We start from the raw sequence: 57,671 nt of genomic DNA on the forward strand, positions 1-57,671 counted from the left end.
AGGGCGATAAAGGTGATAAGGGTGACGCAGGTAAAGATGGTAAAGATGGCAATACACATCAAGGCGGTAAGTCTAATCCAGATGGTAATACACATCAAACTGACCAGAATAGCCAAAACGGAAATAATAATCAGGTCGGAAACAAGAAATCAAATACATTTGCCTCTGTTCAAAATTCAGTGGCTCCAACTAATTTGGGTTACAGATCAAAAGTTCCGTTTTCAAATGTTCAATCAGTGGGATCTAAGTTTACCTCTGTTGGAACTGCGAATACTAAATTACCAAAAACAGGCACTAAAGAATTTCCATTCTTGCCTTTAATAGGCTTAGTCGGTCTAGCGTCTTCAGCTACTTTAATTGGTAAGTCATGGAAGAGAAAGGAAGAATAAAATGTAAATGTATTGTTAAGTTATCTCCTTTAGAAATGGGATGGGAATACTCCCATCTCATTTTCTTTTATAAATAGACAGGGTAAGGGTGTTCTATTGTATAAGATTTTAGAATTATAAAAGTATAAATTCTATTTTCAAATGGTCACTCGGAAATTTTAAAATTTACCTCTGTTAGTTTAACTATCTTAACTACCATGATTGGCAACTATGGAAAAGAATGACTCTATGTATTGATAGTTTTTTAGTGAGTGGGATAAAAACATTTTTGTTCAGCTCACTCATTTTTATAAAAATAGGAAGTAGTGATTTAACTATCTCTTACTAAAAGATGAAAAGTAGGTACCTTTTAAGAGTAGTTTTTTCATTGTTATGGAGAGGTTTTGGAAGTGGAAAATGTTGATATCATGTTAAAAAAGATTGAACTAATTATCGAATTACTGCGTGCTAAGAAAATCTCAGCTTACAGAATGTGTAAAGAAACGAATTACTTAGTTTCTCAAACTAGCTTATTTTATCTTAGAGATGGTAAAGTAAAGGTACAGAGTATTAAATTTACAACAGCGCAGGCCTTATTAGAATGGTTTGATGCAAATTATGATAGATATAAATAATATAATAATAGTTCAAACTAGTATTTAAATCGTGGTTCAAAAATTGATAAACAGTAATTATAGAAAAACAATTACTTACAGGTTGGTTAAGCTTGAAAGCCAAGTTTTAAAGTCTGATGTTAATTGTTGAGGCGATAAAAAGTGAGGGACAATTATCGCTCTCCATCCCCTATTAAGATTTGTCTTAGTAGGGGTTTTTGTTTTCTTGAGAATTCCCTTTATTCATGATAAAATAAAAAAGATAATGCTAGTACTTGGAGAGAAAATGAACTATTATAATGTTGGAAAGATTGTGAATACGCAAGGTTTGCAAGGTGAAATGCGTGTACTATCGGTGACGGATTTTGCAGAGGAACGTTTTAAAAAGGGAAGTATGTTGGCCCTTTTTGATAAGAAAGATAATTTTGTCATGAATGTGGAAATTGCTAGTCATCGTAAGATGAAAAATTTTGATATTATCAAATTCAAAGGAATGTACCATATCAATGACATTGAGAAATATCGTGATTTTACTTTGAAAGTGGCTGAAGAAGATTTATTGGATTTAGATGAGGGCGAATTTTACTATCATGAAATTATTGGCTTGAATGTTTATGAACAGGATATTTTGATTGGAACAATTAAAGAAATTTTGCAGCCCGGTGCTAATGATGTCTGGGTGGTAAAGCGCAAAGGCAAGCGTGATTTACTGTTGCCTTATATTCCGCCTGTTGTATTGAATATTGATCTTGAAAATAGTCGAGTAGATGTGGAAATTCCGGAAGGACTGGACGATGAAGATTGATATTTTGACCCTATTTCCGGAGATGTTTGCCCCTTTAGAGCATTCAATAGTTGGCAAGGCGCGCGAAAAAGGATTACTAGAGATTCACTATCATAATTTTCGAGAAAATGCAGAGAAATCGAGACACGTTGATGACGAGCCTTATGGGGGCGGTCAGGGAATGCTGCTCAGAGCGCAACCAATTTTTGATGCTTATGATGCGATTGAAAAAAAGCAGCCACGAGTCGTTTTGTTGGATCCTGCTGGTCGAACATTTAATCAAGCCTATGCGGAAGAACTTTCTCAAGAAGAAGAATTAATCTTTATCTGCGGGCATTATGAAGGTTATGATGAGCGGATTAAAAGTTTGGTGACAGACGAGGTCTCTCTTGGAGATTATGTTTTGACCGGTGGAGAGTTGGCTGCTATGACGATGATCGATGCAACGGTACGACTGATTCCTGAAGTTCTTGGTAAGGAAGTTAGTCATACTGATGACAGTTTTTCATCAGGTCTTTTAGAATATCCTCAATATACGCGCCCTTATGAGTTTCGTGGAATGGTTGTGCCAGATATTTTGATGAGCGGTCATCATGAGAATATTCGAAAATGGCGTCTGTATGAGAGTTTGAAAAAGACTTATGAACGTCGTCCAGATTTATTAGAAAAATATGAATTAACAGCCGAAGAAGAAGGAATGCTAGAAGAGATTCATAGAGAAAAGAGCAATGATATAAAAGATTAAAAGTTTTCTAATTTAGAGGGCTTTTTCTTATTGTTAAAAAAATAGATAAAAAATTCTTGACAGTTAATTTCTATCGTGGTATCATATTAACCGGTTAATAAACTGGTTAAGGAGTAGTTTATGAAATTAAAGAAATATTTATTTTCTATTTTTGTGGTAGGATTGACTTTGTTGTTGACAGCGTGTGGAACAAGTCCAAAAAAACAGAGTAAAGGTCTGAAAATTGTAACAAGTTTTTATCCGATTTATGCTATGGTCAAAGAAGTATCAGGCGATTTAAATGATGTTCGGATGATTCAATCAAGTAGCGGTATTCATTCCTTTGAACCATCAGCCAACGATGTAGCAGCTATCTATGATGCAGATGTCTTTGTTTATCATTCTCATACGTTAGAATCTTGGGCTGGAAGTTTAGATCCGAGTTTGAAAAAATCTAAAGTGAAGGTACTTGAAGCTTCAGAAGGGATGAAGCTGGAGCGTGTGCCGGGATTAGAAGATGTAGCTGCTGGTGAAGGAGTGGATGAAAAGACTCTTTACGATCCACACACGTGGTTAGACCCAGAAAAAGTGGCAGAAGAAGCACAGATTATCGCTGATAAACTTTCGAAGATTGATAGTAAAAATAAAGAAACCTATCAAAAAAACGCGAAAGAGCTGGCAGGTAAGGCAAAAGAATTGACTAAAAAATATCAACCGATTTTCAAAGCTGCAAGGCAAAAAACATTTGTGACTCAGCATACTGCCTTTTCTTATTTGGCGAAGCGATTTGGATTGAGGCAGTTGGGGATTGCCGGGATTTCTCCAGAGCAGGAACCAAGTCCGCGCCAATTGACGGAAATTGAAGAATTTGTCAAAACTTATAAAGTTAAAACCATTTTTGTGGAAAGTAATGCTTCATCAAAAGTTGCGAAAACTTTGGTCAAATCTACAGGCGTTAAACTAAAACAATTAAACCCTTTGGAAGCTGATCCGCAAAATAATCATACTTATCTTGAAAATCTAGAAGCCAATCTAGCGACATTGGCAAAAGAATTGAAAAAATGAGGAGAATCATGAAGAAAAAATATCTTATCGGTTCTGTTGCAGTTGTTGTCCTAAGTTTGTGTAGCTATGAGCTGGGGCGTCATCAGACAGTATCTAGCAAGGAAAATAACCGTGTTGCTTATGTAAATGGAAAATCTAAAGCAAACAAGGGCAAGCAAGCAGAGAATTTGTCGCCTGATGAAGTGAGCGCAAAAGAAGGAATCAATGCGGAACAGATTGTTGTCAAAATTACAGACCAAGGTTACGTAACTTCTCACGGTGATCATTATCATTATTATAATGGGAAAGTCCCTTATGATGCGATTATCAGTGAAGAGCTGATTATGCGAGATCCAAACTATACCTTGCAGCAGTCTGATATTATCAACGAAGTGAAAGATGGCTACATTATCAAGGTAAATGGAAAATATTATCTTTACTTGAAAGATCCAAATCATACCAGTAATGTTCGTACAAAAGAAGAAATTGCTCGCCAAAGGGCAGAGTATAGCGGCAAAGGCCATAAGGGAGCGAAAGGTGGTGCTGTAACAACAGCTGTCAAAGAAGCTCGTGCGCAAGGTCGTTATACGACGGATGACGGCTATGTTTTCAATCCGACAGATGTGATAGAAGATACTGGAGATGGCTTCATCGTACCGCATGGTAATCATTTCCATTATATTCCAAAGAAAGATTTGTCTCCTAGTGAATTAGCTGCTGCTCAGAGCTATTGGGACAACAAACACAAACCTGGCGGTACGACATCAACTCCGAGTCCAAGTCCAACGCCATCAAGACCATCAAATGGCGGAACTACACTACCTTCTATCCATTACCAACCATCAACGCCGGGAACACAGACTCATCAGGGCAATAATCATCATGCGCAGCCATCACAACCAAGTCATCAGAATACTCCATCTGCTCATCAAGAAATCATCAATCTGTTAAAACAACTGTACTTGATGCCGTTAAACCAACGTCATGTGGAATCTGATGGTTTGATATTTGACCCGGCACAGATTACTAAAAAATCTTCTAGTGGGGTGGCAGTGCCACATGGTAATCATTATCATTTCATTTACTATAGTCAAATGTCGCCACTAGAAGAAAAAATTTCGCGGATGATTGTTCCTGGTACGGACTATTCAGAAGCGAAAAAGCTAGCTGGTCAAAGTAATCAACAGACAAACCCAAGTAAACCGAACCAAGATACGGGCAAGGACCAAACACAGCCAAACAAACCTAATGATGGCAAGCAAACTGAGCCAAGCAAAGAGCCTGAAAAGCCAAAAGAAGAACCATCTGAGACAGAAGTGACGGATGAACAGATTCAAACCTTTATCAATAAGGCTGAAAGTTTGATGAGTAAGGTGACAAATGCTAGTCAAAAGGCAAACTTTGAAGAGCAACTCGCTGGTATCAAATCTGGCTTCACTCTTGGAACAGAAGAAAAAGCAACAGTGCTTCAAAAAGTGAAAGATTTGTTGTCTGAAATCGTCAAGGCGGTTGATCCGGAAACACAAGCGGGACTGACAAAGAAAAATGCTGAAATCGTTGCTGCTTTCAAGAAAGTCTTAACACCAATTCGTCAAACGCTTGAAATCAAAGGGGATAAAGCACAACTGGCAATGGTTGAAAACCTCATGCAACAGGCTGCCAATCCGAATGTGGATAAGCTTGCCTTATTGGATAAGGTTTTGAAATTGTCAAGTGAGGTACAGCACCCTGAACGCGCAGGCAAAGCAAATTCGCAAATTGCTTATACGGCTGATGAAGTAGCATTAGCTAAAGCTGCAGGTCGTTATGCAACATCAGACGGCTATATCTTTGATCCACATGATGTGATTAAAGATGAAGGAGATGGCTATACTGCTCCACACATGACACACAGCCACTATATTCCTAAGAATGATTTGTCAGAATCTGAGCGTAAAGCGACGGAAGAGTATCTGAAAACGAAAACTCCGAAAAAGAAAGAGGAGAAGCCAAGTACGGATCCAAAACAACCTCAAAAAGAGACTGCACAAGCAATCTATGAGCGTGTGACACCGGCTAAAAAGGTACCTGTTGAGGTAATGCCATATAATACAGCTTATGTCGTTGATTATAAAAATGGTCAATTGATTATTCCGCATTATGACCATTATCATAATGTCTCTCTTTCTTGGTTTGATCAAGGACTTTACAAAGCACCTGACGGCTACAGCATGGAAGATTTCCTTGCGACCGTGAAATATTACGTCACTCATCCAGAAGACCGTCCGCATTCTGACAATGGTTTTGGTAATTCTAGTCAGCATGGTAAGAAAAATCAATCATCCGATAGTGACAAGAACTATGCACCAAATGAAGAGTCAAAAGAGAACGAAGGCAAGTCTGCAAATAAAGAATCGGATGCTCAAAAGGAAAAATCTGAGGAAACAGAAGAGCAGCCAACTGTTGATCCTGAAGAAGCGGCAGAAGAAGCAAGAGCAAAAAGCTACGGTTTATCAGTACAAGAATTTAAAAAGAAACTGATTAAAATTGCTTTCAAATATAATGTTAGCTTAGAAAATCTCAGCTATCAACCAGCCAATAAAACAGTTAGCTTTACAGATGCTTCAGGTACAACAAAAGTTGTCAATATCCTCACAGCTGAAGTGGTTTCTTAATATGCACCCCTCAAGAGTTGAAAACTTGTTTTTCAGCTCTTTTGCTTATTCCATGTTTATAGAGGGAGATTTTGTCGTGTCCGCTGGGCAGCTAGGATAAATTAAAAGCGATTCATTCCGTCCGAGGGTCAGCTTGTTTCAACTAAAAGTAGTTCGCTCCGTCCGAGGGTCGGATTGCCTCAAGTAAAAGTAGTTCGCTCCATCCGAGGGTCGGATTACTTTAACTAAAAGTGGTTCGCTCTATCCGAGGGTCGGATTGCTTCAACTAAAAGTGGTTCGCTCTATCCGAGGGTCGGACGATCTTCTATAAATTGACAAATCTATCATTTTTGAGGAATTACTTTACTGGTGGTATAATAGGTCATAGAGAAAGAAAAAAGGGATACACGCAATGAAAGATAGACCAGATTTTACAACGATGAAAACCTATCAAGAGTTTTCACAATATTATTGGTATCGTACAGAATTAGCAGATATTTGTAAACAATTGGGATTGGAGTATTCAGGTATCAAAACAGAGCTAGAAGAGGAAATCAAACAGTATTTTGCAGGGAATGTTGTTCAGAAGAAAGTTCCTTTAAAAACCAAGAAAAAGCAAGGCATAGAGCTTACTTTAGACACTCCCTTGTTATCCTGTGGTTTTGCCTTTAATACCCGCTTTCGGGAGTTTTTCGCCCAGCAGACAGGTGTTAGTTCATTCAAGTTTACAGCGGACATGGCGGCAGCTTGGCGGAAGGTAAAAGCAGAAAAGGATGTCGAGTTTACACTGCGAGATATGTTAGCAATTTATCAAGGTCAATCAACTTACGCTAAGTATGACAATACCAGCTGTCAATGGAATCAATTTGTCAAAGATTTCTGTGCTGATAAAAATAATGCTACTTTCCAACAAAAACTTAAAGTTGCAGCTATTCTTTGGCAGAAAGTGAAACATTCAACTGCTTCTAAAGTCTATCACCAGCAGCTAGTAAAGAACTATTGGGATGATATTTTTATGTATCTGAAAGGGAAATAGGAGGTAGTACTTGTCCATTTGCGAAAAAACAGTCACGAGACTGTTTTTTTGGTATAATAGAGAGTATGAATCAATCAGAAAAAATTTCAAATTATCAATTACTTTTAGCACAGCTTGAAGCATTACTTGAGGGTGAAAGCAATGCTTTAGCTAATCTGTCAAACAGCTCTGCTTTGCTAAATCAAACCTTGCCACATTCCGTTTTTACCGGCTTTTATCTTTATGACGGAAATGAGTTGGTTTTAGGACCTTTTCAAGGTGGTGTATCCTGTGTGCACATTGCGCTAGGAAAAGGAGTCTGCGGAGAAGCTGCCGCCAAACGGCAGACGGTGATCGTTGAAGATGTTACTCAGTATGGTAACTACATTTCTTGTGATAGCAGGGCACGTAGTGAGATTGTGGTGCCTATGGTAAAGGATGGTCGCTTAGTAGGAGTTTTAGATTTGGATTCTCATCTGCTGGGGGACTATGATGAGATTGATCGGGAATATTTAGAAAATTTTGTAGCCGTCTTGCTAGAGAAAACAAATTGGAATTTTGAGATGTTTGGAGACAAAGCCTAATGTATCAAGCTTTATATCGGAAATACAGAAGTCAAACTTTCGGTCAGTTAGTTGGGCAGAAAGTTGTAGCAACAACTTTACGGCAGGCAGTTGAACAGGATAAAATCAGCCATGCTTATCTCTTTTCAGGTCCTAGAGGAACAGGAAAGACCAGCGTAGCCAAGATTTTTGCCAAAGCTATGAATTGCCCTCATCGAAAGAATGGTGAACCTTGTAATGAGTGCTATATTTGTCAAGCTATAACAGAAGGAAGCCTAGAGGATGTTATTGAGATTGATGCGGCTTCCAATAATGGTGTGGATGAAATCCGAGATATTCGAGACAAATCTACTTATGCTCCTAGTCTAGCAAAACATAAAGTTTATATCATTGACGAGGTTCATATGCTCTCAACTGGAGCTTTTAACGCTCTTCTCAAGACTTTGGAAGAACCGACAGAAAACGTGGTCTTTATCTTAGCAACGACAGAATTGCACAAGATACCAGCTACTATTCTGTCACGGGTGCAACGCTTTGAGTTCAAGTCAATTAAGACCAAGGATATTGTTGCTCATATTGAATGGATTTTGCAGCAGGAAAATATTGGATTTGAAAATGATGCGGTGCAGATTATCGCTAGGCGAGCAGAAGGTGGGATGCGGGATGCCTTATCTATCTTGGATCAAGCTCTCAGTCTCACTCAAGACAATCAGTTGACAACAGCTATTTCAGAAGAAATTACTGGCTCTATTAGTCTAGGTGCATTGGATGCTTATGTGACAGCTGTGTTGATGCATGATACATCAGCAGCATTAGAAAACCTTGATGTGATTTTTGATAGTGGCAAAAATATGGCTCGTTTTGTCACTGACCTGTTACAATATCTTAGAGATTTGCTTATTGTTAAAACGGGTGGTGAAAATACCCATATAAGTGAAATCTTTTTAGGTAATCTCAATACACCACAAGAAAGATTGTTTGAGCTGATTGAGATTGCAACGAAAAGCCTTTCGGAAATTAAGAATAGCTTGCAACCCAAGATCTACACAGAAATGATGACCATTCGACTGGCAGAAGGGCAAGAAAAAGCAGAATTACCATCCAATCTAGTAAGCGAGATAGAAACACTAAAAGATGAAATTAGCCAGCTTAAGGGTCAATTGGCAAGTTTACAGCCAAGTTCCACTTTTAGTCAGTCAACACAAACAACCCGTTCAGTCAAATCAAGCAAGGGTTATCGCGTGGATCGACAGAAAGTAAATGCCATTCTGCAAGAGGCAGTTGAAAATCCTAGTCTGGCTCGGAGTAATTTAACTAAGTTGCAAAATGCTTGGGGAGAAATTATCGAAAGTTTAGCTGGTGCAGATAAGGCACTTTTAGTTGGTTCGCAACCTGTTGCGGCTAATGAGAATCACGCAATTCTCGCATTTGAGTCGAGCTTTAATGCAGAACAAACCATGAAACGGGAAAATCTCAATACAATGTTTGGGAATTTACTCAGCAATGTGGCTGGATTTTCTCCGGATATCTTAGCTATTTCGATGACCGACTGGACAGAGATTCGGGCTGAATTTTCCGCTAAGGCGCGTGGAGAAAATGTCAATCCAACAGAAGAGACAAAGGAAATCATCATTCCAGAAGGTTTTGCTTTCTTAACAGAAAAAATTAGCATTCAAGAGGACTGAATTTAGATTTTTCTATTTTTTCATGCTATAATAGAATTATGACAAGACAACAATTTCTTACAACAGCTTTTTTCACAGCAATTGAAACCTATTTTTTTAACGAAGCAATGATGTCAGGACACTATTTATTTGCTGTTTTTTGGGCATTTCTAGTCATTCGCAATTTACAAGTGAGCTACGTCATGGGAAAAATAGTAGACGAAATCGATAAACATATCAAACGAAAAAAATAAAAAGAAAGGTTGAGGCAAAATTCCTTGACCTTTTTTCTTCTGTTTGATTTAAAAAAATCTGCACATGGTAGAATAAAAGGAATTGATTTTGTGCTGAAAAAAAGAAGGGAATAAGTTGATTTTTACTCAACTTATTCCCTTCTTTTCTTTACCAACTTGTTAAAGAAATTTCACCACTATTTAGCCACATTTCTTGGCCTGTATCTAATTGAACTAATAGTTGGCCATTATCTGATATTTCTTTGGCAACTCCTTTGTATTCTTTGTCATTCTGGCAAAAAGTGATTGTCCGACCTAAGATAAGAGAATGCTGTTTGTAAAGGTAAATCAGCTCGTCTGGATCACAATCATAAAAATCTTTCCAAATTTCAGCAATGAGTTCATTGCGCGTGATAGGTTGCTTTTCGTGGAAGAGAGAGTTAGCTTTATTTTTTAACTCTTTAGGAAAATTAGAGATTGCGAAATTGATACCCACTCCAATAATCACATCAGTGACTAAGCCGGTTTCGACAGAAGTAATAGCTTCAGTTAAAATGCCGGCTATTTTCTTGCCTTTGTAATAAATGTCATTCACCCATTTAATTTCCATCTCCATTAAAGTGAGCTCTTTGATGGCCTTGTAAATGGCTCCAGCAGTCAAGACAGTGTAGGCGGGAATTTGTGGAAAAGGCAGATTGGGCTTCAAGTGAAGCGTCATATAAATTCCTCCTTGTTCTGGAGCAAAATAACTTCTGCCAAAGCGTCCACGACCAGCTGTCTGAGAAGAAGCAAGATAGAGCGTATTGGCAGGCTTACCAGTTTCAATACCAGCTTTGGCATCCAACTGAGTGGATTTGCAGTTTGGATTGAAGGAAACTTGGATGGGAGCAGCTTCTTCTATTTTTTTAGTAATCAGTAAGTCACCAGAGATAAGTTTATAACCTTTATTTTTTATGGATTCAATACGAATCCCTTCTTTTTCCAAACGCTGAATAGCTTTCCAGATAGAAGTACGTGAAATCCCTAACTTTTGTGCTAATTTTTCACCACTGACATAGTCAGACTCTTGACTAAGAATGTCAAATAAAATTTCGTATGTTTTCATGTCTATAAGCTGCTCTTTCTTAGGGTTAGTTTGGTGGCGAGTGTTACCATACGTGGAATGGTTGAGCTAGGATGTTGAAATTTCTCATGCAGCAGTTGTAGTCCTTGTCTGCCCATTTCCTCTGTAAAGACAGTAACCGTGCTGAGTGGTGGATAGACGTACTTGGCAATAGATGTATCATTAAAAGCAATTACATTAACACGATCTGGCACAGGAATATCTGCTTCTTGCAGTGCTCGAAGTGCACCCACAGCTAAAGCATCACTTGCTATGAAAAATGCAGTCGGAAGTTGTTTGCCTAAATTTTCAATCAATTCTTTCATCATAGAATAACCTGATTCAGATGAAAAGTTTCCTATTTTGACATATTTTTCTTGATAGAGTTGTTTTTTAGTTAGGTAATTTTTAAATGCTAGCAAGCGTGGATCGGATAGAGTAGTGGTTTTATCAGAAGTTTGTTCTTGACCAATCAGCAGTCCAATTTGTTGGTGTTGCTTTTCTAAAAAGTGATTAAGAACAGCTATAACAGAATTTTCAAAGTCAGCCATCACACAGCTATGTCCATAGGCAAGCGTATTGATATCAATAAAGACAAGTTTATCTGTGTAGAGTTCTAGTTCTTTAATTTTTTGAGTGCTAAATTTTCCAATCGCGATGATGCCGTCAACTTGATCGAGATGATTTAATTCTTCATTATTGAAAAAGCGCATAACATCATAGGCCAATTCTTGAGCTTTTTTCTCTACTCCAATACGGATGGCATAATAGTAGAGGTCATCTAGTTCTTCCTCTTCGGTGTACCATTCTACAATCGCAATTCTACGACTGTGGGAATTGCGATTGCTTCCTCGTTTTATTTTTTTATAATGTAGTTCTTCTGCAATGTCAAATATTTTTTGGCGTGTCTCATCACTGACAGACATGGATTGGTCGTGATTTAAAACGCGTGACACAGTTGCTGGAGAGACACCAGCTATGTTTGCTATATCTTTAATGGTTGCCATTATTTTTCCTATTCTCTCTAACGAATAAGTATATTATACCTTAAAAATTAGTAAAATACAAAAAATATTTAGTAAAAACCTAGAAGCTTTTGTTATCGAATTTTATCTTTAAAGACCTTTAAATATCAGTAATTAAATTTGGTAAAATTTTACTAAAATACTTGAAGTTTTACTAATGATGTTTTATAATAAAGATACTAAAACGGTTACAAAACTATACAAAAAGGAGATCTCTTATGTCAACTACTATGTCTATTCAACAATTGCGTTCAGATTTTGCAACAGTTTTTGGAGCAGAAGCAGAGCACACATTTTTTTCACCAGGCCGCATTAACCTAATTGGTGAACATACAGACTACAATGGTGGTCACGTCTTTCCTGCGGCTATTTCACTAGGAACTTACGGAGCGGCGCGCAAACGTGACGATAAGACACTTCGTTTTTATTCTGCGAACTTTGAAGACCAAGGGATTATTGAGGTGCCTTTAGAAAATCTTCGTTTTGAAAAAACGCATAATTGGACAAATTATCCAAAAGGGGTACTTCATTTCTTACAAAAGGCAGGGCATGTCATTGATAAAGGAATGGATATCTATGTCTCTGGAAATATTCCAAATGGTTCAGGCCTCTCTTCGTCAGCTTCATTGGAACTATTGACAGGAATTATTGTAGAGAAACTGTTTGATTTAAAATTAGACCGTTTAGATTTAGTAAAAATCGGTAAACAAACGGAAAATGAATTTATTGGTGTGAATTCAGGAATCATGGATCAGTTTGCTATTGGCATGGGAGCAGATCAACGAGCGATTTATCTGGATACCAATACACTTGAATATGATTTAGTACCGCTTGAACTTAAGGATAATGTGGTTGTTATCATGAATACAAATAAGCGCCGTGAACTTGCAGACTCTAAATACAATGAACGCCGTGCTGAGTGTGAAAAAGCTGTTGAAGAACTTAACCGTAAGCTGTCTATTGCAACCTTAGGCAAGTTGGATGAGTGGTCCTTTGACGAGTATAGCTATCTGATAGAGGACGAAAATCGTCTCAAACGGGCTCGTCATGCCGTATTGGAAAATCAACGTACTTTGAAAGCGCGGGCAGCTTTGCAAGCAGGCGATCTTGACAAGTTTGGTCGTCTGATGAATGCTTCTCATGTTTCGTTAGAGCATGACTATGAAGTGACTGGTTTGGAGTTGGATACGTTGGTTCACACGGCCTGGGAACAAGAAGGGGTTTTGGGGGCTCGAATGACTGGAGCTGGCTTCGGTGGTTGTGCCATTGCTTTAGTTCGTAAGGATGCAGTGGATGCATTCAAAGAAAATGTCGATCACAAGTATCAAGAAGTTATCGGCTATGCACCTAGCTTCTACATCGCAGAAGTAGCCGGCGGTAGCTGTCTATTGGATTAAGTAATGTGTTACGTACTAGCAAAGAGAGGCCGATGAGGATTTCAGCCTTTTCTATGAAAGAAAGGAAAAATAATGGCAGGAAATTTACTAGATGACTTTGTAACAGAGGTCATAGCAAATAGTTCTTTTACAGAAATGGATCGAACCTATTTGATAAATCGTGTCATGGCTCTAATTGGGGAAGAGGCTGAGAAACAGAAAACATCAGCAAGTGGTTTAATTGATCTCAAAGATGATTTACTAAAAATTGCTTTAGCAACTGGGAATGTTGGTTCGACTCATGCAGAACAGGATATTCTTGGGGCAAAGTTGATGGATTTAGTCACCCCAGCTCCTAGTCAGCTAAATCAGCAATTTTGGCAGACCTACGAACAAACTCCTGAGCAGGCCATTGCTAATTTTTATGAGCTCAGCAAGTGCAACGATTATATTAAATTGAAAGCCATTGCTAAAAATATTGCCTATCAAACAGCTACTGAATATGGCGATTTGGAGATTACCATCAATCTTTCTAAACCAGAAAAAGATCCCAAAGAGATTGCAGCAGCTAAGAAGGCCAAAACGAGCCATTATCCAGCCTGTCAGCTTTGTTTTGAAAATGAAGGGTATCAAGGTCGACTAGATCATCCAGCACGATCTAATCATAGAATTATCCGTTTTGACTTAGTCGGACAAGAATGGGGCTTTCAGTATTCGCCCTATGCTTATTTTAATGAGCATTGCATTTTTTTAGATAGCAAGCATACTCCTATGACTATCAGTCGTGCTACTTTTGAGCGCCTTTTGGACATTGTAGAAATTTTTCCGAGCTATTTTGCGGGTTCTAATGCTGACCTTCCTATCGTGGGAGGATCTATTCTCACACATGATCATTATCAAGGGGGAAGGCATACTTTTCCTATGGAAAAAGCAAATCTGGACAAAGTTATCACCTTTGTAGGATTTGAAACTGTAGAAGCTGGTATTGTCAACTGGCCCATGTCGGTTTTGCGGTTGAAATCAACTGATAAAGCTGCATTGATAGAGTTGTCGGATACGATTTTACAGAAATGGCGTGCATACTCTGATCCGACTGTTCAGATTTTAGCTGAGTCAAATGGTGAACAACATCACACTATTACTCCTATTGCTCGGCGAAAAAAGGGTAAGTTTGAATTAGATTTGGTTCTTCGAGATAATCAAACATCCAAAGAGCATCCGGATGGTATTTATCATCCTCATCAAGATGTTCAGCATATCAAGAAAGAAAACATTGGTTTGATTGAGGTCATGGGCTTAGCGATTCTTCCACCTCGTTTGAAAAATGAATTAAAAGAAGTTGAAGAATTTCTTTTGGGACAAAGAGAAGAAGTGGCTCCTTATCATCAGGCATGGGCTGACCAGTTAAAAGCTCATCATCCCGATGCAACACTAGAATCAGCGCAAACAATCGTGCGCGCTTCAGTCGGTCGGATTTTTAAACGCGTCTTGGAAGATGCGGGTGTTTACAAGCGAACAAAAGAGGGGCAAGCGGCTTTTATGCGCTTCATTGAGTCTATAGGTCTTGTAAAATAATGCTCATTTTATGATAAAATATAAAAATTTAGGGTGAATTGGCTTATGTTAAGATAATGATAGAAACAACTTGAAAACAGTCTTTGACAATATTGAGAGTTACAATGTTTGATACTAAAATCCAGTAGGAAGTTTGCTGGATTTTTCTTTGCGGAAATTTGCAATTGAAATGCATTCTTTTCAGCTAGCATTTGAAAAACTCTCATCTTCATGTTACAATTAAGAGAGCAAATTAAATACATAGAGGTAATATTGTGGCTTTTGGTGATAATGGACAACGGAAAAAAACAGGATTCGAAAAATTGACTTTGATTGTAGTTGTTATCATGTTGTTGGTAACTGTTGGAGCGATCTTTGCAAGTGCGCTTGGTGCTCTGAGTAATTTCTAGTCCTCGAACGCTTGAAAGAGCGTTTTTTTAAAGTGAAAATCGAGAAAAGAGAAAAATATGAGTATGTTTTTAGATACAGCTAAGATTAAAGTCAAGGCTGGAAATGGCGGTGATGGTATGGTAGCATTTCGCCGTGAAAAGTATGTCCCCAATGGCGGTCCTTGGGGTGGCGACGGCGGTCGTGGTGGCAACGTCATTTTTGTCGTAGATGAAGGGCTTCGTACCCTGATGGATTTTCGTTATAATCGTCATTTTAAAGCTCAGTCTGGTGAGAAAGGAATGACCAAAGGAATGCACGGTCGTGGTGCGGAAGATTTGATTGTTCATGTGCCGCAAGGGACGACGGTTCGTGATGCCGAAACAGGAAAAATTCTAACAGATTTGATTGAAAATGGTCAAAAATTTATCGTGGCGCACGGCGGTCGCGGCGGTCGCGGCAATATCCGCTTTGCAACACCTAAAAACCCAGCACCAGAAATTTCTGAAAATGGTGAACCAGGTCAAGAACGTGAGCTACAGTTGGAATTAAAAATTCTAGCAGATGTTGGTTTAGTTGGCTTCCCGTCTGTTGGGAAATCAACTCTGCTAAGTGTTATCACATCCGCTAAACCGAAAATTGGAGCGTATCATTTCACGACAATTGTACCTAATCTTGGAATGGTTCGAACGCAATCTGGTGAATCATTTGCTGTGGCAGATTTGCCTGGATTGATTGAAGGTGCAAGTCAAGGAGTGGGATTGGGGACACAGTTTCTTCGCCATATTGAACGAACGCGTGTCATCTTGCACGTCATTGATATGTCAGCTAGTGAAGGGCGTAATCCTTACGAAGATTATCTTGCAATTAATAAGGAATTGGAATCGTACAATCTTCGTTTGATGGAGCGTCCGCAGATTATTGTCGCTAATAAAATGGACATGCCTGATAGTGCAGAAAATTTGAAGACATTTAAGAAAAAATTAGCAGAAAATTATGATGAATTTGATGAATTGCCACAGATTTTCCCAATTTCAAGTTTGACCAAACAAGGATTATCAATGCTGTTAGATGCGACTGCAGAATTACTAGATAAAACTCCTGAATTTTTACTTTATGATGAGTCTGAAATGGAAGAGGAAGCTTATTATGGCTTTGATGAGGATGCTCCTGCCTTTGACATCTCACGTGATGACGATGCAGCTTGGGTACTTTCAGGTGATAAATTAGAAAAACTTTTTGTTATGACGAACTTTGACCGTGAGGAAGCAGTCATGAAATTTGCCCGTCAATTGCGTGGTATGGGTGTAGATGAAGCCTTGCGAGCTCGTGGCGCAAAAGATGGGGACCTAGTTCGTATCGGCAACTTTGAATTTGAATTTGTGGATTAGAAAGGAGTGATACTGTGGGTGATAAACCGATATCCTTTCGTGATGAAAATGGTAATTTTGTTTCTGCAGCAGATGTCTGGAATGAAGAAAAGCTCGAAAAACTTTTTAACAAACTCAATCCGAACCGAAAGTTTCGTTTGGAGCGTGAGAAATTAGCACAAAAGAAAAAAGAATAGGACTTGCTCATTTTTGAGCTAAGTCCTATTTTTCAGTTTGTAGCAATTTCATTCAATAAATCTTGTGCAGTTGTTGTTGGATTGACGCGAATACGGTTGAGGGTCAAAAGTCCGTCATTAAGAGAAGCCAGTCCGTTGTTGGTTGTCAATCCCATTTTATAACCAAGGCTTTCAGCAATCTGTGTCGTTGTTTGAGTATAACGCCCTGAAGGATATGCAACCGTTGTCGTATTTTGTGAAAGGTTATTGTCTAGGTATTGTTTGGAAGCTTGTAATTCTGTCGTTTGTGTCTCTGTACTTGCAAGGGATAAATCTGGATGGTTAACCGTATGATCTTCAAAAGACATTCCCTTTTTTTTCATTTCTTTGATTTGCTGCAGAGTTAGCATATCTTCGCGCCCATTTTCGACAAAGCCAGTAATGACATTGTTTGTTGCTTTCATTTGATATTTTTGAAGCAATGGAAAGGCGTTTGTATAGAAATCCCTCAGACTATCATCGAAAGTCAACCAAACGACTTTTTTATTTTCCGGAAGGACATTTTCAGTCAAAACTTTATATGCTTCTTCTGGAGTAAGAGTATAATAACCAGCATCTTTTAAGGCTTTTAAATGACTTTCAAATGTTTCTGGTGAGACAATTAAACCTGCATTTGCTGCTTCAGAAGGATCCATATTATGAATCGCATGATACATCAGAATAGGAAATTTAACCGGTTGATCCTGTTTCACCCATTTGATTTTAGTCTTTTTGTGACTAGAGTCCATTGTCTTTTTAGCTGTTGATTGTGAGGAAGAAGATTTATTTACTGTTGAACCAGCAGATTTTGTTTGGTTATTAGCGAGGTTTACTCCAGAGTGTTTCCACATGAATGTCCCTGCAATTACTAGAATGACCAATAAGATGAGACTAATAATAGTGCGCCGTTGTCTCCTTTTACGAATACGATTTCGTGCAGAACGATTACCAGAATGTTTTCCCATTGTAGAACTCCTTTGATTATTAAATCACTAATTTTATTGTATCATAATTCTTAGCGTCAGTTTATAAAATTTTAAAGAATAATTTATTATTTTTATAAAAAATATAAGAATTTGCTCAGTAGAAAAAAATAAGTTTATTTGCTATAATGAAAAACATAAAAATCGCAAGGAGTGCCTATGTCTATTAAAATTGCTTTACTTGGTTTTGGAACAGTTGCTAGTGGTGTTCCATTTTTATTAAAAGAAAATAATGAGAAGATTGTGCAAGCAGCTCATTCAGAAATTGAAATCACGAAAGTATTGGTGAAAGATATTGCTGAAAAAGAGCGCTTGTTAGCAGCTGGGAATCATTTTAATTTTGTTACGACAATTGACGAAATTTTAAATGATAAGGAAGTAAGTATTGTTGTTGAGTTGATGGGGCGTATCGAACCAGCAAAAAACTTTATTACACGTGCATTAGAGGCGGGTAAGCATGTTGTTACCGCAAATAAAGATTTGTTAGCAGTTCATGGTACGGAGTTGCTTGAAATTGCTAATAAAAATAAGGTGGCTCTTTACTATGAAGCAGCGGTAGCAGGAGGGATTCCGATTTTACGCACACTTGTTAATTCTTTAGCATCTGATAAAATTACGCGTCTTCTCGGTGTGGTCAATGGGACATCTAACTTCATGCTGACTAAAATGCTAGAAGAAGGTTGGTCTTATGAAGCAGCGTTATCTGAAGCGCAACAACTTGGATTTGCAGAAAGTGATCCAACTAATGATGTCGATGGCATTGATGCTGCTTATAAAATGACTATTTTGAGTCAATTCGCCTTTGGCATGACAGTTAAATTTGAAGATGTTGCTCATCAAGGCATTCGCAAGATTACACCAGAGGATGTAACAGTTGCGCAGCAATTAGGCTATGTTGTCAAATTAGTTGGTTTTATTGAAGAAACAAAATCAGGTCTTGCTGCAGAAGTCACACCGACTTTTTTACCAAAATCTCATCCTCTTGCTAGTGTGAATGGTGTGATGAACGCAGTCTTTGTGGAATCTATCGGGATTGGTGAGTCGATGTATTATGGTCCAGGTGCTGGACAAAAACCTACAGCAACAAGTGTTGTTGCAGATATCATTCGGATTGTTCGCCGGATCAACGAGAGAACTGTTGGAAAAGCTTTTAATGAGTTTCAACGTGAACGAGTCCTTGCAAAACCAGAAGATGTTAAGAGTTCTTACTACTTTTCAACATTGACACCGGATTCGAAAGGTCAAGTTTTACGTTTGGCAGAAATTTTTAATACTGAGGATGTTTCCTTGCAGCAAATCTTACAGCAAGGAACAGACGGAAATACTGCACGCGTTGTGATTATCACCCATGCTATCAACAAAACACAAGTAGAAAATGTCACTCGAAAGTTGCAGGCAACTTCTGGTTTTAAATTATTGAATACGTTCAAAGTATTAGGAGAATAAAATGAAGATTATTGTACCTGCAACGAGTGCTAATATCGGTCCGGGATTTGATTCGGTTGGTGTAGCTGTCAGTAAATATCTGATCATTGAAGTTTTAGGAAAAAGTGATCAGTGGATTATTGAGCACGATTTAGGGCGGCGCATTCCTTCAAATGAACGGAATTTGTTGATTAAAGTAGCGCGTCGAATTGCTCCAGCCATCCGACCTCATCATTTAAAAATGACGACTAATATTCCTTTGGCGCGTGGTTTGGGATCTTCTAGTTCTGTTATTGTTGCAGGGATTGAACTAGCCAATCAATTAGCAAATTTGCAGTTGTCAAATGCTGAAAAATTGAATCTTGCGACCAAAATTGAAGGACACCCAGATAATGTGGCACCTGCTATTTATGGTAATTTGACGATTTCTAGTTATGTAAACGGAGAAGTTTCAACAGTTGTGACGAAATTTCCAGAAGTAAGCCTTATTGCCTACATCCCAAATTATGAATTGCGCACAAAAGATAGCCGTGGCGTTCTTCCAAAAGAGTTATCTTATCAAGAAGCTGTTGCTGCAAGCTCGATAGCAAATGTGGCAATTGCTGCTTTAATGAAGGGAGACATGGTAGTAGCGGGACAAACTATTGAGTCCGATCGTTTCCATGAGCACTTTCGCCAAGGCTTGATTAAGGAATTTCCCAAAATCAAGATGATGGCAAAAGAAAATGGTGCGTATGCGACTTATCTATCAGGAGCAGGACCTACTGTGATGGTTCTAGCACCAAAAGAGCGCTCGAATACACTAAAAGAGAAGATAGAAGAGCAACAATTTAAAGGACAAGTTTTTGAACTTCAGGTTGATTGCAAAGGCGTTCGAGTAGAAAAATAAGAAAAGGTAAAGAGTTGACATGACCTGCATCCCAAAAAGTTGGACAGAAACTTTAACGATTGGGGGTGCAGGTTAACATTAGTGCAACTCTTTTTATATTTCTACAACTAATTTCCTCTTGTCTAATTATTTAAAATTATGCTATAATAAAATTAGAATATATAAAGGGGTGTAATTATGAATAAACTTGATTTGCAGGCACTTGCGGATGAGTTGGGATTGCAGTTTGATGAAACATCAACCGTTATTTTTGGACAGAAAGATGGTTATACTTTCTATATTGAACAAATGAATCAAAAAAATCAATACCGTATTTGTTGTTCGGTAAAAAATGGCGAAGCGTTACCCTCTTTGGAAGAATTTAAAGAGTTGACGAAGTCTTCTAAGGCATTGAAAACCTATCAAGTTAATTTGTATAAATCAAGCTTTGATATTAAAGTGGGTATGACCAAAGGAAAAACACGTGAGCATATTCGTCAGGGCTTACAAGATATTATCTCTTTTTTGAAAGAAAGAAATTTTACAAATGTGTGCGAGCAGACAGGAAAAGCAGGACAAGTGGATGTTTATCAGGTAGGAGGAAATTTGTTGCTTCTTTCACCAGAAGCCTTTCAGGAATTAAGTTCGGATTTGTCTATCGCCAATCAAGCTTATGATCATCAAAAAGAAAGTATCTTAGCAGGTACAGTAGGGGCATTTCTGGGAAGCTTGATAGGGGGAATTGTTACCTTAGTGATTGCTCAACTTGGTTATGTAGCTGTTGTCTCAGGAATTGTCATGGGAGTTTGTACAGTAAAAGGATACGAATTGTTAGGTAAAAAGTTGTCTAAAGTTGGTATCGCGATTAGTGTTGTTTTTATGCTTATCATGATGTTGGTTGCGCACCAATTTGACTATGCAATTCAGCTTGCAAAAGCAGAAAGAGCAGATGTTTTTACCGCTTTTACTTATCTGACAAATTATATCTTAAATGGCAATGAAGTACATATCTCTTATTGGACAAATCTTGGTTTGCTATTATTGTTCACAGGTGCTGGGGCTGTGGGAACGATTATCAGTGCTCTTTCCGCACAATCACAGAAATATCTTACAAGAAAATTAGGGTAAGTTTAAATGTTTTAAGGCTTGGATTTTTATCTGAGCCTTTTTAGATTTAACCTACAAACTATTGAATATTTGCTATGGTTATTCGTCAAAATATTTAGCATGTTATTTTTACTTAGTCTAATTGAATTGTCGTCTCAACTATGCTACAATCAAGCTATGATCTTCAATAAATTAGGTAGAAAAAAATTTGTAAATCAATATTTACTGAAAAAGATGATTGCTTTTCGACGGAATAGTTTTATTAAAATTACGCAAAAAACCTTGGTATCACTATTTCCTTTTTTCTTGCTGACAACGATAACAATGGTTTTGTCAGAGTCTATTTTTTCAGTAAATGGTTATATTAACAACCTATTCAGCGTTCGCTCTTGGTTTCCGTATTTTTCGACAATTGGATTGGTTTTGACAAACTGTACTGCTTTGATAGGTGGGCTGTCGGGCCCGTTAGCGACTTATTTTAGCGCGAAATATACGGCTGGTCACTATGGACGTAGCACAGGAACGGCAGGAATTACTGCTTTTATTTTTAGCTTGTTAATTCATTCGCGAAAGTTATTCTCCGTACTTTTAAAAGATGGTGCCTTGATGAGAATTAGCCTTCCTGTCAATATCAATTTAATAGTTGCCATATTGATGGGTTATATAGTAGGGCAAATCTTTCGCTTTTCGAGTCCAAGTGATGATCAAATCGTGGATAAATATTTTGTTTATCGTCCAAAAACAGTTCGTCCCATTCTTTCTTCTTTGTCTCTAGCACTTATTTACAGTTTCTTTCTGTTCCTAGGTAATCGTTATAATGTATTTTCGACCATTTCTAATTTTTTCTCAAACTTAATTGTTAATCGAAATAATATCTTCGTGATTGAAATGAACACTGCCTTACGGACTTTTAGTGCTTGGATTGGAAATAGCAATCTCTTTAACAATATTCCTTTTGTCAATGATTCGTTTGCATTAGATAATCTTAATTATGCTTTAAAACAACATACGACGAGAGGAATTCCTTATCCCTTTTCCTCAACAAATCTTTATGATGCCTATGGTATCTTTGCAGGACTTGGTGGAGGATTAGCACTCTTAGTTGCTATTTTATGGAAATCTCGTAGCGACAAAGATCGTGATGTTAGTTTGAAAAGTATTTTCCCTTCTCTTTTTAATCATGGCGCTGCCTTCATGGTTGGCATTCCTATATTTTTCAACTTTCTTTTTTTGATTCCTTTTATTCTTGTACCCATGATAAATGTCTTTATAGCCAGTATTTTTCTTTATTTCAGACTAATGCCACCAGCTGTGTATCCAGTTCCTAGCGGAGCACCAAGTGTACTATATGCTTTCATTGGGACAGGAGGAAGTTTGCGAGCTCTAGCAGTTGGTATTTTCATTTTTATCATTGATGTTATGATATATCTTCCATTTGTTACATTTAATGATCAGATTCATGATGAACTTCGTCGAGTAGATCCAAAAGGAGGTAAGCATGACTAAACAAGTAAAACTTGTTTTGCTAACGGTTTTAATTTTCCTCATTGTTTTAGCAGTCCCCTCTTATAGTTGGACAAGAAAAAATATCGATGAAATTGCTAAATTTTATAATGCTCGTTTGTCGCCAATCATTATGATACCGGGAAGTTCTGCTACAGAAAATCGATTCGATAGTTTGGTTCAAAAACTAAATCAAAGGCGTCGTGGGGTTAAGCATAGTTTACTTAAAGTGAAAGTATGGAACGATGGACGGATTACTTATAGCGGTTCGATTGCTGCTAATGACAATGAACCGATTATTGTTATTGGATTTGAAAATAATAAAGATGGTTATAGTAATATCAAAAAGCAAGCTAAAATGGTTAATGCTGCGTTTGAGGACTTGCAAGGAAAATATAATTTCAATAATTTTAAAGGATTGGGGCATTCTAATGGCGGTTTGATTTATACAGCATTTATCGAGAATTATCTTGGAGATTATGATGTGAATCTAAAAAAGTTAATGACAATCGGAACGCCTTATAATTTTACTGAAACAAATATTAATAACAAAACAGAAATGTTAGCTGACTTTATTAAGAATCGTAAAAATATTCCTAGGACCTTAGCGATGTACTCCGTAGCAGGGACTATTACTTATGATTCGGATGAATTGGTTCCTGATACAAGTGTAAGTGCTGGTAAGTATATCTATCAGGGACAAGCAGCTCACTATACAGAAACTACCGTCACAGGAGAAGATGCACAACACTCTGACTTGCCAACCAATGATGAAGTTGTGTCGTTAATCCAAGAACGCCTTATAGACAAACAAACTAAGAGAAACCAAAAAAATTAGTGGTTTAATGGCAATATCAACTTTTGGGGGTCGGTACAGCTTCGTTCTCTTTTTGGAGAATTGAGTGCTTTTAGACTGTTTTATCGCAATATTCCATCAAATATCTTTTTGCTCTCCTCAAACATGTGCTTTTCGGCGTAAAGTCTCAGTACTTTCTTAACAATTACCTGAGATGTTTTTTAATACTTTTTGAGTAGCTAACCTCATTTTAGAACTTTCAGTGGAGAGAATAGAGAATGCGTAAAAACTATTGCCTAAAATCTCTTGACAAATCTTTCAATCTATTTTATACTTAATGCAATTAAATACAACTTTAATCATGTCCTGTGAGGCATAAAAGTAATCATTAAAATGGATTAGTGCGCTAATCTGCTATTTTACTGTAAACTTTTGGCTCGGGATTTCCTGAGCTTTTTGATTTATAGGCTGTATTCAATTAATAAATGTAGTCTGTGAGCTACAATTAAGGAGGATGTGCATGTCTTTAGACAAAAATAATAAGCGAGCACTGGTTGCTGCGATTGTTGCATCAGGAACGGACGACTTAAACGTCATGTTCTTAGCTTTTTCGATGTCATCTATTATTTCAGAATTAGGTGTTACTGGAGCGCAAGGAGGCTGGATTGCAACAATTACCAATCTAGGAATGTTGGTTGGAGGCCTGCTCTTTGGTATACTGGCAGATCGCTATCACAAGTTTAAAGTTTTCAAGTGGACGATTGTTATTTTTTCATTAGCAACAGGGTTGATTTACTTTACACAAAATATTTATTATCTATATCTCATGCGTTTTATCGCTGGGATAGGCGTTGGTGGAGAGTATGGAGTTGCCATCGCGATTATGGCAGGTATTGTTCCTATTGGAAAAATGGGGCGCATTTCATCTCTGAATGGAATTGCAGGGCAAATCGGTTCTATTACTTCAGCGCTTTTAGCAGGTTGGTTAGCTCCCGCACTTGGCTGGAAAGGTCTTTTCCTCTTTGGGCTTGCTCCTATTGCTTTGGTTTTGTGGATGATGCTAGCGATTGATGATGATCATATCCGAGATAATGGCAATGTGACATTAAAAGCAGAAGGACGCCAGTCTGTTAAAACGAGTGAATTATTTAAAACACCATCTCTAACGGCTCAGACAGTAGCGCTTATGGTTATGACAACGGTACAAATTGCTGGTTATTTTGGTATGATGAACTGGCTTCCGACCATTATCCAGACAAGTTTGCATATTTCTGTAAAAGATTCCTCACTTTGGATGGTTTCAACGATTTTAGGGATGTGTCTGGGAATGCTCATCTTCGGTCAAATCCTTGATAAATGGGGACCGAGATTCGTTTATTCAATCTTTCTTCTAGCATCCTCCATGTGTGTTTACCTCTTCCAATTTGCCAATTCAATGCCTGCCATGATTATCGGCGGTGCGATTGTTGGTTTCTTTGTAAATGGAATGTTTGCGGGTTATGGTGCGATGATTACGAGATTGTATCCAGCTCATATTCGCTCCACGGCTAATAATGTCATTTTAAATGTTGGCCGAGCAATTGGAGGATTTTCATCTGTGATTATTGGGAAAATTTTAGATATCTCGAGCGTTTCAATGGTCATGATTTTCCTAGCAAGCCTTTATTTGATTAGCTTTGCTGCCTTGTGGACGATTAAGAATTTAAAAGCAGAACGTTACTCACTATTAGGAGAAGAATTGGTTGCAGAAGAAATATAACAATAGTATTAGCATAATTAGGAGACTGAGCTTAGGTCCGGTCTCTTTTTTCGGGCAAGCAAAATATATGGAAGTAGTTATTGAGTAGTATTTTGCTCATTTTTTAAGAAAGGCTGCAATGTCTACACATTACAGCCTTTCAACGTTTTTTCCTGCTATTGCTATTTCACGATATAATAAAATCAAGTAAGCACAGGAGAGGAGGAAATGGAATGAATTTTAAGCAGCTATCTTATTTGGCTCTGTAATTTCTGTAGTGGGTAAAATTACTTTAGGAATTATGGAACCTATTTTGATGATTCATTTATCAAATTGAACTTCATTCAACAGATACTCAATGAATTTATCCCCCATTTTAGATAAGCTAGCTTTTTCATGTTTAATATAAACCAGCTCAATAGGGTCATCAATATCTAGCGGAATAGAAACAATATTGTCACCATTGAGATTACTATTTAGAATACCAGTTGCAATAGTGTAGCCATCAAGACCAATCAAAAGATTAAAAAGAGTTGCTCGGTCGCTGACGACGATGGACTTTTTATGGTGTTCTTGCGATAGGATTTCTTCTGAAAAGTAAAAGGAATTGTGGGTTCCTTGATCGTAGCTGAGGTAAGGAAAATCTTCCAAATCTGATAATTGGATCAGTTTCTTCTTTGCTAGAGGATTGCTCTTGCTAACAAAAATATGTGGCTGGGCAGTAAAGAGATGTGTGGCAAGCAAGTGATTATCATCTAGCATTTTAGAGAGGACATCGCGGTTGTAGCTGTTGAGAAACAGTACGCCAATCTCGCTGCGGAAATTTTTGACATCATCAATGATTTCCCAAGTTCGTGTTTCGCGCAAGAAAAGCTCATACTTTTCCATATCACTTTTTTTGAGCAGAGAAACGAAAGCATTGACTACAAAGGCGTAGTGTTGAGAAGAGACGCTGAAAAGCTCTCGATTGGCAACTGGATTTTTGTAACGTTCTTCTAATAACTGAGTCTGTTCTACCACTTGACGAGCATAGGAGAGAAATTCCATACCGTCTTTGGTCAGAGTAATACCTTTGGGATTGCGGATGAAAATCTCAATGCCCATTTCATTTTCCAAATCGCGCACCGCATTAGACAGACTAGGCTGGGTAATAAAGAGTTGCTTGGCAGCCTCGTTCATGCTACCAGTCTCGACGATTTTAATAATATAGTGCAATTGTTGAATTCTCATAAGCTTATTTTATCATATTGGAATTGACAAAACACATTTGAAGTTGTAAAATAGATTAAATTTAACCTTTAAGAAAGTCCAGCGAGGCTTCCAAGGTTTCGGGTGAAGGAAGAGTGAGAAAATCGACTCTTTATTTTCGTGAGGCCTTGTGTATATGCAAGGTCTTTTTTAATAAAGAAATGAGGTAGAAATGACAAGCAGCTCATGCGAGAAGAGACTCGGAAAAATCATGTTGGAAAAGATGACCATTGTGCACCAAGAGAAAATTGCTCCACGAATTTTTGCTATGGATTTACGAGGAGAAATGGTTGGCCAGATGCAGGTTGGACAATTTCTGCATATCCGAGTTCCAGATGATACAAAGCTTCTACGTCGTCCTATTTCGATTTCAGAGATTAACAGAGAACGGAAAATCTGTCGGATTATTTACAGGATAGAGGGAGCAGGTACAGAACTCTTCTCTCGGTTGGAAAAAGGTTTTCAGTTAGACGTCATGGGGCCTCAGGGAAATGGTTTTGATTTATCTGGTTTAGGTATTGCAGATACAGCTCTAATTATAGGAGGTGGAATTGGTGTTCCCCCCTTGCTACAAGTGGCAAAAGAATTACATAGCAAGGGAGTGAATGTCACTTCAGTTCTTGGATTCGCAACAAAAGCAGTTGTCATTCTGGAAGAAGAACTGAAAAAATATAGTCGTGTCCTGATAACAACAGATGATGGTTCTTATGGCCGCAAAGGCTATGTTTCTTCCATTGTGAATGAGCTATCAGAAGATTTTACTGCGGTATATGCTTGCGGAGCTCCTGGTATGCTCAGATATGTGAATGAAACATTTTGCAGTCATCCGCGAGCTTACATTTCTATGGAATCACGAATGGCGTGTGGAATGGGGGCTTGTTATGCTTGTGTACTTCATGTTGCTGGCGAGGACCAAGCAGTCAATAAGCGGGTTTGTGAAGACGGTCCAGTTTTTGAGACTGGTACAATCGTGATGTAGGAGGTTGATATGTCTAACAGTCGTTTAGCAATTTCTCTTCCTGGTTTGGAACTGAAAAATCCAATTATTCCAGCTTCGGGGTGTTTTGGTTTTGGTCAGGAATATGCCAAATATTATGATCTCAATGTACTTGGCTCCATAATGATTAAGGCGACCACGCAGTACCCTCGTTTTGGCAATCCGACGCCACGAGTGGCAGAAACACCAGCTGGTATGCTCAATGCTATTGGACTACAAAACCCTGGGGTAGATGTGGTGTTGACAGAAAAACTTCCTTGGCTGGCTCACCATTATCCTAATCTTCCGATTATTGCTAATGTTGCGGGATTTTCTAACGAAGAATATGCTTTTGTTGCAGAAAAAATATCTAAAGCTCCAAACGTCAAGGCTATTGAACTTAATATTTCCTGCCCCAATGTGGATCATGGTAATGGGGGCTTGCTAATTGGTCAGGTGCCAGATTTAGCATATCAGGCTGCTAAGGCAGCGGTAGACGTGTCGGAAGTGCCAGTCTATGTAAAATTGACACCTAGTGTAGCAGATATTACACAAATAGCGAAAGCAGTTGAAGATGCAGGAGTTTCTGGTTTAACCATGATTAACACTTTAGTTGGAATGCGATTTGATTCAAAGAGCAGAAAGCCGATTATTGCAAACGGAACAGGTGGCATGTCGGGGCCGGCAATTTTTCCAGTTGCCTTGAAGTTGATTCGTCAGGTAGCACAATCTAGTAGTTTACCAATCATTGGTATGGGTGGAGTAAACTCAGCAGAAGCAGCCATTGAAATGTTTATTGCGGGAGCATCAGCGATTGGTGTTGGGACAGCAAATTTTACAAACCCTTATGCGTGTCCTAATATTATTGAGGATCTACCTAAAGTCATGGATAAATACGGTATTGAAAGTTTGGAAAGCTTGCGAACAGAAATTAGAAAAAACTTGTTGTAGCCTCATTTTTTGCTTGACAATAGACGGAGTAAATTATAAAATAATTGAAATGGAACCTTTAAAGAAGTCCAGAGAGGCTACTAAGGCTGATACGGTTTAAAGCGGCAGTAAACTGTCAATTTTCGTGTAACCTTGCCTCAGGCAAGGTTTTTCTATAGCTTTTGAGAAGTTTGTACGAAATGTGCTTAAAAGTTTCGAAAGGGATTTAAGATGATGGGTAAAGCTTTCGTTAGGAAGTGTCAGTGACTTTACTTCTATTGAAATCAAGCGGTCAGGATTAGCAAACGAAACCGTAGTACAGACAGTATTTCAAGTTATTAAGAGCCTGTGTCCAAAGATTAAAACGACAAACTGCCTATAAATTAATAAGGAGATGAACCTATGCGTGAAGAACGTCCTATTATTGCTCTTGATTTTCCCTCTTTTGATGATGTTAAAACCTTTCTGGAACATTTTCCAAAAGATGAAAAGCTTTATGTCAAAATTGGTATGGAATTTTTTTATGCTATTGGTCCAGAAATCGTTCACTATTTGAAAGGTTTGGAACACAGCATTTTCCTAGATTTGAAATTGCATGACATTCCCAATACGGTGCGCTCGGCTATGTCTGTTTTAGGAACTTTTGGAGTAGATATGGTCACTTTGCATGCAGCAGGTGGTGTCGAGATGATGCGGGAAGCTAAAAAAGTTTTGGGAGATAAAGCAAAATTAGTGGCTGTAACTCAGTTGACTTCTACTAGCGAAGCCGATATGCGAGACTGCCAAAATATCCAAACAACTGTTTCAGAATCGGTTGTCAATTATGCTTGCAAAGCTAAAGAGGCCGGCTTGGACGGAGTTGTGTGTTCAGCTCAGGAAGTTAAGCTGATTAAAGCGGCGACGTCAGAAGATTTTCTGTGCGTTACTCCAGGTATTCGACCAGCTGGTTCTGAAATTGGGGACCAAAAACGGGTCATGACACCGCAAGAAGCACATCAAATTGGTAGTGACTATATTGTGGTTGGACGTCCCATTACACGAGCTGCAGATCCAGTAGCTGCTTATCGCGCTATTAAGACGGAATGGATAGATGACTAGAAAAGTATATCAAGCAATCATTGACAGACCCATCGGTTATCAAGATAGTTTTGGAAATCGTTATCCTATCAATTATGGTTATATTCCGAATTTGTTTGCTGAGGATGGCGAAGAGCAAGATGTTTACATTGTGTCGGAAAAGGTACGAGAACCGTTAGAATACTTTGAAGGAGAATTGGTTGCTGTTATTCATCGACAAGATGATGTTGAAGATAAATGGGTGTTAACTTTATCTAGCGAGATCGTCACTTTAGAAGACATAAAAGAAAAGACTTATTTTTTGGAATAATATTTTGATTCCACTATTGAATTATTATAAAGGAGAAATCATGACTTTAGCAAAAGATATTGCGCGTGACTTACTGAAAATTGAGGCTGTTTACTTGAAGCCGGAAGAGCCTTTCACTTGGGCTAGTGGCATCAAGTCTCCAATCTACACAGATAATCGTGTGACCTTGGCCTATCCAGAAACGCGGACTTTGATTGAAAAAGGTTTTGTTGAGAAAATCAAAGCTGAATTTCCAGAAGTAGAAGTGATTGCTGGGACAGCAACAGCAGGTATTCCTCATGGAGCCATCATTGCTGACAAGATGACTTTACCATTTGCTTATATTCGTAGCAAACCAAAAGATCATGGTGCTGGAAATCAAATTGAAGGTCGAGTAAAAACAGGTCAGAAAATGGTCGTGATTGAGGATTTGATTTCAACTGGAGGGTCGGTTCTGGATGCGGTGGCTGCTGCTAAGCGTGAGGGGGCTGACGTCCTTGGAGTGGTAGCTATTTTTACTTATGAATTGCCTAGGGCAGAAAAGAATTTCTCAGATGCGGGTGTTCGATTGGTAACGTTATCGAACTACACTGAATTAATCAAGCTGGCGGAACAAGAAGGCTATGTTTCGGCAGAAGGCTTAGCTCTACTTGAGAAATTTAAACATGATCAAGAAAATTGGCAGGGATATTGATGAGGAAGTCCTTTCCCACGAAATGAGAGACTATTAACTTTTTTGTCCAATAAATTTGCAGCGAGATTTAATTTCTAAACTTATTTTTCTTCTTTTAACGATATTTGTTTATACACCACTCATGAGTTTTGGTATTTTAATTGACTTTTTTGTTCTGAGGATTCTGGGTCCAATTAGAGGTTAAGCAGCAATCTGATGATTGTTGTTTTTTTAAAATAGAGAAACAAATTAGATTTTGATATAATGGTCCTATGCTAAAAATGTACTCTTTTTTCTTTGGAATCTTGCAAAAAATTATGTTCATTATGGGCTTGCATTGGTTTTTTACTGCTATTATTCATCTAGGGACAATTTCTAGTCTTGCTTTGATTGGAGCAGTCATACTAGTATTTCTAGCTTATCGTTATCTAGAAAATTTAAAAAAATGCTACCACTACATGATGAGACACAAAGTTGCTATTATGATAGCAGTGATTGTATTTCAGTTGGCAATGCTTTTGTCTGCTCAGTTGCTGATTCGGCGAGATGCAGCAGTTGTTTTCAATGGTGCTTTCAAGTACTCAAAAGAGACTTCTATTTCCAGTTATTTGACACGCAATCCTAATAACTTGTTTCTCTTTTTGTATGAGCGCTTTTTTTATAATATCTTTGGAAGCTCAGCTTTATGGATTTTGCAGGGATTAAATATATTTTATGCCGATATAACGGCACTCATTTTGTACAAGGGAATGAAAAAATATGTGAGTGAGTCTGCTGCTGATGTGACATTTAGTTTGTATGTCTTGCTAGTTGGCTTTTCACCTTATTTTTATTCGATGTACACGGATATATGGCCTCTTCCGCTCATTGCTTTACAAATATTCTTACTTTTTGATTTACTTGGGCTTCGATGGCAGGATAAGAGGGTACTCTTCATAAAGACAATCAGATTAGGTTTGATAAGTGGGCTTGCAGTGCTGATACGACCAACTGTGTTGATTGTTATTATGGCAGGTTTTATTTTGCTGTTGTTCAAAAAGGAATGGAAGAAATTTATCCTAATCTTTTTCACCTTTCTCCTATCGTTTGGCGTAACTTCTATCGGCGGAAACTATCTGAAAGCGACGCAAACAGAAGTGACATTGATACAAGAGAAAGGATTGTCTAAAAGTCCTCTGCTCTTTATTGACTTAGGGTTGACTTTTATTGGACACGATCAAGAAGACATGAAAGAGGGCTTGCTTCAATACATTGATGTGGATCAGAGAGAACAGTATAATAATGGAATGTTTAAGCAAGAAAATGTAAAAAAAGAAATCAAACGACGCTTAAAAGAATATTCGTTTTTGGGATTTCTCAATCATCTTTACTATAAGCATTCATTAACTGTTTCAGAAGGAACTTTAGGTTGGTTATATCGAGATGTGGAATATGAAAAAACGCCTTATATCTCCCCTCTTTATCCTTATACAAAAAAGAATCTTGTGGCACAGTTTATCAGAACTTATTTTTTGAGTGTGGATAAGAGTGAGTATCGCTATTATGAGATTGTGAAGCAAGTTGTTTGGATTGTGATGAGTGTAGGGATTATTTTTGCCTTATGGAAATATCATGCAGATGATAAATTGAATGGTATCAGTCTTGCAGTTTTTGGAGGTTTGTTGTTTTTGCTAATTTTTGAAGGTGGAAAGACGCGGTATTTGATACAATTTTTACCCCAAATCATCATGTTATCTGCATTAGGTTTGACTGAATATTTACCGGATTGGTTAAAAAGCAAGAAAGGAGAAAAGATAAAATGAGAAAATCGTTTTACACTTGGTTGATGACAGAGCGCAATCCTAAAAGTACAGCGCCGAAGGCAATACTAGCCGATTTAGTTTTTCATGAATCAACTTTTCCTAAGCATACGGATGATTTTGATGAAATTAGCCGCTATTTAGAAGAACATGCTGATTTTTCCTTTAATCTTAGTGATTTTGATGCGATCTGGGAAGAATATCAAGCACATTAGTTCGGGAAAAAGATAGAATTTTCCGAGTTACTTTGCTATAATAAAGTAAATAATGTGAAGAAAGAGGTTCTTTGTTTGCAAGAACATTCAGTAGAAATCATCTTACAGCATCCAGATGATATATTTCATCTTTTTGGTTCTAATGAACGTCATTTGCGTTTAATGGAACAGGAGTTGCGGGTGACGATTCATGCGCGGACAGAAATTGTCCAGATTATTGGTGAGGAGATGGCCTGTGAAGAAGCCCGTCAGGTTATTCAGGCTCTGTTAGTCTTAGTTAACCGTGGAATGACGATTGGAACGCCAGATGTAGTGACAGCTATTACAATGGTCAAAAATGGTGAAATTGATAAGTTTGTGGCTCTATATGAAGAAGAGATTATTAAAGATTCTTATGGTAAACCCATTCGAGTTAAGACCCTAGGGCAGAAAGTGTATGTCGATAGCATTAAGAACCATGATGTTGTCTTTGGGATTGGACCAGCAGGAACAGGTAAGACCTTTCTTGCCGTAACTTTGGCTGTGACAGCGCTGAAGCGAGGGCAGGTCAAACGGATTATATTGACCCGACCGGCGGTTGAAGCTGGTGAGAGTCTAGGATTTTTACCGGGGGATCTAAAAGAAAAAGTAGACCCTTATCTACGACCGGTTTACGATGCATTGTATCAGATTTTAGGTAAGGATCAAACAGCGCGCCTTATGGAGCGAGAAATCATTGAGATAGCCCCCTTGGCTTATATGCGTGGACGAACATTGGATGATGCCTTTGTCATCTTAGATGAAGCGCAAAATACGACCATTATGCAGATGAAGATGTTCCTGACTCGACTTGGTTTTAATTCCAAGATGATTGTCAATGGGGATATTAGCCAGATTGACTTGCCAAAGAATAGTAAATCAGGTCTCATTGATGCGACAGAGAAATTGAAACATATCAAGCAGATTGATTTTGTTTATTTATCTGCAAAAGATGTTGTCCGCCATCCTGTAGTAGCTGAAATTATCAAGGCTTATGAACATTCTACTGAAGTGACACATGGTCATTTTTCTAAAGAAGAACATTCAAGTTTGGCTAGTTCCGAAATCGTTGGCGACCCAATCAAGGAGAAGGAATTAGAAGATGATGAAGGAAAAGCTCTTGGCTAATCTGGACAAGTTTCACACGACTGATCTTGGGAAAGTCCGTCTGCAAAAGCATCTGCTTTTGAGAGAGGAAAATCCAGTTTTATGGGCTAAGGGTTTTATCCAAAGGTCTGAGACAAAGATTAGTCATAAAGGAAAGAACTTCTATGTGTCTGATAATCATATTGTGTTGACTATCAATGCATCGTCTTATACCATCATTACAGGACACAAAGAGTAGGGATTTTAAAAGATGATTGAACAATTATCTAGGCATTATAGCTGTAGGATACTAGCAGAAAAGGATATTCCAAGTATTTTATCTTTATATGAAAGCAATCCTCTGTATTTTCAGCATTGTCCACCAGCTCCAAATTTAGAAAGTGTAAAAGAAGACATGGCTCGTCTGCCTGAAGGCAAGGCTAAGGTTGATAAATTTTATGTTGGCTTTTGGGATAGCTCTAACCTTGTAGCTGTTATGGATTTTATCTATGCCTATCCTGATGAGGAGACAGTTTTTATTGGTCTATTTATGGTTAATCAGACCTATCAAGGGAAAGGTATTGGCAGCCAGATTGTGACAGAAGCGCTAACCTATTTTGCTAAAAACTTTCGAAAAGCACGTTTGGCTTATGTCAAGGGGAATCCGCAATCTCAGCATTTTTGGAAAAAGCAGGGCTTCAAACCAATTGGAAGTGAGGTCAAGCAAGAACTCTATACGGTTGTTATCGTTGAACAGAGCTTAAGAGGTTAGAAATGGCATCAAGTAAAAACTATTTGGAATTTGTTTTGGAGCAATTATCAGGATTAGATGATGTGACTTACCGTTCTATGATGGGAGAGTATATTCTTTACTTCCGTGGTAAGATTATTGGTGGTATTTATGATAATCGCTTTTTAGTTAAGCCAGTTCAAGCAGTCTTAGATAAGATTGCCCAACCCTCGTATGAGTTTCCATACGAAGGCGCCAAAGAAATGATTTTAGTGGAAGACCTTGAAAATAAGGTGTTTCTAGAAGATTTAATTTTAGCCATGTATGATCAATTGCCGCTACCTAAACCTAAAAAGAAAAAATAAATGGAATGAAGCAAAGAGGTGGATTTGAAAGCTCTTTTCTTATAGTTATACGACTTAAAATGATAAGTAAAAAAGAGTCTGGGACAATAGCGTCTCAGACTCAAATTATTTTTATAATAAATGAGCAGTGTAGTAGGTGATTGTTCAAAAAAACTGCTTAAAAGGTGGTGTATAGGACCTGCGAAGCAAGTTGGCATATCCTTTTATTTTCAAAACTTATACTAAATCAGTGATATCAGTGTAGTCACGATTGAGCCCTTCTGCAACTGGTCGGCTAGTGAGATAACCTTTATAAGTAGTCACTCCTTGTTGTAGCCCCCAATCATCTGTAATAGCTTGTTCAAACCCTTTGTCCGCCAAAGCTTCAATGTAAGGAAGTGTTACATTTGTCAAAGCAAGAGTTGATGTGCGAGCAACAGCACCAGGTATGTTGGCAACGGCATAGTGAAGTACACCATGTTTTTCATAGACAGGTTCATCATGAGTAGTTACACGATCAGCAGTTGCAACAACCCCACCTTGGTCAACGGCTACGTCAACGATGACAGAACCAGGTCGCATTTTACTGACCATTTCATCAGTAACGAGCTTGGGAGCTTTGGCACCAGGGATTAATACTGCTCCAATCACTACATCGGCCTCTTTGACACTTTCAGCAATATTGAAAGAATTAGACATAAGGGTCTGGATTTGATGACCAAAAAGGTCTTCTAGTTCTGACAGTCGTTTAGCGCTGATATCAAGAATAGTGACATGCGCTCCCAGTCCTAAAGCGATGCGAGCTGCGTGTGTTCCAACAACGCCCCCTCCAATGATAGTGACTTTTCCTTTAGGAACACCTGGAACACCGCCCAGTAGTATACCAGAACCACCTTCTTGTTTGGTTAGAAAGTGAGCTCCAATCTGTACAGCCATACGTCCTGCCACTTCACTCATGGGCACAAGCAAGGGGAGATGCCCCTCTTGGTCACGAACGGTTTCGTAAGCAATTCCTATTGTCTTGCTAATCGTCATAGCATCAGCTAATTCAGGTGCAGCAGCCATATGCAGATAAGTGAAAAGCAAGAGATCATCACGTAAGAAGCTATATTCAGTAACTAAGGGTTCTTTTACTTTGACAACTAGATCAGCTGCCCAAGCTTCCGCTGCAGTTGCAACAATTGTCGCTCCCTGTGCCTCATAGTCAGCGTCTATAAATCCAGAACCAAGCCCAGCTTTAGTTTCAACTAAAACCTGATGACCTTTTTGGACGATACTGTGAACACCAGCTGGTGTTAAAGCAACACGATTTTCATTGTTTTTAATTTCTTTTGGGATACCAATTAACATAGATTTCCTCCTTTTTTGGGATGTTTTTATTGTATATGAAAACGCTTTAAAAATCAAGATGAAATCATAAAACATTGATTTCGGTGAATATTTATGTTATGCTATGAGACAAAAAAGGAGGTTCATTCAAGATGGAAAGTATTTATCTAAGGCTAGCTGAAAATTGAATTTTGGAAACAGAACGCTTGCTCTTGCGACCTGTGACATTAGATGATGCTGAAGATATGTTTGAATATTCCTCTGATGAAGAAAATACTCGCTATACTTTTTTACCTAACAAAGACTTGGAAGAAACTAAAAATGTTATTGCGCGTTTGTTTATGGGGCGGGCACTTGGAAATTGGGGAATTGAACTGAAGGAAAGGGATAAACTGATTGGCAGCATTGACCTGCACAAGCTGGATCCGCTCCTTAAAAAGGCAGCCATTGGTTATGTCATCAATAAAAAATATTGGAATCAAGGCTTAGCAACGGAAGCTTTGCAAGAAATAATTCGACTATTGACCCATACGCAGCACTCGATGAGCACGAGGAAGGCCGAATTTCTCAGAGAGTTTATTATCGTTTGACAAAGAAAGATTATTTTGAAAAATACTGATGTGAATGTGAGATTTATAGGAAATTTTAATGGTGACTAGGTTCTTTTCTGGAACCTTCTAGCAAAATTTTTCTCTTTTAATGAAAACATTTTTCAAATCTATTGACAAGTACCTCTCTGCATGATATAGTAGATAGGGACTGCTGATTTAGCTCAGTTGGCAGAGCGCATCCATGGTAAGGATGAGGTCGCCGGTTCGATCCCGGCAATTAGCATGAAGAACAGGAAAAAGCCCAATTTTAATGGGCTTTTTTGCATTATAAAAGCAGAAATCAATATTGTTATTGTTTTCACATTCTAATAGAATAATCAAGAAACATCAATGATTTCTTTGTTGAAAGAGTATTTTAAAGCTAATCATATCAACGCTTTTAATTTGTATCTTAATCCTATGATGTTGCAGCAATACAATCAATACTGGATGCACATTGGTGACGATATTAAGACATCAAATTCATTAGCTATTATAGGTGATGGTATTCTCTTAGGTCAAAGCGTTGGTACAGACCTAGTCGGTTTGGACTTCTATCAAATAATGCTGGTATCTGACCCGATTACAGGCGCCTCCGGCTAACTTCATCATGGTCAATACTTAAGGAAAACGTTTTGTAGATGAGTACGGTAGTCGGGATAAATGAGTTCAGGCAGCAATTGACAATGGTGGTTTTTTCTATCTGATTGTAGACGATAATATGAAAGAAACAGCTTATAATACAGTCAAGAAAAGATTGATGCACAGGTAGCACATGGAATGATTTACCGATTAGATAGTTTGGAAGAGTTGGCTTAACAGCTACAAATGGATCCACAGGTCTTTACCAAGACGATCACAGCTTATAATATTTATGTTGATGCAGGATATGGTCCTGAATTTGAAAAAAGAGCTTTCGACCTCAAGGTTGAAAAGTCACCATTTTATGCCACTCCTTGAAAACCAGTCGTTCACCATACTATGAGCGGTCTTAAGATTGATACGAAAACGTATGTTATCAATAAGCGAGGACAAGTTATCCGAAGTTTCTACGCAGCTTGAAAGTAGCTGGCGAATTGCATGTTGGAAACCGTTTGGGTGGTAATTTCCTTACTGATATTTTTACTTTTGGACGTATTGCAGCCGAAATTGCTATTACAAAGAATTGTTAATCTTGATTTTAAGGCAGAAAATTCATTCAGTTTTGGGAGGATTTTTTGTAAATATTCTTGACAAGCATTTCTTTTAATGTTAAAGTATTAACTAATTAAAAGTAGAAAGGAGAATGTATCATGAATAATGTAAAACAAAACAGTACTCAGGTATATCATACGACAGAACTCCTTTCTAGCACAGCACTGTAATTTATTTTTGATGAAAAAATAAATAAAAACAAGTAAGCTCAGGACAGGTTTATTCTGTCTTGAGCTTTTTTGTGTGTTTAGGAAAGGTTTAGGATGATTAAAAGTTTATTTGGATATATAAAAGAACATAAATGGTTATATTTGTCCATTGCTCTGGTTTTACTATTGTATGATTTTACAATGTTGATTCCAACACAGGTAATTCAGCGTTTAGTAGATCATCTTTCGCATCATAGTTTGACACAGCAGAATTTAATTAGAGATGTTAGTTTGTTGGCTCTGGTGACGATTTGTAACTATCTTTCAGCTTACTATTGGCATTTAAAGATATTTCAATCGTCCATTGATTATAAATTTCTCATTCAAAGAAGAGCTTTTGAAAAATTGGTAGCTATGAGAATGCCTTTCTACGAAAAATTTCGTTCTGGTGATATTCTAACGCGTTTTTCAACAGATGTTGAAGGAATGATGGAGATGGCTGGTTATGGAATTGTAATTCTCTTATATGCTGGAGGTATGATTGTCTTTGTCATTCCGACCATGTTTTTTATCTCATGGGGAATTAGCTTACTGGCTATGATTCCGCTTATGACATTGATGATCTGGATTTATTTTCTTGGTAAAAAACAAGATAAACTAGTCGAAAATAATCGTGAAGCAGTGGCATCTTTGAATGATGAGGTGCTGGAAACAATAGAGGGAGTCCGAGTTGCGCGTGCTTATAGAAAGAAGACAACTCAGAAAGAACAGTTCCAATTGCGCACAAAAGCTTTATCTAAGGTTGGTGATCAAATTGCCAGCATTCAATATCTTTACGCGCCTCTCTCCTCTGTCTTTATCGCTTTATCAACGATTATTGTGCTTCTTATTGGGGCTATTTTTATAAAAATGGGACAATTAACAATTGGGCAAGTGATCGCTCTTCAATTGTATATGATTAGCCTTATTGAACCTTTTTGGATGTTGTCGGACTTTATCTTGGTCTATCAAACAGGGAAAACGTCTTTTAAAAAGGTCACAGAATTGATTGAAACGACAGATGATATGAAAATGAGTGGCAAAGAGGAGTTAAAACATCTTATCTCTATTCGTTTTCAGAATTATCATTTCACTTATCCACAAACAAAAAGACCTAGCTTGCGTAACATAGCTTGGCAAATTGAAGCAGGAAAGACGTATGGTATTGTTGGAAAAACAGGATCTGGTAAAACAACCTTAGTTCGTCAGCTTCTTCAGCAATATCCTGTTGGACGAGGTACATTTCAGATAAATGGAAAATCCGTCAGTCACTATTCACGTCCATCGATTGAAGCAATGATTGGCTATGTCCCTCAGGAGCATATTTTGTTCTCAAAATCTGTCAAAGACAATATTGCCTTTGGCAAGAGAAATGCGACATTAAGCGATATTGAGAAAGCTATTAAAACAGCAGCATTTTCAGAAGATTTAAAACGAATGCCAGACGGACTGGAAACTCTTATTGGTGAGAGAGGAGTGTCAATATCTGGCGGTCAAAAACAAAGAATTTCTTTAGCACGCGCCTTTATTAGACAACCAGAAGTCCTCATTTTGGATGATTCTTTGTCAGCAGTTGACGCTCAAACAGAGCGTCGAATTATCAAAAATCTTCAGGATATGCGAGCTAATCAGACAACGATCATTGTGACACACCGTTTGTCAGCTATCCAGCAGGCAGACTGGGTTCTTGTCTTAGAAGATGGACAAATTGTTGAAGAAGGGACACCGAACCAGTTGCTAAATAAAGGAGGCTGGTATGCCGAACAATATCAGCGGCAGCAACATCAGAAAGGAGGGAGCAAATGAGTATCATTAGTCGTTTATTAAAAGAACTAAGAGTTGTTCGAACTGCATTCTTTTTTGCGGTTGGAATTGCTGTTTTAGCAACGGTGACTAGCCAACTGTCTCCTCTCTGTTTGAGAAATATGATAGACGGACCGCTTACACAGATTGGAAGCGGAAAAGATCGTCAGGTTCAGCTTTTGCAATTAGCTGGATTATACATAATTGTTGTAGTTTTGGGGAGCATACTGACTTACTTAGGCGATCGCCTTTTAGCGCATTGTGGAAACAAAGTAGCAGAACATCTGAGGAATGAAGCTTATCAGGTTATGCAAAATTTGCCGATTTCTTACTTTGATGATAAACCGGCAGGTAAGATTGCAACCAGAATTGTAAATGATACGGAAACCTTACGAAGACAATTTTATGCTAGTTTGGTTAGTGTTTTGATTCAAGTTCTTCGGATTGTTTTTACCTACGCTCTATTGTTTTACCTTAGTCCGCTTGCTGCCTCGGTACTTTTGCTATTGCTTCCTGCTTTTTATGGGATACAAGTATTTTATAAAAAACTAACGGACAAGCCGATGAAAGACTTTTATGATTCACGGAGTGATATCAATAATCAAGTGAATGAATTGATGCATGGAGCCAGCTTGATACAGTTATATCATCAGGAAAAAACAGTTCTTTCAGAATTTAATGCAACTGCTCGAAAAATGAGCCAAGCTGATAAACAAATTGTATGGGTAAGTGCTCTTTCATCTTGGCCATTAACGGAATTTTTAAAAAATACAGTGCTTGCTGTCATTTTGACGATAGTTGGCCAGCAATTTTTAGGCGGTCGCAATGTCATTACCGCTGGTGTACTGTTTATCTATCTCAATTATATTATCAATTTATTTGAGATGATGGGTTTTCTGGTTCGGCTTTTCCCAAATGTACAACGATCATTGGAAACAGGGAAACGAGTTTTAGAATTGTTAGATCAACCTCAGGAAGAGGATGTAAAATCACAGTTGGCAGTTGTTAAAGGACAAGTTACATTTGAACATGTGAGCTTTGCATATGAGAAAGGCAAGACAGTTCTGCACAATATTAGTTTTAAAGCAAAGAAAGGAGAGACGGTTGCTTTGGTAGGACATACCGGCTCTGGAAAATCTTCTATCATGAACCTACTTTATCGTTTCTACGATCCTCAAAAAGGGAAAATCTATGTTGATCAACAAGATATTCAACAATATTCTCGTGAAAGTCTTCGTAGTCACATGGGGATTGTTTTGCAAGATCCTTATCTATTCACAGGAACACTAGCAACTAATGTAGCTATGAGCCATTCAGGTATCAATCGTGAAAAAGTTTTGGAATCTTTAGAAAAAGTCGGTGCAGGGGACTTGCTGGCTCGTTGTAAAGAAGGAATTGATGAGCCTGTAAAGGATAAAGGGGCAGCATTTTCAAGCGGTGAACGTCAACTGATTTCATTTGCTCGAGCTCTCTATGCTAATCCTCAAATTTTAATATTGGATGAAGCAACTTCTCATATTGATACAGAAACCGAAGAACTGATTCAAAAAGCAATGGCTGTTGTAAAGGAAGGGAGAACAACTTTTATCATTGCTCATCGTTTATCAACCATTCAAGAGGCAGATCAAATCCTGGTTATTTCTGAAGGAAAGATTGTAGAGCGAGGGCAACACGACACATTGGTAAAACAAAATGGGATCTATGCTCAAATGAGCCGTCTCCAGCAACAAGTATAAGTTTTGAAAGAAAAAATGTGCAATAAAGAGCAGAACTAAATAGTAAATGATTTATAAATGAGCCATCCCTAATTGAAATATGGTATAATGAAAATGATACTAATAAAGTGGGTGCATGATGTATATTGAAATCATAGATGAAACAAATCAAGTTTCGGAAAAAATGATAAAGCAAACGCAGGAAATTTTGCAGTTTGCTGCGAAGAAGATTGGGAAAGAAAATAAGGAAATGGCTGTAACGTTTGTTACAAATGAGCGTAGTCATGAGCTGAATTTAGAATATCGAGATACGGACCGTCCGACAGATGTTATTAGTTTGGAGTACAAGCCTGAGTTGGACATTGCCATTGATGAGGAGGACTTATTAAAAAATCCTGAGCTGGCGGAAATGTTAGAGGATTTTGATGCTTATATCGGAGAACTATTTATTTCCATAGATAAGGCGCGCGAGCAAGCAGAAGAGTATGGTCACAGTTTTGAGCGAGAGATGGGGTTTCTTGCAGTGCATGGTTTTTTGCATATCAATGGATACGATCACTATACGCCAGAAGAAGAGGCGGAAATGTTTGGTTTACAGGAAGAAATTTTGACTGCTTATGGACTTACAAGACAATAAAAAAAACAAGCGCAAATGGAAGAATCGGGATGTCATTTCGAGTTTAGAATTTGCTCTGACAGGGATTTTTACGGCAATCAAAGAAGAACGTAATATGCGTAATCATGCCGTTTCAGCAGTTGTAGTGGTGCTTGCAGGCTTCCTTTTTCAGGTATCTGCGATAGAATGGCTTTTCCTTTTTTTGAGCATTTTTTTGGTTATCGCTTTTGAGATTATGAATTCGGCTATTGAAAATGTGGTGGATTTAGCTAGTGATTATCACTTCTCCATACGAGCTAAAAATGCCAAGGATATGGCAGCTGGTGCAGTTTTAGTAGTTTCTGGATTTGCAGTTGTGACAGGTTTGGTTATTTTCATTCCTAAAATTTGGAATTTGATTTTTTAAAGATTTGGAAATCGGGGGAGACTGCCGATTTTCTGTTATTTAGTGAAATAGAGGTGAAATAATGACTTTTAAATCTGGTTTTGTAGCCATTTTAGGACGTCCTAATGTTGGGAAGTCAACTTTTCTGAATTATGTCATGGGACAAAAGATTGCTATTATGAGTGATAAGGCTCAGACAACTCGTAACAAGATTATGGGGATTTATACGACAGACATGGAGCAAATTGTCTTTATTGATACGCCGGGAATTCATAAGCCTAAAACAGCGCTCGGTGATTTTATGGTAGAGTCTGCTTATTCAACGTTACGGGAGGTAGAGACAGTCCTGTTTATGGTTCCTGCTGATGAAAAGCGTGGTAGGGGTGATGATATGATTATGGAACGGCTCAAGGCAGCAAAAATTCCTGTCATTCTCGTTATCAATAAAATTGACAAAGTACACCCAGACCAGTTGCTGGAGCAGATTGATGATTTTCGGACACAAATGGAATTTAAGGAAATTGTGCCCATTTCTGCCCTGCAAGGCAATAATGTCCCTCGTCTGATGGAATTGCTGAAAGAAAACTTGGAAGAAGGCTTTCAATACTTTCCAGAGGATCAAATTACCGATCACCCGGAACGCTTTTTGGTTTCTGAGATGATTCGAGAGAAAATTTTGAAATTAACGGAGCAAGAAGTACCGCATTCAGTGGCTGTAGTTATTGAATCTATGAAACGTGATGAGGAGACGGACAAGGTACATATTCGTGCTACCATCATGGTGGAGCGTGATAGTCAAAAGGGGATTATCATTGGCAAGCAAGGGGCTCTGCTCAAGAAAATTGGTAAAATGGCACGCCGTGACATTGAAATCATGCTAGGCGACAAAGTCTATCTCGAAACTTGGGTTAAAGTCAAGAAAAACTGGCGGGACAAGAAATTGGATTTGGCAGATTTTGGCTATAATGAGAAGGAGTATTGAGGACGACTTTTAGGGACAGAGAATCTAACGTAGTAGAGGGAGAAGAAAATGGTTTATTCAATTGGGATTACCAGTTTAGATAAGGAAATAAAGGACGGCTTGCTTTGTAATCGTTATAAAGAGGATGAAGTAAGGTCTATCTACCATCAGTACTTAGAATTGAAAGAGCAACGGCACAAGGGATTTAAGACAGCTGGCATGACATTAGTAGTTGTTCTTGTCCTAATGCCGTTGCTGGCGATATTTAGTGGTAGAGCAAATTTAATTTTCCTCATAGTACAATTATTCTTGTTGCCAATATTCGCTTTATTATGTCTTGGTCTGGCTTATTATTTTATGTTTGGGATGTTTAGCCAGCAATTGAGGAAAGCTATGAAAGTCCATTATGGTCATATTATAGAAGAAATGGATCATCAGAAATAGACAAAGCAATCAGAAAATAGAGTTGGTGGACTTTAGGTGGAAAGAGAAGGAGTATTAAACATGACTCAAGATTACATTTCCTATATCCGATCAAAAGTTGGGCATAACAAGGTCATTCTGACTTTTGCTGGGGGCATTTTGACGGATAAGGATGGACGCGTACTTTTGCAATTACGCGGTGATAAGAAAACATGGGCAATTCCAGGTGGTGCAATGGAGCTTGGGGAGTCCACGCTTGATACGGCTAAGCGTGAGTTTTTCGAAGAAACGGGAATTAAAGTACAAGCAACACGTTTTCTCAATGTTTATAGTAATTTTGAGGAAGTCTATCCTAATGGTGACAGGGTGCAGACGGTTGTCTTCATCTATGAGCTGGCGGCTGTTTCACCAGTAAATATTGCGAATTTTCACAATGAAGAAACCTTGCACCTGCGTTTCTTTTCTAAGGAAGAAATTGAGAAGCTGGATTCTGTAAGTGATAAACACCGTTTGATGTTAACGGAATATTTTGCAGACAGCTTTGCTCTAGGGCATTGAATAAATAATAATGATGAGATAAGATTTTATGAAACATATCGGGACACAAAGATTGTTAACAGAACGGTTGCTGCTTCGCCCTTTTGTAGCTAAAGATTACCTTGCCATGTATCGTAACTGGGCCTCTGAACCAGACAATCTTCGTCATATAACTTGGTCTACTCATGAGAATACTGACGTTACTAAACAATCAGTGGCTCAGTGGGTTTAACAATATCAAGATCTGGATTTTTATAAATGGGCGATTTGTCTGAAAGAAAATTCTGATGAAGTGATTGGCGATATTAGTGTGGTGGACATAGATGAAGATATTAATGCTTGCGAAGTTGGTTATGTCCTGAGTAAAAGATATTGGGGACGAGGTTTGATGACTGAGGCACTCCAAGAGGTGCTTTCTTATCTTTTGAAAGAAGCAGACTTTAATTGTGTCACAGCAGACTTTGTTACTGACAATCCTGCTTCAGGACGTGTTATGGCCAAGGCCGGAATGATATACGAGGCAACCTTTCGCAAAGCAGTATTTCATAAAGGGAAAATCAAGGATTTTTCCTCTTATGGAATTTTAAAATCAGATTTGCAGTGATAATAGATGTATTTTAGTGTTTGATACAGTTTAATAAAGGAGGCAGGACAATGGAATTTGTAGAACTTTTAGTGGAAAATGTAGAACGAGCTCAGGAGCGTTTTTTGTCTGTATTGGAAGGTTTGTCTTTAGAAGAGGTGAACGCTTTTCCACTTGTAGATACTGCCCCATCTATTAAGTCTATCACTTGGCTGACTTGGCATACGGCGCGGGAGTTGGATTTCCAGATTGCTGATTTAGCAAAGACTAATCCAGTCTGGTTTTCTAAAGGTTGGAAGAAAAAATTTGCTTTGGATTTGCCAGATGATACGGAAGATTGGCATCACACTCCTCAAGAAGCGCATAAAGTTGTGGTGACAGATATTGATTTTCTTAAAGGTTATCTGTCTGATGCGGTTGCGGCAACAATTGCTTATTTATCAAAGGTAAATGAAGATAGTCTGGATGATGTTGTCGATGAGAATTGGATTCCAGCTGTTAAACGTGGAAATCGTTTAGTATCTATCATTGACGATGCGGCTATGCATTCAGGTCAGACAGTATACGCACGCCGTTTACTAGGAAGAGAAGATTGAAAGAAATAATCATGATAGGAGAAATCCGAGAGGTAGAAAAATCTCAGCTAGCTGATTGGGCTTACTTTGCTCATTTAGCTTGGAAGATAGAGAAAAAGAAATTATTAGTAGCGTTTTCTGAAGGGAAATTTCCTAATGAATTTTTGTACTACATAGAAGGAGAAGCTGTTGCTTGGGTCAGCTTATCTATGCGTTCGGAGTATGTGGAAGGAGCAGAGCAACTTCCTGTTGCATATATTGAAGGCATAGCGGTAGTACCTGTTTTTCAAAGACATGGTATCGCTACTCAGCTTCTTGACTTTGCTCAGTCGTGGGCGACAGAAAAAGGAGTGTCTCAGCTAGCTTCAGATTGTGATATAGACAATGCAGTCAGTCAAGCTTTTCATAAGAAGGCAGGATTTAAAGAAATAAGTCGAACAGTCCATTACACGTTAAATTTGGATAAGAAAGGATAAAAATTTCATGCCTGAATTACCAGAAGTAGAAACGGTACGCCGTGGTTTGGAGCGGCTGGTTAAAGGAAAAGAGATTGAAAAGGTAGATGTCCGTTATACCAAGATGATTGGGACAGGGGTAGATACTTTTGTCTTAGATTTACCGAGACAAAGTATTGATGCTGTTGAGCGTCGGGGCAAATATCTGATTTTTTATTTGACAAATTGGGTGCTGATTTCGCATTTGCGCATGGAAGGAAAGTATCTTTTCTACCCTGAAGAGGCCCAATTGACTAAGCATTCTCATGTAATTTTTCATTTCACAGATGGCAGCAACCTCGTTTATCAGGATGTTCGGAAATTTGGTACAATGGAATTGTTGAAAAAAGAACAGCTGGATAGCTATTTTCTCTCTAAAAAGTTAGGACCAGAACCGACCGAATTAGACTTTCATTTACTACCATTTGCAACAGCTCTAAGAAAGTCTAAGAAACTGATTAAACCTTACCTATTGGATCAAACCTTAGTAGCGGGTCTTGGTAATATCTATGTGGATGAAGTTTTATGGCGGGCACAGATTCACCCAGCAAGAGCAGCCCAAAGCCTGAATAGAGCAGAAATGAAGCATCTGCGAGAACAAATTATTGCGGTCTTGCAGTTAGGAATTGAAAAGGGAGGATCGACCATTCGCACTTATCGCAATGCTTTAGGAGAAGACGGCACAATGCAAGATTTCTTGCAAGTCTATGGAAAAACAAGGCAACCTTGCACTAGATGTGGTCATGAAATTGAAAAAATCAAACTAGCTGGTCGTGGAACTCACCTTTGTCCACATTGTCAAAAAATGAGGTAGGACATGGCAAAAATAATTGGAATTACAGGCGGAATTGCCTCTGGAAAATCAGTTGTAACAGACTTCCTGCGCTCTCAAGGTTATCAAGTGATTGATGCGGATCAGGTAGTTCATGAATTGCAGAAACCGAGAGGTCGACTTTATCAAGCTCTATTGTCAGAATTTGGAACAGAAATTTTATTGGCAGACGGTCAATTGGATCGAAAAAAGCTTGGTGCTCTTCTCTTTAGTCGTCCCGATTTGCTAGAGAAGTCCAGTCGCTTACAAAATGATATTATTCGAGAAGAATTAGCTTTAAAACGTGAGCAATTGGCAGCAACTGAGGAGCTTTTCTTTATGGATATTCCACTATTATTTGAGCAGGGCTATGAAGATTGGTTTGATAAAATTTGGCTAGTAGATGTGAGCAAAGGCACTCAGCTAGAACGTTTGATGGCTCGAAACAATCTTAGTCAAGAAGAGGCTCAACAACGCATAGCAGCTCAGCTTTCTTTGGCAGAAAAAAGACAAAGAGCTGAGATTGTGATTGATAATAACGGTGCGCTTTCGAATACTTTAAAACAGTTGCAGGCGCTTTTAGACAAAGAAAGAAGATGATTTTATTAAGAATCAAGTGAAATGGAAACGGAATTTATGGATTGCTTGGCTGGGTAACTTTTTTATAGGTGCTAGCTTGTCACTAGTTGTTCCCTTTATGTCTTTGTACGTGGAAGAATTAGGCGCCAGAGGCTCTATGGTTGAATTTTATTCAGGCTTGGCGGTTTCGAGTACAGCTTTGACAGCCGCACTTTTGTCGCCTGTCTGGGGAAGTTTAGCTGATAGGTACGGTCGCAAACCAATGATGATTCGGGCAGCTTTTGCAATGACCTTTACGATGGGAGGCTTGGCTTTTGTACCGAATGTATTTTGGCTCATTGTATTGAGACTGTTAAATGGGGTGTTTTCTGGTTATGTACCGAATAGTACTGCTTTAATAGCTAGCCAAGCACCCAAAAAACATTCTGGATATGCTTTGGGAACATTGTCAACAGGTGTAGTAGCGGGAACTCTGATGGGACCGCTCTTAGGAGGAATGATAGCTCAAAGTTTGGGAATGAGAAATGTTTTCCTTTTGGTTGGATTTTTCTTGTTTGTCGTTACTTTGTGGACCATTTTTGGGATAAAAGAAGATTTTCATCCTGTCTCTAAAGGAAAAGAAGTTTCGACCAAGCAACTATTTCAACAAATTCCTCAAAAATCAATGCTTTTTGGCTTGTTTATTACTAGCATGGTGATTCAGATGATTGGACAGTCCATTTCCCCTATTTTGACACTTTATATCCGCTCTTTAGGGCAAAAAGAAAATTTGTTATTGGTATCTGGTGCAATCGTTTCAGCAATGGGCATTTCAAGCATATTTTCATCTGGTTGGCTGGGAAAATTAGGAGATAAAATAGGAAATCACCGTTTGCTCTTACTGGCTCTTTTGTATAGTTTTGTTATTTATATTTTCTGTGCGAGGGCTGGTACACCACTTGAATTGGGAATTTATCGCTTTCTATTTGGATTGGGCACTGGAGCTCTTCTGCCTGGAGTTAGCTCTCTCCTCAATAAAATCACACCAAAAGAAGGTATTTCACGGATTTTCAGTTACAATCAAACTTTCTTTTATATCGGTGGTGTTATTGGGCCGTTAATGGGGTCAGCCATTTCTGTTCATTTTGGCTATCATTGGGTTTTCTATAGTACAGCAGGTTTAGCTTTATTGAACTTTTTCTTTTTATTGTTTAGTTTTAGAAAATATTTAGGAGTGAAGGAAGTCAGTGCGAGTAAAGATTAATTTAAAGTGTTCAAGTTGCGGCAGTCAGAATTATTTAACGAGCAAAAATATGAAAACGCATCCAGAAAAAATTGAAGTATTAAAGTATTGCCCTAAAGAAAGAAAAGTGACCCTACATCTTGAATCAAAATAAATTTTATGGTAAAATAGATAGGATTTTAAGGAGTTTGATATGTATAATTTATTATTAACCATTTTATTGATTTTATCAGTATTTATTTTAATCGCAATTTTTATGCAACCTACAAAAAATCAATCAAGTAATGTATTTGACGCAAGTGCAGGAGATTTGTTTGAACGACCAAAAGCAAGAGGCTTTGAAGCAGTTATGCAGCGTTTGACAGGAGTGATGGTTTTCTTTTGGTTGTTGATTGCACTAATGCTGACAATCTTATCTAGTAAATAAAATGGGCTCTGACTTTGTCTTTGCCTATTTTTTCTGTATTAGGTGAGGAAAAAGTAACTTAAAGTTTAGAGAATATAAGAAAAAAGGAAAGAATGAAAGAAGAAATTTTAAACTATTTAAGAGAAAAGAAAGAAGCTAGTATGGATGAGCTGGCACAAAGATTAGGAAAAGAAAAAGCAAAAGACTTTAGAAATTTAGTTCAGACGATTTCTGAAATGGAGCGAAAACGTCAATTGACCTTTAGCAATGCTGGGAAAATCCAACTTCGTAAAGAAAAGCAGATGCTTACTTTGAAAGGGACCTTTCACGCCCATAAAAATGGCTTTGGCTTTGTTACCTTAAATGAAGAAGAGGATGATCTTTTTATTGGTCGCAATGATGTCAACTATGCGATTGATGGTGATACGGTAGAAGTTGCAATTACTAAGGTTGCAGATCGCAGCAAGGGAACATCTGCTGAAGCGAAGGTTATTGATATTTTGGAACACAGCTTAAAAACAGCAGTGGGTCAGCTCATCTTGGATGAAGAAAAGCCTAAGTATGTTGGTTATATTCGGTCAAAAAATCAGAAAATATCTCAACCTATTTATATTAAGAAACCAGCTTTGGTTTTGGATGGGACAGAGATTTTAAAAGTAGAGATTGATAAGTACCCAACTAAAAAGCATGACTTTTTTGTGGCTACTATTTTGGATGTAGTGGGTCACAAGGATGATCCGGGTATTGATGTTCTGGAAGTTTTGGAGTCCATGGACATTGTGTCTGAGTTTCCAGAGAGAGTTTTGAAAGAAGCGTCAGCAATTCCGGATATGCCATCTAAAAAGGATTTTGAAGGTCGTTTAGATCTGCGTAATGAAATTACCTTTACTATTGATGGGGCGGATGCTAAAGATTTGGACGATGCAGTTCATATCAAGAAACTATCAAATGGACATTTTGAACTGGGAGTTCATATTGCAGATGTTTCTTACTATGTTCAAGAAGGTTCTGAATTGGACAAGGAAGCGCTCAATCGAGCAACATCTGTTTATGTGACGGATCGAGTAGTACCTATGCTGCCTGAACGCCTATCCAACGGTATCTGTTCACTCAATCCTAATGTAGATCGGCTGACGCAATCAGCTATCATGGAGATTGATCAAAAAGGGCGAGTTGTCAAGCATACCATTACACAAACAATCGTTAAAACTACTTTTCGTATGACCTATAGCGATGTGAATGACATGATTGCGGGAGACGAGAAAAAACGAGCAGCTTTTAAAGCGATTGTGCCAAGTATAGAGCAAATGGTAGAGCTTCATGCTATCTTAGAAACGATGCGTTTCAAGCGAGGAGCCCTTAATTTTGATACGAAAGAGGCTAAAATTTTGGTCAATAAGGCTGGACGTCCAGTAGATATTATTTTACGTCAGCGTGGCCTTGCGGAGCGTATGATTGAGTCTTTTATGTTGGTCGCAAATGAAACGGTGGCAGAGCATTTTGCTAAACTAAAGCTGCCCTTTATCTATCGGATTCACGAAGAACCTAAAGCTGAAAAAGTACAGAAGTTTATTGACTTTGCTTCTACCTTTGGAGTTCGAGTATATGGAACGGCTAATTCTATAAGCCAGTCTGCTCTTCAAGATATTATGAAAGCGGTGCATGGTCAGCCCTATGAAGAAGTGCTATCTATGATGCTTTTGCGCTCCATGCAGCAGGCTCGTTACTCAGAGCATAACTACGGTCATTATGGTTTGGCAGCCGGGTTTTACACTCACTTCACTAGTCCAATTCGCCGCTATCCAGACCTTTTAGTTCACCGTATGGTGCGCGATTACGGGCGTTCTAAGGAAATAGCAGAGCATTTTGAGCAAGTCATTCCAGATATTGCCAGTCAGTCTTCCAGCAGGGAACGGCGAGCTATTGAAGCAGAGCGAGAAGTAGAGGCTATGAAAAAGGCTGAGTTTATGGAAGAATTTGTGGGAGAAGAATTTGATGGTATTGTGTCGAGTGTAGTCAAATTCGGTCTATTTGTCGAACTTTCAAACACAGTTGAAGGTTTGATTCATGTAGCTAACTTGCCAGAGTTTTTCCACTATAATGAACGTAATCTAACTTTGCAGGGTGAAAAATCCAGTGTTGTTTTTCGAGTCGGTCAACAGATTCGCATTAAGTTAGTTCGATCGGATAAGGCGACTGGTGAGATTGACTTTGAATACCTACCTAGTGAATATGATGTAATTGAAAAGAAAAAGCACTCCAAGTTCAGGCAAGACGGACGTCAACAGTCTTATCGCGGTGACGGAGAGCGAAAGAGCAAATCTTCAAAAGGAATCATTTCTAGGGATAAGAAATCAAAGAAAAGCAAAGGGAAGAAACCATTTTATAAAGAAATGACTAAGAAAGGAAGTAAGAATGGCAAAAGGAGAGGGAAAGGTCGTCGCTCAAAATAAGAAAGCACGTCACGACTATACTATTGTTGATACGATTGAAGCGGGCATGGTTTTAACTGGAACTGAAATTAAAAGCGTACGCGCTGCACGAATTAACCTAAAAGACGGCTTTGCTCAAATCAAAAATGGAGAAGTCTGGCTCAGTAATGTCCATATAGCTCCTTATGAAGAAGGAAATATTTGGAATCAAGATCCTGAACGTAGGAGAAAATTGCTGTTGCATAAAAAGCAAATTAAAAAATTAGAGCAGGAAACCAAAGGAACTGGGATGACTTTAGTTCCTCTCAAAGTTTATCTTAAAGATGGTTATGCTAAGTTGCTTTTAGGATTGGCTAAAGGGAAACATGACTATGATAAGCGCGAATCTATTAAACGTCGTGAGCAAAATAGAGATATTGCTCGGACTATGAAGACTTATAATATACGATAATATCCATTATATTACTCTCATTTTTTAATAGGGTGAAGTGTTTCATTGGTTAATCCTTATCAAAATTCTTTTTCTAATATCGCAAAAGCTGAAAAATTTTTTCAGCTTTTTTATTTATTTTACGAATAAACAGATAAAGTAAATTTTCATTCAGTTTAGGAGGAAAAATGTTAGAGGTAATCATCACAAAAATAAAAGAGTATAAAATTTTAGTTGGTTTAAGCCTGATTGGTTTGATCATAGCAGGATTTTTTCTGATGACTAGTAAATCTGCTAGACAATCTAATGTGGGAGATATTGCACAAGAGGCCACAAATGCAAAACTAGAACGGAAAGAAACTTCAACTGAAACGAAGAAAAAACAACAGAAAGAAGAAACAGAATCTCAAAAGAATTTAGCGAGTGAAGAATTGGAATTTTTAACTGTAGATGTTAAAGGTGCTGTTAAAAATCCAGGTATTTATCAATTAAAAAAAACAAGCCGAATAAATGATGCTATCCAAAAAGCGGGTGGACTAACGACAGACGCTGACAGCAAATCTATCAATTTGGCTCAAAAACTAACAGATGAGGCTGTGATTTACGTGGCAGTTATGGGTGAAAATGTAACAAATGCTGCAAGTAGTAATGGACAAACTTTAACGACAGATACCAATGGAACTGCGGCACAAAAAGGGAATAAGGTCAATCTAAATAAGGCTAATTTGTCTGATTTACAGTCTATTTCTGGTATTGGACAAAAGCGCGCCCAAGATATTTTAGATTATCGTGAGGCAAATGGAAAATTTAATTCTGTTGATGATCTTAAAAATATATCAGGAGTTGGTGCTAAAACATTAGAGAAATTGAAAGAATATGTCACAGTGGATTAAGATATTTCCGATTAAACCAATTTACATTGCTTTCTTACTTGTCTGGTTATATTTTGCAATCTATCAAAGTAGCTGGTTGGCTTGGTTTTGTTTTATTTTTCTAATAGTCCGTCTTTTTGTCCTTTATTCACCGAAAAAATGTTTCACAACTTTAATGTTTCTCGCTTGTTTTGCTGCTTTTTTCTTTGTTCGTAGAGAAATGGCAGAGTGGCAAACAAAAGCAGAACCTTCTTCTGTAAGACAAGTAGCAGTTCTACCTGACACGATTAAGGTAAATGGAGATTCGCTTTCTTTTCGCGGCAAAGCAAATGGGCAGACTTATCAAATTTACTACAAATTGAAATCAAAAGAAGAACAGTTGGCTTTTCAAAATCTATCCAGTCTTGTCACATTAACTGTTGAGGGGGAATTTGAATCTCCTGAAAAGCAGCGCAATTTTTCTGGTTTTGATTATCAAGTCTATCTAAAAACACAAGGGATTTATCGAATTTTAAAGGTGGATCAAATTTTGTCTAGTCAAGATAGGGTTAGCTTCCAACCGTTTGAGTGGTTGTCTAGCTGGCGAAGAAAGGCATTGGTTTTCATTAAGAGAAATTTTCCAAATCCGATGAATCATTACATGACAGGGCTCTTATTTGGCGCATTAGAGACAGATTTTGATGAAATGAGTGATCTTTATTCTAGCTTGGGAATTATTCATTTATTTGCGTTATCTGGCATGCAAGTTGGCTTTTTTATGGAAGGATTTCGTAAGTTGCTTTTGAAGCTGGGACTTACGAAGGAAATGGTTCATAAATGCCAATATCCGTTTTCTTTCTTTTATGCAGGAATGACTGGATTTTCAGTATCCGTTGTACGGAGCTTAATTCAGAAATTATTGTCGCAACATGGTATCACTAAATTAGATAATTTTGCTTTAACAATAATGGTGTTGTCCTTGCTTATGCCATCTTTTCTTTTAACAGCAGGAGGAGTTCTCTCCTGTGCCTATGCTTTTGTTATTAGTGTTATAGATTTTGAAAGTCTGACTTCTTGGAGAAAAGTTGTGGTAGAGAGTAGTATCATTTCACTTGGTGTTTTACCGATTCTAATCTTTTATTTTGGAGAATTTCAACCTTGGTCTATTTTATTGACATTTGTTTTTTCACTAATTTTTGATATAGTGATGCTACCGGGTTTAACACTGATTTTTCTCATTTCACCTTTCATAAAGCTCATTCAAGTAAATTTTCTTTTTGAAGGCTTAGAAAATAGTATTCGTTGGATAGCAAATGTCTTTGGCAGACCAATCGTTTTTGGGCAACCTAGCTCGCTTTTATTAGTTGTTATGCTGCTTGTACTGGCTATTTTGTATGATGTTAGAAAAAATAAAAAATGGGTGATATTGCTCAGCTTGTGTCTTGCTATACTATTTTTTATAACTAAATTTCCTTTGCAAAATGAGATCACAATGGTTGATGTTGGACGGGGAGATAGTCTTTTTTTGAGAGACTGGAAAGGTAGAAATGTATTGATTGACGTTGGAGGACGTGAAGAAATTAGAACAAAAGAATCTTGGCAAAAACGAACAACTAAATCAAATGCGGAGAAAACTTTGATTCCTTACCTAAAAAGTCGTGGTATAGATACGATTGATACTCTAATCTTAACAAATCCTAATGCAGATTATGCGGGAGATGTAATAAAAGTGGTTAAAAAGTTTGCGGTAAAGAAAATTTTTATTTCCAGAAGTAGTTTGAATGATGCAGACTTTTTAAATAAATTAAAGGAGACAAGGGCATTTGTTCATGTCGTAAAACAAGGAGACAAACTTCCTATTTTTGATCATCATTTGCAAGTTCTTTCTGGTACGAATAAGAATGATCAATCGCTAGTTTTATATGGTCAATTTTTTCGTACAAGGTTTTTATTTATGAGCAATTTAACAGAAGAGGATGGAGTAAAGCTAATGCAACTTTATCCAAAGCTAAAAACAGATGTCTTGAAGGTTGGGCAACATGGAGCTCAAAATTCATTACATTCAAAATTTTTACAGCAAATAGAACCGGCAGTTGCACTCATTTCTGTTGGGAAAAATAACCAATCCAAATCTCCGAATCAAGAAATGATAGAAGGATTGAATCGCTTAAATGCGAAGATTTATCGAACGGATGAACGAGGGGCGATCAAGTTTTCAGGATGGACAAAATGGCAATTAGAAACTGTTCAATAGTCAGAGTTCTAAAATTGAAATTCCGTTGATTTAGTAGGAAGAGTATGATATTTAAAAATAAAAACTTAGGAGATTTATTATGTTTACAGTTTATAAAAAGTTTTGGACTCATTATGCTGATTTTGAAGGAAAATCAACAAGACCTGAGTATTGGTGGTCTGTTTTGTGCAATGTGTTGATTACACTGCCATTTGGTATGATAGCTTTTGGGTCGATTTTAACTGCAATTTTCAACATTGTGCAACAAGCAGTTTACTATCGGGAAGAACTTGGTGAATTTGATCCAAGTGTTTTTATAGCTAGCTTAGGTTCTACATTTATTATCATTATTTTATTGAGTATTTTCTGGATAGCAACTTTAGTTCCAAATTTAGCAATTATTGTGCGTCGCTTGCGCGATGCTGGCTATCATTGGGCATTCATCTTTTTATATGTAGCTCCTGTACTTTTGATGTGGGTTCCACTTTTAAATATCTTAGCTGTTTTAGCTATGCTACCATGTTCTATCGCTCTGATTGTCTTACTTTGTATGCCGACTAAAGAAGCGCAAACATCTACTGTTGATCAAGGACAATTTACAACACAACAAATGCAATCTCAACAACCTGTTCAAACGCAACAATTTACTCAACCGCAAGAATTTACTCAACCGCAAGAATCAGCACAATCTCAAGCGATGAAAACAGAAGTAACACCAGTTCAACAAGAAATGAAAGTGACAGAAATAACTGCTCAAGCTATCCAATCGGAAGAGGAAACTTTAGCCTCAGCTATCACGGAAAATGAACAATTTAAAAAAGATGAACTCGGCCAATAGACAACATTTTACAGTTAAATAATTACATATAAAGAAAAGCCCATTGAATGGGCTTTTTAAGTTTACAATATTAAATAAGGATAGCAACTAGTTTTTATTAGGATCGTTATGAAAATCAATTATGAGGCAAATTATTGCAATAGCAAAAATAAATAATATGATTCCGATGATGATTTTTATCATCATATTTGAAAAGTAAAATAAGGCAATAAACAAGAGTAAAAATAAAATAAACCAAGACCACATAAGGTTGCTCCTTCCTCAGTTTATTATAACATAAAGAAATACTCTGATTTTATTCGATTGTTTATATAGAAAAGTATGTGTGTCCTTACAGTTTGATTTTAGAAGATTTTGATACAGGTAATATCTCTACATAAAAAGTCAGCTAAATGAAGGAAAATTTGGTATGATAAGATTAATCATGTAGCTAGGAGAAAGACTATGGAAAACAAAGTACGTTACAATTGGGCAACTTTAGGTACAGGTGTGATTGCTAATGAATTGGCACAAGCTTTGGAGAAATTGGGAGGGAAGCTTTATTCGGTTGCTAATCGAACATATCAAAAAGGCTTGGAGTTTGCACAAAAATACGGTATTGAAAAAGTCTACGACCAGATAGATGACGTATTTAGTGACGAAAATGTGGATATTATTTACATTTCCACGCCACACAATACGCATATTGATTTTTTACGAAAAGCACTAAAAAATGGAAAACATGTTCTATGCGAGAAGTCTATTACACTTAATTCTGAAGAATTAGAAGAAGCTATCTTCCTAGCGGAACAGCATCATGTTGTTTTAGCTGAAGCTATGACCATTTATCATATGCCGATTTATCGTCAATTAAGTAAAGTAATTTCTAGCGGGCGATTAGGTGACTTAAAAGTGATTCAAATGAACTTTGGCAGTTATAAAGAATATGATATGACAAATCGTTTCTTTAATCGTCAGCTTGCAGGCGGAGCCCTTTTGGATATTGGTGTATATGCCTTATCATTTGTTCGCTGGTTTATGACATCTCGACCCAATCAAATTCTTTCACAAGTGAAATTTGCACCAACGGGCGTTGATGAGCAGGCGGGGATTCTTCTGACAAATGCTGAAGGAGAAATGGCAACTTTGACCTTGAGTCTCCACGCTAAACAGCCTAAGCGAGGAACAATTGCTTATGATAAAGGCTATATTGAAATATATGAATATCCTCGAGGACAAAAGGCGGTTATTACCTATACGGAAGACGGGCATCAAGAAATCATTGAAGCTGGAAAGACGAGTGATGCTTTAATGTATGAAATTCTTGATATGGAAGAAGCAGTAGCTGGTGACAAAGATGAGATGTGCTTGCATTATAGTCGTGATGTCATGAAAATCATGACAGATTTACGAAAAGAATGGGGAATGACCTATCCTGAGGAAGAAAAGTAATTGAGTATAGAAGAGGAGAAAACAATGGAACACTCAGCTTGGCATAGTTTGATTAAGCAACAATTGCCTGATGGTTATTTTGGTAAAATTAATTATTTTTTAAATCAGGTTTATTCATCAGGCACAATCTATCCACCGCGTGAAAAAGTATTTAATGCGATACAAACGACTGATTTAGTAGATGTAAAGGTGGTAATTTTAGGGCAGGATCCTTATCATGGTCCGCGTCAAGCACAGGGGTTGAGTTTCTCAGTACCAGATGATATTCCAGCGCCACCTTCTCTTCAAAATATTTTGAAAGAGTTGGCAGATGACATTGGAATGAAAGAATCTCATGATTTGACATCTTGGGCGCGTCAAGGAGTACTGTTGCTAAATGCGAGTTTGACTGTTCCTGCTGGTCAAGCAAATGGGCATGCTGGTCAAATTTGGGAACCGTTTACGGATGCCGTTATTAAGGTTGTCAATGAAAAAGATACACCTGTTGTTTTTATTCTCTGGGGTTCTTATGCACGCAAGAAAAAAGCATTGATTACCAATCCAAAACATCTCATTTTGGAATCTCCTCA

57 protein-coding genes, 1 tRNA gene and 4 pseudogenes (1 of these 62 running past the window's edge) are annotated in these 57,671 nt (G+C 37.8%); 57 read left to right on the forward strand and 5 right to left on the reverse strand.

Annotated features, from left to right (window positions below; all coding sequences use genetic code 11):
- The 10 genes from HMPREF2963_RS00005 to HMPREF2963_RS00050 form a co-directional block, all read left to right on the forward strand.
- On the forward strand, positions 1-389 hold a 389-nt coding region (locus HMPREF2963_RS00005; RefSeq protein ID WP_148132042.1), incomplete at its 5' end, for an LPXTG cell wall anchor domain-containing protein.
- Between the two features lie 389 nt (positions 390-778).
- Complete coding sequence (locus HMPREF2963_RS00010) at positions 779-1,003, forward strand: hypothetical protein (RefSeq protein ID WP_232008015.1); 225 nt, start codon at positions 779-781, stop codon at positions 1,001-1,003.
- A 265-nt stretch (positions 1,004-1,268) separates the two neighbouring features.
- Positions 1,269-1,787, forward strand: a complete 519-nt coding sequence (gene rimM, locus HMPREF2963_RS00015; RefSeq protein ID WP_070667880.1) for a ribosome maturation factor RimM — start codon at positions 1,269-1,271, stop codon at positions 1,785-1,787.
- The gene (gene trmD, locus HMPREF2963_RS00020) at positions 1,777-2,511 is read left to right on the forward strand and encodes a tRNA (guanosine(37)-N1)-methyltransferase TrmD (protein WP_006270533.1); all 735 of its coding nucleotides are present in this window, start codon (positions 1,777-1,779) and stop codon (positions 2,509-2,511) included. Before rimM ends, trmD begins: the two co-directional genes overlap by 11 nt.
- Positions 2,512-2,631: 120 nt before the next feature.
- Positions 2,632-3,555: a metal ABC transporter solute-binding protein, Zn/Mn family gene (locus HMPREF2963_RS00025; RefSeq protein WP_006267085.1), complete on the forward strand. Its 924-nt coding sequence runs from the start codon at positions 2,632-2,634 to the stop codon at positions 3,553-3,555.
- A gap of 8 nt (positions 3,556-3,563) precedes the next feature.
- Positions 3,564-6,188 (forward strand): pneumococcal-type histidine triad protein, encoded by a 2,625-nt coding sequence (locus HMPREF2963_RS00030; protein WP_070667882.1) that lies wholly within the window; start codon positions 3,564-3,566, stop codon positions 6,186-6,188.
- A 391-nt stretch (positions 6,189-6,579) separates the two neighbouring features.
- A complete protein-coding gene (locus tag HMPREF2963_RS00035; protein ID WP_070667884.1) occupies positions 6,580-7,203 on the forward strand; it encodes an SAP domain-containing protein in 624 nt (207 codons plus the stop codon).
- A gap of 65 nt (positions 7,204-7,268) precedes the next feature.
- Positions 7,269-7,766 carry a GAF domain-containing protein gene (locus HMPREF2963_RS00040; RefSeq protein ID WP_006269496.1) on the forward strand — a complete coding sequence of 166 codons (498 nt, stop codon included), beginning with the start codon at positions 7,269-7,271 and terminating at the stop codon, positions 7,764-7,766.
- A complete protein-coding gene (dnaX, locus tag HMPREF2963_RS00045; RefSeq protein ID WP_070667886.1) occupies positions 7,766-9,430 on the forward strand; it encodes a DNA polymerase III subunit gamma/tau in 1,665 nt (554 codons plus the stop codon). The genes HMPREF2963_RS00040 and dnaX overlap by 1 nt, the downstream gene beginning before the upstream one ends.
- 38 nt (positions 9,431-9,468) lie before the next feature.
- Positions 9,469-9,663 (forward strand): DUF3272 family protein, encoded by a 195-nt coding sequence (locus tag HMPREF2963_RS00050; RefSeq protein WP_020997743.1) that lies wholly within the window; start codon positions 9,469-9,471, stop codon positions 9,661-9,663.
- Positions 9,664-9,811: 148 nt separating this feature from the next.
- On the opposite strand, the gene birA is transcribed toward HMPREF2963_RS00050, so the two are convergent.
- Positions 9,812-10,747: a bifunctional biotin--[acetyl-CoA-carboxylase] ligase/biotin operon repressor BirA gene (birA, locus tag HMPREF2963_RS00055; protein WP_070667889.1), complete on the reverse strand. Its 936-nt coding sequence runs from the start codon at positions 10,745-10,747 to the stop codon at positions 9,812-9,814.
- A 2-nt stretch (positions 10,748-10,749) separates the two neighbouring features.
- Entirely contained in the window at positions 10,750-11,751 is a 1,002-nt protein-coding gene (locus HMPREF2963_RS00060) for a LacI family DNA-binding transcriptional regulator (RefSeq protein WP_070667890.1), read from the reverse strand.
- A 236-nt stretch (positions 11,752-11,987) separates the two neighbouring features.
- On the opposite strand from HMPREF2963_RS00060, the gene HMPREF2963_RS00065 reads away from it, so the two are divergent.
- The 5 genes from HMPREF2963_RS00065 to HMPREF2963_RS09165 all read left to right on the forward strand — a co-directional run bounded on the left by HMPREF2963_RS00065 (position 11,988) and on the right by HMPREF2963_RS09165 (position 16,653).
- Complete coding sequence (locus HMPREF2963_RS00065; RefSeq protein WP_070667892.1) at positions 11,988-13,166, forward strand: galactokinase; 1,179 nt, start codon at positions 11,988-11,990, stop codon at positions 13,164-13,166.
- Between the two features lie 72 nt (positions 13,167-13,238).
- Positions 13,239-14,720: a UDP-glucose--hexose-1-phosphate uridylyltransferase gene (gene galT, locus HMPREF2963_RS00070; protein WP_070667894.1), complete on the forward strand. Its 1,482-nt coding sequence runs from the start codon at positions 13,239-13,241 to the stop codon at positions 14,718-14,720.
- 254 nt (positions 14,721-14,974) lie between these two features.
- Positions 14,975-15,109: a DUF4044 domain-containing protein gene (locus tag HMPREF2963_RS00075; RefSeq protein WP_003024272.1), complete on the forward strand. Its 135-nt coding sequence runs from the start codon at positions 14,975-14,977 to the stop codon at positions 15,107-15,109.
- Between the two features lie 57 nt (positions 15,110-15,166).
- Entirely contained in the window at positions 15,167-16,477 is a 1,311-nt protein-coding gene (obgE, locus tag HMPREF2963_RS00080) for a GTPase ObgE (RefSeq protein ID WP_039677021.1), read from the forward strand.
- A 14-nt stretch (positions 16,478-16,491) separates the two neighbouring features.
- A complete protein-coding gene (locus HMPREF2963_RS09165; protein WP_006269581.1) occupies positions 16,492-16,653 on the forward strand; it encodes a hypothetical protein in 162 nt (53 codons plus the stop codon).
- A gap of 32 nt (positions 16,654-16,685) precedes the next feature.
- Here the strand turns inward: HMPREF2963_RS09165 and HMPREF2963_RS00085 are convergent, their stop codons facing one another.
- Positions 16,686-17,636, reverse strand: a complete 951-nt coding sequence (locus tag HMPREF2963_RS00085; RefSeq protein ID WP_070667897.1) for a polysaccharide deacetylase family protein — start codon at positions 17,634-17,636, stop codon at positions 16,686-16,688.
- 177 nt (positions 17,637-17,813) lie between these two features.
- Here HMPREF2963_RS00085 and HMPREF2963_RS00090 point away from each other — a divergent pair, with 177 nt between their 5' ends.
- From HMPREF2963_RS00090 to HMPREF2963_RS00115, 6 genes are all read left to right on the forward strand, one after another.
- Positions 17,814-19,100: a homoserine dehydrogenase gene (locus tag HMPREF2963_RS00090; RefSeq protein WP_070667899.1), complete on the forward strand. Its 1,287-nt coding sequence runs from the start codon at positions 17,814-17,816 to the stop codon at positions 19,098-19,100.
- A 1-nt stretch (position 19,101) separates the two neighbouring features.
- Positions 19,102-19,968, forward strand: a complete 867-nt coding sequence (gene thrB, locus HMPREF2963_RS00095) for a homoserine kinase (RefSeq protein ID WP_070667901.1) — start codon at positions 19,102-19,104, stop codon at positions 19,966-19,968.
- A gap of 177 nt (positions 19,969-20,145) precedes the next feature.
- Positions 20,146-21,075 (forward strand): hypothetical protein, encoded by a 930-nt coding sequence (locus HMPREF2963_RS00100; RefSeq protein WP_003024283.1) that lies wholly within the window; start codon positions 20,146-20,148, stop codon positions 21,073-21,075.
- A gap of 156 nt (positions 21,076-21,231) precedes the next feature.
- The gene (locus HMPREF2963_RS00105; RefSeq protein ID WP_070667903.1) at positions 21,232-22,560 is read left to right on the forward strand and encodes a PTS sugar transporter subunit IIC; all 1,329 of its coding nucleotides are present in this window, start codon (positions 21,232-21,234) and stop codon (positions 22,558-22,560) included.
- The gene (locus HMPREF2963_RS00110) at positions 22,553-23,395 is read left to right on the forward strand and encodes an alpha/beta hydrolase (RefSeq protein WP_003069431.1); all 843 of its coding nucleotides are present in this window, start codon (positions 22,553-22,555) and stop codon (positions 23,393-23,395) included. Before HMPREF2963_RS00105 ends, HMPREF2963_RS00110 begins: the two co-directional genes overlap by 8 nt.
- 478 nt (positions 23,396-23,873) lie before the next feature.
- A complete protein-coding gene (locus tag HMPREF2963_RS00115; protein WP_070667905.1) occupies positions 23,874-25,112 on the forward strand; it encodes an MFS transporter in 1,239 nt (412 codons plus the stop codon).
- Positions 25,113-25,412: 300 nt separating this feature from the next.
- On the opposite strand, the gene HMPREF2963_RS00120 is transcribed toward HMPREF2963_RS00115, so the two are convergent.
- Positions 25,413-26,321, reverse strand: a complete 909-nt coding sequence (locus HMPREF2963_RS00120; protein WP_049476927.1) for a LysR family transcriptional regulator — start codon at positions 26,319-26,321, stop codon at positions 25,413-25,415.
- Between the two features lie 190 nt (positions 26,322-26,511).
- Here HMPREF2963_RS00120 and HMPREF2963_RS00125 point away from each other — a divergent pair, with 190 nt between their 5' ends.
- The 11 genes from HMPREF2963_RS00125 to HMPREF2963_RS00175 all read left to right on the forward strand — a co-directional run bounded on the left by HMPREF2963_RS00125 (position 26,512) and on the right by HMPREF2963_RS00175 (position 34,497).
- The gene (locus tag HMPREF2963_RS00125; RefSeq protein WP_070667909.1) at positions 26,512-27,318 is read left to right on the forward strand and encodes a dihydroorotate dehydrogenase electron transfer subunit; all 807 of its coding nucleotides are present in this window, start codon (positions 26,512-26,514) and stop codon (positions 27,316-27,318) included.
- A 9-nt stretch (positions 27,319-27,327) separates the two neighbouring features.
- A complete protein-coding gene (locus tag HMPREF2963_RS00130; RefSeq protein WP_070667911.1) occupies positions 27,328-28,266 on the forward strand; it encodes a dihydroorotate dehydrogenase in 939 nt (312 codons plus the stop codon).
- Between the two features lie 381 nt (positions 28,267-28,647).
- A complete protein-coding gene (gene pyrF, locus HMPREF2963_RS00135) occupies positions 28,648-29,343 on the forward strand; it encodes an orotidine-5'-phosphate decarboxylase (protein ID WP_020998573.1) in 696 nt (231 codons plus the stop codon).
- Positions 29,336-29,632, forward strand: coding sequence for an inorganic diphosphatase (locus tag HMPREF2963_RS00140; RefSeq protein ID WP_070667913.1), 297 nt, complete (start codon positions 29,336-29,338; stop codon positions 29,630-29,632). Before pyrF ends, HMPREF2963_RS00140 begins: the two co-directional genes overlap by 8 nt.
- Positions 29,633-29,672: 40 nt before the next feature.
- Entirely contained in the window at positions 29,673-30,305 is a 633-nt protein-coding gene (pyrE, locus tag HMPREF2963_RS00145) for an orotate phosphoribosyltransferase (protein ID WP_003069418.1), read from the forward strand.
- 251 nt (positions 30,306-30,556) lie between these two features.
- Complete coding sequence (locus HMPREF2963_RS00150) at positions 30,557-32,086, forward strand: glycosyltransferase family protein (protein WP_070667915.1); 1,530 nt, start codon at positions 30,557-30,559, stop codon at positions 32,084-32,086.
- The gene (locus HMPREF2963_RS00155) at positions 32,083-32,298 is read left to right on the forward strand and encodes a YozE family protein (RefSeq protein WP_003072551.1); all 216 of its coding nucleotides are present in this window, start codon (positions 32,083-32,085) and stop codon (positions 32,296-32,298) included. Before HMPREF2963_RS00150 ends, HMPREF2963_RS00155 begins: the two co-directional genes overlap by 4 nt.
- 75 nt (positions 32,299-32,373) lie before the next feature.
- Complete coding sequence (locus tag HMPREF2963_RS00160; RefSeq protein ID WP_070667917.1) at positions 32,374-33,444, forward strand: PhoH family protein; 1,071 nt, start codon at positions 32,374-32,376, stop codon at positions 33,442-33,444.
- Positions 33,419-33,661 carry a DUF3781 domain-containing protein gene (locus HMPREF2963_RS00165; protein ID WP_232216468.1) on the forward strand — a complete coding sequence of 81 codons (243 nt, stop codon included), beginning with the start codon at positions 33,419-33,421 and terminating at the stop codon, positions 33,659-33,661. The genes HMPREF2963_RS00160 and HMPREF2963_RS00165 overlap by 26 nt, the downstream gene beginning before the upstream one ends.
- Positions 33,662-33,673: 12 nt before the next feature.
- Complete coding sequence (locus HMPREF2963_RS00170) at positions 33,674-34,174, forward strand: GNAT family N-acetyltransferase (RefSeq protein ID WP_070667918.1); 501 nt, start codon at positions 33,674-33,676, stop codon at positions 34,172-34,174.
- A 2-nt stretch (positions 34,175-34,176) separates the two neighbouring features.
- On the forward strand, positions 34,177-34,497 hold the full coding sequence (locus tag HMPREF2963_RS00175; protein WP_003069408.1) for a TfoX/Sxy family protein: 321 nt from the start codon (positions 34,177-34,179) through the stop codon (positions 34,495-34,497).
- A gap of 216 nt (positions 34,498-34,713) precedes the next feature.
- Here the strand turns inward: HMPREF2963_RS00175 and ald are convergent, their stop codons facing one another.
- Entirely contained in the window at positions 34,714-35,826 is a 1,113-nt protein-coding gene (gene ald, locus HMPREF2963_RS00180) for an alanine dehydrogenase (RefSeq protein ID WP_070667926.1), read from the reverse strand.
- Between the two features lie 167 nt (positions 35,827-35,993).
- Here ald and HMPREF2963_RS00185 point away from each other — a divergent pair.
- The 25 genes and pseudogenes from HMPREF2963_RS00185 to HMPREF2963_RS00300 form a co-directional block, all read left to right on the forward strand.
- Positions 35,994-36,424: pseudogene (locus tag HMPREF2963_RS00185) on the forward strand (GNAT family N-acetyltransferase).
- A gap of 142 nt (positions 36,425-36,566) precedes the next feature.
- Positions 36,567-36,639, forward strand: a tRNA-Thr gene (locus tag HMPREF2963_RS00190).
- Between the two features lie 170 nt (positions 36,640-36,809).
- Positions 36,810-37,567, forward strand: a pseudogene (locus HMPREF2963_RS09415) (FAD-binding protein); the annotation flags it as partial.
- A gap of 285 nt (positions 37,568-37,852) precedes the next feature.
- Positions 37,853-39,583 carry an ABC transporter ATP-binding protein gene (locus HMPREF2963_RS00200; RefSeq protein WP_070667930.1) on the forward strand — a complete coding sequence of 577 codons (1,731 nt, stop codon included), beginning with the start codon at positions 37,853-37,855 and terminating at the stop codon, positions 39,581-39,583.
- A complete protein-coding gene (locus HMPREF2963_RS00205; protein ID WP_058669493.1) occupies positions 39,580-41,316 on the forward strand; it encodes an ABC transporter ATP-binding protein in 1,737 nt (578 codons plus the stop codon). Before HMPREF2963_RS00200 ends, HMPREF2963_RS00205 begins: the two co-directional genes overlap by 4 nt.
- Before the next feature lie 118 nt (positions 41,317-41,434).
- Positions 41,435-41,932, forward strand: coding sequence for an rRNA maturation RNase YbeY (ybeY, locus tag HMPREF2963_RS00210; protein ID WP_003069388.1), 498 nt, complete (start codon positions 41,435-41,437; stop codon positions 41,930-41,932).
- On the forward strand, positions 41,913-42,317 hold the full coding sequence (locus HMPREF2963_RS00215; RefSeq protein ID WP_006269472.1) for a diacylglycerol kinase family protein: 405 nt from the start codon (positions 41,913-41,915) through the stop codon (positions 42,315-42,317). The genes ybeY and HMPREF2963_RS00215 overlap by 20 nt, the downstream gene beginning before the upstream one ends.
- A 61-nt stretch (positions 42,318-42,378) precedes the next feature.
- Complete coding sequence (gene era, locus HMPREF2963_RS00220; protein ID WP_006269512.1) at positions 42,379-43,278, forward strand: GTPase Era; 900 nt, start codon at positions 42,379-42,381, stop codon at positions 43,276-43,278.
- A gap of 48 nt (positions 43,279-43,326) precedes the next feature.
- A complete protein-coding gene (locus HMPREF2963_RS00225; protein WP_039677060.1) occupies positions 43,327-43,701 on the forward strand; it encodes a ComEC/Rec2 family competence protein in 375 nt (124 codons plus the stop codon).
- Positions 43,702-43,761: 60 nt separating this feature from the next.
- Positions 43,762-44,238: an NUDIX hydrolase gene (locus HMPREF2963_RS00230; protein WP_070667932.1), complete on the forward strand. Its 477-nt coding sequence runs from the start codon at positions 43,762-43,764 to the stop codon at positions 44,236-44,238.
- A gap of 28 nt (positions 44,239-44,266) precedes the next feature.
- Positions 44,267-44,821, forward strand: a pseudogene (locus HMPREF2963_RS00235) (GNAT family N-acetyltransferase).
- 50 nt (positions 44,822-44,871) lie between these two features.
- Positions 44,872-45,396: a mycothiol transferase gene (locus tag HMPREF2963_RS00240; protein ID WP_003069237.1), complete on the forward strand. Its 525-nt coding sequence runs from the start codon at positions 44,872-44,874 to the stop codon at positions 45,394-45,396.
- A gap of 11 nt (positions 45,397-45,407) precedes the next feature.
- On the forward strand, positions 45,408-45,851 hold the full coding sequence (locus HMPREF2963_RS00245) for a GNAT family N-acetyltransferase (RefSeq protein ID WP_037565592.1): 444 nt from the start codon (positions 45,408-45,410) through the stop codon (positions 45,849-45,851).
- 7 nt (positions 45,852-45,858) lie between these two features.
- On the forward strand, positions 45,859-46,683 hold the full coding sequence (mutM, locus tag HMPREF2963_RS00250) for a DNA-formamidopyrimidine glycosylase (protein ID WP_006269523.1): 825 nt from the start codon (positions 45,859-45,861) through the stop codon (positions 46,681-46,683).
- A 3-nt stretch (positions 46,684-46,686) separates the two neighbouring features.
- Positions 46,687-47,280, forward strand: coding sequence for a dephospho-CoA kinase (coaE, locus tag HMPREF2963_RS00255; RefSeq protein WP_006269573.1), 594 nt, complete (start codon positions 46,687-46,689; stop codon positions 47,278-47,280).
- Positions 47,281-47,296: 16 nt separating this feature from the next.
- Entirely contained in the window at positions 47,297-48,502 is a 1,206-nt protein-coding gene (locus tag HMPREF2963_RS00260) for a multidrug efflux MFS transporter (RefSeq protein WP_172594014.1), read from the forward strand.
- Positions 48,486-48,635, forward strand: a complete 150-nt coding sequence (gene rpmG, locus HMPREF2963_RS08915; protein WP_080979224.1) for a 50S ribosomal protein L33 — start codon at positions 48,486-48,488, stop codon at positions 48,633-48,635. The genes HMPREF2963_RS00260 and rpmG overlap by 17 nt, the downstream gene beginning before the upstream one ends.
- A 39-nt stretch (positions 48,636-48,674) precedes the next feature.
- Positions 48,675-48,908 carry a preprotein translocase subunit SecG gene (gene secG / locus HMPREF2963_RS00265; RefSeq protein WP_003024744.1) on the forward strand — a complete coding sequence of 78 codons (234 nt, stop codon included), beginning with the start codon at positions 48,675-48,677 and terminating at the stop codon, positions 48,906-48,908.
- Between the two features lie 92 nt (positions 48,909-49,000).
- Positions 49,001-51,137: pseudogene (rnr, locus tag HMPREF2963_RS00270) on the forward strand (ribonuclease R); the annotation flags it as partial.
- Positions 51,138-51,302: 165 nt separating this feature from the next.
- Positions 51,303-51,770, forward strand: a complete 468-nt coding sequence (gene smpB / locus HMPREF2963_RS00275; protein ID WP_037597084.1) for an SsrA-binding protein SmpB — start codon at positions 51,303-51,305, stop codon at positions 51,768-51,770.
- 167 nt (positions 51,771-51,937) lie between these two features.
- Entirely contained in the window at positions 51,938-52,642 is a 705-nt protein-coding gene (locus HMPREF2963_RS00280; RefSeq protein WP_070667936.1) for a helix-hairpin-helix domain-containing protein, read from the forward strand.
- Entirely contained in the window at positions 52,626-54,854 is a 2,229-nt protein-coding gene (locus tag HMPREF2963_RS00285) for a DNA internalization-related competence protein ComEC/Rec2 (protein WP_070667937.1), read from the forward strand. The genes HMPREF2963_RS00280 and HMPREF2963_RS00285 overlap by 17 nt, the downstream gene beginning before the upstream one ends.
- 79 nt (positions 54,855-54,933) lie before the next feature.
- Complete coding sequence (locus tag HMPREF2963_RS00290) at positions 54,934-55,671, forward strand: DUF805 domain-containing protein (RefSeq protein WP_070667939.1); 738 nt, start codon at positions 54,934-54,936, stop codon at positions 55,669-55,671.
- 444 nt (positions 55,672-56,115) lie between these two features.
- On the forward strand, positions 56,116-57,102 hold the full coding sequence (locus tag HMPREF2963_RS00295) for a Gfo/Idh/MocA family protein (protein ID WP_070667941.1): 987 nt from the start codon (positions 56,116-56,118) through the stop codon (positions 57,100-57,102).
- Between the two features lie 24 nt (positions 57,103-57,126).
- Positions 57,127-57,671, forward strand: the 5' portion of a protein-coding gene (locus HMPREF2963_RS00300; protein ID WP_006269516.1) for a uracil-DNA glycosylase. It continues 109 nt past the right edge of the window; 545 of the gene's 654 nt are visible here — the first part of the coding sequence; it begins with the start codon at positions 57,127-57,129; its stop codon lies beyond the right edge, outside the window.

The sequence above is a fragment of the Streptococcus sp. HMSC067A03 genome (assembly GCF_001814295.1).
GTDB classification, from domain to species: Bacteria; Bacillota; Bacilli; order Lactobacillales; family Streptococcaceae; genus Streptococcus; species Streptococcus constellatus.

What these genes read in the sequence shown, in the direction of transcription:
- HMPREF2963_RS00170 (WP_070667918.1), top strand. Translation starts at nt 33,674, where the DNA reads ATGATTGAACAATTATCTAGGCATTATAGCTGTAGGATACTAGCAGAA.
- smpB (WP_037597084.1), top strand. Translation starts at nt 51,303, where the DNA reads ATGGCAAAAGGAGAGGGAAAGGTCGTCGCTCAAAATAAGAAAGCACGT.
- HMPREF2963_RS00215 (WP_006269472.1), top strand. Translation starts at nt 41,913, where the DNA reads ATGGACTTACAAGACAATAAAAAAAACAAGCGCAAATGGAAGAATCGG.
- HMPREF2963_RS00240 (WP_003069237.1), top strand. Translation starts at nt 44,872, where the DNA reads ATGGAATTTGTAGAACTTTTAGTGGAAAATGTAGAACGAGCTCAGGAG.
- HMPREF2963_RS00155 (WP_003072551.1), top strand. Translation starts at nt 32,083, where the DNA reads ATGAGAAAATCGTTTTACACTTGGTTGATGACAGAGCGCAATCCTAAA.
- HMPREF2963_RS00085 (WP_070667897.1), bottom strand. Translation starts at nt 17,636, where the DNA reads ATGGGAAAACATTCTGGTAATCGTTCTGCACGAAATCGTATTCGTAAA.
- HMPREF2963_RS00225 (WP_039677060.1), top strand. Translation starts at nt 43,327, where the DNA reads ATGGTTTATTCAATTGGGATTACCAGTTTAGATAAGGAAATAAAGGAC.
- HMPREF2963_RS00125 (WP_070667909.1), top strand. Translation starts at nt 26,512, where the DNA reads ATGACAAGCAGCTCATGCGAGAAGAGACTCGGAAAAATCATGTTGGAA.
- HMPREF2963_RS00150 (WP_070667915.1), top strand. Translation starts at nt 30,557, where the DNA reads ATGCTAAAAATGTACTCTTTTTTCTTTGGAATCTTGCAAAAAATTATG.
- ybeY (WP_003069388.1), top strand. Translation starts at nt 41,435, where the DNA reads ATGTATATTGAAATCATAGATGAAACAAATCAAGTTTCGGAAAAAATG.
- HMPREF2963_RS00030 (WP_070667882.1), top strand. Translation starts at nt 3,564, where the DNA reads ATGAAGAAAAAATATCTTATCGGTTCTGTTGCAGTTGTTGTCCTAAGT.
- HMPREF2963_RS00115 (WP_070667905.1), top strand. Translation starts at nt 23,874, where the DNA reads ATGTCTTTAGACAAAAATAATAAGCGAGCACTGGTTGCTGCGATTGTT.
- HMPREF2963_RS00280 (WP_070667936.1), top strand. Translation starts at nt 51,938, where the DNA reads ATGTTAGAGGTAATCATCACAAAAATAAAAGAGTATAAAATTTTAGTT.
- HMPREF2963_RS00175 (WP_003069408.1), top strand. Translation starts at nt 34,177, where the DNA reads ATGGCATCAAGTAAAAACTATTTGGAATTTGTTTTGGAGCAATTATCA.
- HMPREF2963_RS00060 (WP_070667890.1), bottom strand. Translation starts at nt 11,751, where the DNA reads ATGGCAACCATTAAAGATATAGCAAACATAGCTGGTGTCTCTCCAGCA.
- rimM (WP_070667880.1), top strand. Translation starts at nt 1,269, where the DNA reads ATGAACTATTATAATGTTGGAAAGATTGTGAATACGCAAGGTTTGCAA.
- pyrF (WP_020998573.1), top strand. Translation starts at nt 28,648, where the DNA reads ATGCGTGAAGAACGTCCTATTATTGCTCTTGATTTTCCCTCTTTTGAT.
- HMPREF2963_RS00035 (WP_070667884.1), top strand. Translation starts at nt 6,580, where the DNA reads ATGAAAGATAGACCAGATTTTACAACGATGAAAACCTATCAAGAGTTT.
- ald (WP_070667926.1), bottom strand. Translation starts at nt 35,826, where the DNA reads ATGTTAATTGGTATCCCAAAAGAAATTAAAAACAATGAAAATCGTGTT.
- HMPREF2963_RS00140 (WP_070667913.1), top strand. Translation starts at nt 29,336, where the DNA reads ATGACTAGAAAAGTATATCAAGCAATCATTGACAGACCCATCGGTTAT.
- HMPREF2963_RS00100 (WP_003024283.1), top strand. Translation starts at nt 20,146, where the DNA reads ATGAATAAACTTGATTTGCAGGCACTTGCGGATGAGTTGGGATTGCAG.
- HMPREF2963_RS00245 (WP_037565592.1), top strand. Translation starts at nt 45,408, where the DNA reads ATGATAGGAGAAATCCGAGAGGTAGAAAAATCTCAGCTAGCTGATTGG.
- HMPREF2963_RS00230 (WP_070667932.1), top strand. Translation starts at nt 43,762, where the DNA reads ATGACTCAAGATTACATTTCCTATATCCGATCAAAAGTTGGGCATAAC.
- HMPREF2963_RS00285 (WP_070667937.1), top strand. Translation starts at nt 52,626, where the DNA reads ATGTCACAGTGGATTAAGATATTTCCGATTAAACCAATTTACATTGCT.
- coaE (WP_006269573.1), top strand. Translation starts at nt 46,687, where the DNA reads ATGGCAAAAATAATTGGAATTACAGGCGGAATTGCCTCTGGAAAATCA.
- mutM (WP_006269523.1), top strand. Translation starts at nt 45,859, where the DNA reads ATGCCTGAATTACCAGAAGTAGAAACGGTACGCCGTGGTTTGGAGCGG.
- HMPREF2963_RS00040 (WP_006269496.1), top strand. Translation starts at nt 7,269, where the DNA reads ATGAATCAATCAGAAAAAATTTCAAATTATCAATTACTTTTAGCACAG.
- HMPREF2963_RS00290 (WP_070667939.1), top strand. Translation starts at nt 54,934, where the DNA reads ATGTTTACAGTTTATAAAAAGTTTTGGACTCATTATGCTGATTTTGAA.
- HMPREF2963_RS00205 (WP_058669493.1), top strand. Translation starts at nt 39,580, where the DNA reads ATGAGTATCATTAGTCGTTTATTAAAAGAACTAAGAGTTGTTCGAACT.
- HMPREF2963_RS00165 (WP_232216468.1), top strand. Translation starts at nt 33,419, where the DNA reads ATGATGAAGGAAAAGCTCTTGGCTAATCTGGACAAGTTTCACACGACT.
- birA (WP_070667889.1), bottom strand. Translation starts at nt 10,747, where the DNA reads ATGAAAACATACGAAATTTTATTTGACATTCTTAGTCAAGAGTCTGAC.
- HMPREF2963_RS00090 (WP_070667899.1), top strand. Translation starts at nt 17,814, where the DNA reads ATGTCTATTAAAATTGCTTTACTTGGTTTTGGAACAGTTGCTAGTGGT.
- galT (WP_070667894.1), top strand. Translation starts at nt 13,239, where the DNA reads ATGGCAGGAAATTTACTAGATGACTTTGTAACAGAGGTCATAGCAAAT.
- dnaX (WP_070667886.1), top strand. Translation starts at nt 7,766, where the DNA reads ATGTATCAAGCTTTATATCGGAAATACAGAAGTCAAACTTTCGGTCAG.
- HMPREF2963_RS00110 (WP_003069431.1), top strand. Translation starts at nt 22,553, where the DNA reads ATGACTAAACAAGTAAAACTTGTTTTGCTAACGGTTTTAATTTTCCTC.
- HMPREF2963_RS00200 (WP_070667930.1), top strand. Translation starts at nt 37,853, where the DNA reads ATGATTAAAAGTTTATTTGGATATATAAAAGAACATAAATGGTTATAT.
- thrB (WP_070667901.1), top strand. Translation starts at nt 19,102, where the DNA reads ATGAAGATTATTGTACCTGCAACGAGTGCTAATATCGGTCCGGGATTT.
- pyrE (WP_003069418.1), top strand. Translation starts at nt 29,673, where the DNA reads ATGACTTTAGCAAAAGATATTGCGCGTGACTTACTGAAAATTGAGGCT.
- HMPREF2963_RS00025 (WP_006267085.1), top strand. Translation starts at nt 2,632, where the DNA reads ATGAAATTAAAGAAATATTTATTTTCTATTTTTGTGGTAGGATTGACT.
- HMPREF2963_RS00065 (WP_070667892.1), top strand. Translation starts at nt 11,988, where the DNA reads ATGTCAACTACTATGTCTATTCAACAATTGCGTTCAGATTTTGCAACA.
- obgE (WP_039677021.1), top strand. Translation starts at nt 15,167, where the DNA reads ATGAGTATGTTTTTAGATACAGCTAAGATTAAAGTCAAGGCTGGAAAT.
- HMPREF2963_RS00295 (WP_070667941.1), top strand. Translation starts at nt 56,116, where the DNA reads ATGGAAAACAAAGTACGTTACAATTGGGCAACTTTAGGTACAGGTGTG.
- HMPREF2963_RS00120 (WP_049476927.1), bottom strand. Translation starts at nt 26,321, where the DNA reads ATGAGAATTCAACAATTGCACTATATTATTAAAATCGTCGAGACTGGT.
- HMPREF2963_RS00130 (WP_070667911.1), top strand. Translation starts at nt 27,328, where the DNA reads ATGTCTAACAGTCGTTTAGCAATTTCTCTTCCTGGTTTGGAACTGAAA.
- secG (WP_003024744.1), top strand. Translation starts at nt 48,675, where the DNA reads ATGTATAATTTATTATTAACCATTTTATTGATTTTATCAGTATTTATT.
- trmD (WP_006270533.1), top strand. Translation starts at nt 1,777, where the DNA reads ATGAAGATTGATATTTTGACCCTATTTCCGGAGATGTTTGCCCCTTTA.
- era (WP_006269512.1), top strand. Translation starts at nt 42,379, where the DNA reads ATGACTTTTAAATCTGGTTTTGTAGCCATTTTAGGACGTCCTAATGTT.
- HMPREF2963_RS00050 (WP_020997743.1), top strand. Translation starts at nt 9,469, where the DNA reads ATGACAAGACAACAATTTCTTACAACAGCTTTTTTCACAGCAATTGAA.
- HMPREF2963_RS00105 (WP_070667903.1), top strand. Translation starts at nt 21,232, where the DNA reads ATGATCTTCAATAAATTAGGTAGAAAAAAATTTGTAAATCAATATTTA.